Source organism: Caballeronia sp. HLA56 (assembly GCF_054655155.1).
Window position 1 is genome coordinate 1,537,584 of sequence record NZ_BAAHOB010000005.1, and the last position, 56,608, is coordinate 1,594,191.

The 56,608-nt window shown below is 61.0% G+C and carries 53 protein-coding genes and 1 tRNA gene (2 of these 54 only partly in view); 32 read left to right on the forward strand and 22 right to left on the reverse strand.

Going from position 1 to position 56,608, the window contains the following annotated elements:
* The 3 genes from ACYQ47_RS26760 to ACYQ47_RS26770 form a co-directional block, all read right to left on the reverse strand.
* On the reverse strand, window positions 1–100 hold the start of the coding sequence (locus tag ACYQ47_RS26760; protein WP_459907761.1) for a hypothetical protein. 257 nt of this gene lie to the left of the window's left edge; the window shows 100 of its 357 coding nt (coding positions 1–100); the start codon lies at window positions 98–100; its stop codon lies off the left edge, out of view.
* A 144-nt stretch (window positions 101–244) separates the two neighbouring features.
* On the reverse strand, window positions 245–1,198 hold the full coding sequence (gene hslO, locus ACYQ47_RS26765) for an Hsp33 family molecular chaperone HslO (protein ID WP_244825594.1): 954 nt from the start codon (window positions 1,196–1,198) through the stop codon (window positions 245–247).
* 57 nt (window positions 1,199–1,255) lie between these two features.
* Window positions 1,256–1,780 carry a gamma carbonic anhydrase family protein gene (locus ACYQ47_RS26770; RefSeq protein ID WP_244825592.1) on the reverse strand — a complete coding sequence of 175 codons (525 nt, stop codon included), beginning with the start codon at window positions 1,778–1,780 and terminating at the stop codon, window positions 1,256–1,258.
* Between the two features lie 244 nt (window positions 1,781–2,024).
* Between ACYQ47_RS26770 and ACYQ47_RS26775 the strand changes: the two genes are divergently transcribed.
* From ACYQ47_RS26775 to ACYQ47_RS26820, 10 genes are all read left to right on the forward strand, one after another.
* Complete coding sequence (locus tag ACYQ47_RS26775; RefSeq protein WP_250525994.1) at window positions 2,025–2,870, forward strand: ferritin-like domain-containing protein; 846 nt, start codon at window positions 2,025–2,027, stop codon at window positions 2,868–2,870.
* A gap of 35 nt (window positions 2,871–2,905) precedes the next feature.
* Window positions 2,906–3,790, forward strand: coding sequence for an alpha/beta fold hydrolase (locus tag ACYQ47_RS26780; protein WP_459907764.1), 885 nt, complete (start codon window positions 2,906–2,908; stop codon window positions 3,788–3,790).
* A 76-nt stretch (window positions 3,791–3,866) separates the two neighbouring features.
* Window positions 3,867–4,709, forward strand: coding sequence for a 3',5'-nucleoside bisphosphate phosphatase (locus ACYQ47_RS26785; RefSeq protein ID WP_250465179.1), 843 nt, complete (start codon window positions 3,867–3,869; stop codon window positions 4,707–4,709).
* A gap of 108 nt (window positions 4,710–4,817) precedes the next feature.
* Window positions 4,818–5,447 (forward strand): L-threonylcarbamoyladenylate synthase, encoded by a 630-nt coding sequence (locus ACYQ47_RS26790; protein WP_244825584.1) that lies wholly within the window; start codon window positions 4,818–4,820, stop codon window positions 5,445–5,447.
* A gap of 105 nt (window positions 5,448–5,552) precedes the next feature.
* Window positions 5,553–6,218, forward strand: a complete 666-nt coding sequence (locus tag ACYQ47_RS26795) for a site-2 protease family protein (RefSeq protein WP_244825582.1) — start codon at window positions 5,553–5,555, stop codon at window positions 6,216–6,218.
* A 4-nt stretch (window positions 6,219–6,222) separates the two neighbouring features.
* Window positions 6,223–7,425, forward strand: a complete 1,203-nt coding sequence (locus tag ACYQ47_RS26800) for a tryptophan--tRNA ligase (protein ID WP_244825581.1) — start codon at window positions 6,223–6,225, stop codon at window positions 7,423–7,425.
* On the forward strand, window positions 7,425–8,021 hold the full coding sequence (locus ACYQ47_RS26805) for a class I SAM-dependent methyltransferase (RefSeq protein WP_244825580.1): 597 nt from the start codon (window positions 7,425–7,427) through the stop codon (window positions 8,019–8,021). The genes ACYQ47_RS26800 and ACYQ47_RS26805 overlap by 1 nt, the downstream gene beginning before the upstream one ends.
* 63 nt (window positions 8,022–8,084) lie before the next feature.
* Window positions 8,085–8,990, forward strand: a complete 906-nt coding sequence (gene dapA, locus ACYQ47_RS26810; RefSeq protein ID WP_250509232.1) for a 4-hydroxy-tetrahydrodipicolinate synthase — start codon at window positions 8,085–8,087, stop codon at window positions 8,988–8,990.
* A 172-nt stretch (window positions 8,991–9,162) separates the two neighbouring features.
* Window positions 9,163–10,305: an outer membrane protein assembly factor BamC gene (gene bamC / locus ACYQ47_RS26815; RefSeq protein ID WP_244825578.1), complete on the forward strand. Its 1,143-nt coding sequence runs from the start codon at window positions 9,163–9,165 to the stop codon at window positions 10,303–10,305.
* A gap of 27 nt (window positions 10,306–10,332) precedes the next feature.
* Window positions 10,333–11,106, forward strand: a complete 774-nt coding sequence (locus tag ACYQ47_RS26820) for an MBL fold metallo-hydrolase (RefSeq protein WP_459907769.1) — start codon at window positions 10,333–10,335, stop codon at window positions 11,104–11,106.
* Window positions 11,107–11,217: 111 nt separating this feature from the next.
* On the opposite strand, the gene ACYQ47_RS26825 is transcribed toward ACYQ47_RS26820, so the two are convergent.
* Together ACYQ47_RS26825 and ACYQ47_RS26830 are read right to left on the reverse strand one after the other, a co-directional pair.
* Window positions 11,218–11,472 (reverse strand): hypothetical protein, encoded by a 255-nt coding sequence (locus ACYQ47_RS26825; RefSeq protein WP_244825575.1) that lies wholly within the window; start codon window positions 11,470–11,472, stop codon window positions 11,218–11,220.
* Window positions 11,473–11,732: 260 nt separating this feature from the next.
* Window positions 11,733–12,989, reverse strand: coding sequence for a JmjC domain-containing protein (locus tag ACYQ47_RS26830; RefSeq protein WP_459907772.1), 1,257 nt, complete (start codon window positions 12,987–12,989; stop codon window positions 11,733–11,735).
* 33 nt (window positions 12,990–13,022) lie between these two features.
* Between ACYQ47_RS26830 and ACYQ47_RS26835 the strand changes: the two genes are divergently transcribed.
* On the forward strand, window positions 13,023–13,568 hold the full coding sequence (locus ACYQ47_RS26835; RefSeq protein ID WP_244825571.1) for an FKBP-type peptidyl-prolyl cis-trans isomerase: 546 nt from the start codon (window positions 13,023–13,025) through the stop codon (window positions 13,566–13,568).
* A gap of 48 nt (window positions 13,569–13,616) precedes the next feature.
* On the opposite strand, the gene ACYQ47_RS26840 is transcribed toward ACYQ47_RS26835, so the two are convergent.
* From ACYQ47_RS26840 to ACYQ47_RS26860, 5 genes are all read right to left on the reverse strand, one after another.
* Window positions 13,617–14,951, reverse strand: a complete 1,335-nt coding sequence (locus ACYQ47_RS26840) for a hypothetical protein (RefSeq protein ID WP_459907774.1) — start codon at window positions 14,949–14,951, stop codon at window positions 13,617–13,619.
* Window positions 14,938–17,640: a DNA mismatch repair protein MutS gene (gene mutS / locus ACYQ47_RS26845; RefSeq protein ID WP_459907776.1), complete on the reverse strand. Its 2,703-nt coding sequence runs from the start codon at window positions 17,638–17,640 to the stop codon at window positions 14,938–14,940. The genes ACYQ47_RS26840 and mutS overlap by 14 nt, the downstream gene beginning before the upstream one ends.
* Window positions 17,641–17,852: 212 nt before the next feature.
* Window positions 17,853–18,221 (reverse strand): ElaB/YgaM/YqjD family protein, encoded by a 369-nt coding sequence (locus tag ACYQ47_RS26850; protein ID WP_244825565.1) that lies wholly within the window; start codon window positions 18,219–18,221, stop codon window positions 17,853–17,855.
* A gap of 177 nt (window positions 18,222–18,398) precedes the next feature.
* The gene (gene lplT, locus ACYQ47_RS26855) at window positions 18,399–19,697 is read right to left on the reverse strand and encodes a lysophospholipid transporter LplT (RefSeq protein ID WP_459907778.1); all 1,299 of its coding nucleotides are present in this window, start codon (window positions 19,695–19,697) and stop codon (window positions 18,399–18,401) included.
* A gap of 226 nt (window positions 19,698–19,923) precedes the next feature.
* Entirely contained in the window at window positions 19,924–20,727 is an 804-nt protein-coding gene (locus ACYQ47_RS26860; RefSeq protein ID WP_244825561.1) for an inositol monophosphatase family protein, read from the reverse strand.
* A gap of 318 nt (window positions 20,728–21,045) precedes the next feature.
* Between ACYQ47_RS26860 and ACYQ47_RS26865 the strand changes: the two genes are divergently transcribed.
* Window positions 21,046–21,822 carry an RNA methyltransferase gene (locus tag ACYQ47_RS26865; RefSeq protein ID WP_459907781.1) on the forward strand — a complete coding sequence of 259 codons (777 nt, stop codon included), beginning with the start codon at window positions 21,046–21,048 and terminating at the stop codon, window positions 21,820–21,822.
* A 142-nt stretch (window positions 21,823–21,964) separates the two neighbouring features.
* A complete protein-coding gene (gene cysE, locus ACYQ47_RS26870) occupies window positions 21,965–22,750 on the forward strand; it encodes a serine O-acetyltransferase (protein ID WP_309843536.1) in 786 nt (261 codons plus the stop codon).
* Between the two features lie 100 nt (window positions 22,751–22,850).
* Here the strand turns inward: cysE and ACYQ47_RS26875 are convergent, their stop codons facing one another.
* The 4 genes from ACYQ47_RS26875 to ACYQ47_RS26890 all read right to left on the reverse strand — a co-directional run bounded on the left by ACYQ47_RS26875 (window position 22,851) and on the right by ACYQ47_RS26890 (window position 25,760).
* A complete protein-coding gene (locus ACYQ47_RS26875) occupies window positions 22,851–23,660 on the reverse strand; it encodes a UDP-2,3-diacylglucosamine diphosphatase (RefSeq protein ID WP_459907784.1) in 810 nt (269 codons plus the stop codon).
* Between the two features lie 11 nt (window positions 23,661–23,671).
* Window positions 23,672–24,163 carry a peptidylprolyl isomerase gene (locus ACYQ47_RS26880; protein WP_244825556.1) on the reverse strand — a complete coding sequence of 164 codons (492 nt, stop codon included), beginning with the start codon at window positions 24,161–24,163 and terminating at the stop codon, window positions 23,672–23,674.
* 72 nt (window positions 24,164–24,235) lie between these two features.
* Entirely contained in the window at window positions 24,236–24,823 is a 588-nt protein-coding gene (locus ACYQ47_RS26885; protein WP_244825554.1) for a peptidylprolyl isomerase, read from the reverse strand.
* Between the two features lie 136 nt (window positions 24,824–24,959).
* A complete protein-coding gene (locus ACYQ47_RS26890; RefSeq protein WP_459907787.1) occupies window positions 24,960–25,760 on the reverse strand; it encodes a tetratricopeptide repeat protein in 801 nt (266 codons plus the stop codon).
* Window positions 25,761–26,304: 544 nt separating this feature from the next.
* Here ACYQ47_RS26890 and cysS point away from each other — a divergent pair.
* From cysS to ACYQ47_RS26980, 18 genes are all read left to right on the forward strand, one after another.
* Window positions 26,305–27,702, forward strand: coding sequence for a cysteine--tRNA ligase (gene cysS / locus ACYQ47_RS26895; protein WP_459907789.1), 1,398 nt, complete (start codon window positions 26,305–26,307; stop codon window positions 27,700–27,702).
* Window positions 27,703–27,749: 47 nt separating this feature from the next.
* Window positions 27,750–28,814 carry a DNA-3-methyladenine glycosylase family protein gene (locus ACYQ47_RS26900; protein WP_250492554.1) on the forward strand — a complete coding sequence of 355 codons (1,065 nt, stop codon included), beginning with the start codon at window positions 27,750–27,752 and terminating at the stop codon, window positions 28,812–28,814.
* A gap of 118 nt (window positions 28,815–28,932) precedes the next feature.
* Window positions 28,933–29,904, forward strand: coding sequence for an acetyl-CoA carboxylase carboxyltransferase subunit alpha (locus ACYQ47_RS26905; protein ID WP_244825547.1), 972 nt, complete (start codon window positions 28,933–28,935; stop codon window positions 29,902–29,904).
* A gap of 12 nt (window positions 29,905–29,916) precedes the next feature.
* On the forward strand, window positions 29,917–31,341 hold the full coding sequence (gene tilS, locus ACYQ47_RS26910) for a tRNA lysidine(34) synthetase TilS (RefSeq protein ID WP_244825545.1): 1,425 nt from the start codon (window positions 29,917–29,919) through the stop codon (window positions 31,339–31,341).
* A gap of 445 nt (window positions 31,342–31,786) precedes the next feature.
* A complete protein-coding gene (locus tag ACYQ47_RS26915) occupies window positions 31,787–33,037 on the forward strand; it encodes an aspartate kinase (RefSeq protein ID WP_244825543.1) in 1,251 nt (416 codons plus the stop codon).
* 199 nt (window positions 33,038–33,236) lie between these two features.
* A tRNA-Ser gene (locus tag ACYQ47_RS26920) sits at window positions 33,237–33,329 on the forward strand.
* A gap of 1,008 nt (window positions 33,330–34,337) precedes the next feature.
* On the forward strand, window positions 34,338–35,468 hold the full coding sequence (locus ACYQ47_RS26925) for an MraY family glycosyltransferase (RefSeq protein WP_459909331.1): 1,131 nt from the start codon (window positions 34,338–34,340) through the stop codon (window positions 35,466–35,468).
* Between the two features lie 112 nt (window positions 35,469–35,580).
* Window positions 35,581–36,738 carry a polysaccharide biosynthesis/export family protein gene (locus tag ACYQ47_RS26930; protein WP_459907792.1) on the forward strand — a complete coding sequence of 386 codons (1,158 nt, stop codon included), beginning with the start codon at window positions 35,581–35,583 and terminating at the stop codon, window positions 36,736–36,738.
* A 49-nt stretch (window positions 36,739–36,787) separates the two neighbouring features.
* Entirely contained in the window at window positions 36,788–37,234 is a 447-nt protein-coding gene (locus ACYQ47_RS26935; protein ID WP_309843513.1) for a low molecular weight protein-tyrosine-phosphatase, read from the forward strand.
* On the forward strand, window positions 37,231–39,468 hold the full coding sequence (locus ACYQ47_RS26940) for a polysaccharide biosynthesis tyrosine autokinase (RefSeq protein WP_459907795.1): 2,238 nt from the start codon (window positions 37,231–37,233) through the stop codon (window positions 39,466–39,468). Before ACYQ47_RS26935 ends, ACYQ47_RS26940 begins: the two co-directional genes overlap by 4 nt.
* Before the next feature lie 90 nt (window positions 39,469–39,558).
* Window positions 39,559–40,827 carry a Vi polysaccharide biosynthesis UDP-N-acetylglucosamine C-6 dehydrogenase TviB gene (gene tviB, locus ACYQ47_RS26945; RefSeq protein ID WP_250509216.1) on the forward strand — a complete coding sequence of 423 codons (1,269 nt, stop codon included), beginning with the start codon at window positions 39,559–39,561 and terminating at the stop codon, window positions 40,825–40,827.
* An 11-nt stretch (window positions 40,828–40,838) separates the two neighbouring features.
* Window positions 40,839–41,915 carry an SDR family oxidoreductase gene (locus ACYQ47_RS26950; RefSeq protein WP_459907797.1) on the forward strand — a complete coding sequence of 359 codons (1,077 nt, stop codon included), beginning with the start codon at window positions 40,839–40,841 and terminating at the stop codon, window positions 41,913–41,915.
* Window positions 41,912–43,087 carry a glycosyltransferase family 4 protein gene (locus ACYQ47_RS26955; RefSeq protein ID WP_459907799.1) on the forward strand — a complete coding sequence of 392 codons (1,176 nt, stop codon included), beginning with the start codon at window positions 41,912–41,914 and terminating at the stop codon, window positions 43,085–43,087. The genes ACYQ47_RS26950 and ACYQ47_RS26955 overlap by 4 nt, the downstream gene beginning before the upstream one ends.
* A complete protein-coding gene (gene murJ / locus ACYQ47_RS26960) occupies window positions 43,084–44,454 on the forward strand; it encodes a murein biosynthesis integral membrane protein MurJ (RefSeq protein ID WP_459907801.1) in 1,371 nt (456 codons plus the stop codon). Before ACYQ47_RS26955 ends, murJ begins: the two co-directional genes overlap by 4 nt.
* 81 nt (window positions 44,455–44,535) lie before the next feature.
* Window positions 44,536–45,435, forward strand: a complete 900-nt coding sequence (locus ACYQ47_RS26965; RefSeq protein WP_459907803.1) for a glycosyltransferase family 2 protein — start codon at window positions 44,536–44,538, stop codon at window positions 45,433–45,435.
* 3 nt (window positions 45,436–45,438) lie between these two features.
* Window positions 45,439–46,578, forward strand: a complete 1,140-nt coding sequence (locus tag ACYQ47_RS26970; protein WP_459907805.1) for a glycosyltransferase family 4 protein — start codon at window positions 45,439–45,441, stop codon at window positions 46,576–46,578.
* 338 nt (window positions 46,579–46,916) lie between these two features.
* Complete coding sequence (locus ACYQ47_RS26975; protein WP_459907807.1) at window positions 46,917–47,579, forward strand: right-handed parallel beta-helix repeat-containing protein; 663 nt, start codon at window positions 46,917–46,919, stop codon at window positions 47,577–47,579.
* Between the two features lie 104 nt (window positions 47,580–47,683).
* A complete protein-coding gene (locus tag ACYQ47_RS26980) occupies window positions 47,684–48,757 on the forward strand; it encodes an EpsG family protein (protein ID WP_459907809.1) in 1,074 nt (357 codons plus the stop codon).
* 59 nt (window positions 48,758–48,816) lie between these two features.
* Here the strand turns inward: ACYQ47_RS26980 and ACYQ47_RS26985 are convergent, their stop codons facing one another.
* Entirely contained in the window at window positions 48,817–49,965 is a 1,149-nt protein-coding gene (locus tag ACYQ47_RS26985) for a glycosyltransferase family 4 protein (RefSeq protein ID WP_459907811.1), read from the reverse strand.
* Between the two features lie 1,006 nt (window positions 49,966–50,971).
* Between ACYQ47_RS26985 and ACYQ47_RS26990 the strand changes: the two genes are divergently transcribed.
* Window positions 50,972–51,472: a porin family protein gene (locus ACYQ47_RS26990; protein ID WP_309843484.1), complete on the forward strand. Its 501-nt coding sequence runs from the start codon at window positions 50,972–50,974 to the stop codon at window positions 51,470–51,472.
* Window positions 51,473–51,534: 62 nt separating this feature from the next.
* On the opposite strand, the gene loiP is transcribed toward ACYQ47_RS26990, so the two are convergent.
* The 7 genes from loiP to ACYQ47_RS27025 form a co-directional block, all read right to left on the reverse strand.
* Window positions 51,535–52,293, reverse strand: a complete 759-nt coding sequence (gene loiP, locus ACYQ47_RS26995; protein WP_244825525.1) for a metalloprotease LoiP — start codon at window positions 52,291–52,293, stop codon at window positions 51,535–51,537.
* 160 nt (window positions 52,294–52,453) lie between these two features.
* Entirely contained in the window at window positions 52,454–53,389 is a 936-nt protein-coding gene (mdcH, locus tag ACYQ47_RS27000; RefSeq protein ID WP_459907814.1) for a malonate decarboxylase subunit epsilon, read from the reverse strand.
* A complete protein-coding gene (locus ACYQ47_RS27005; protein ID WP_459907816.1) occupies window positions 53,386–54,066 on the reverse strand; it encodes a malonate decarboxylase holo-ACP synthase in 681 nt (226 codons plus the stop codon). The genes mdcH and ACYQ47_RS27005 overlap by 4 nt, the downstream gene beginning before the upstream one ends.
* A gap of 197 nt (window positions 54,067–54,263) precedes the next feature.
* Entirely contained in the window at window positions 54,264–55,085 is an 822-nt protein-coding gene (gene mdcE / locus ACYQ47_RS27010; RefSeq protein ID WP_459907818.1) for a biotin-independent malonate decarboxylase subunit gamma, read from the reverse strand.
* The gene (locus tag ACYQ47_RS27015) at window positions 55,082–55,927 is read right to left on the reverse strand and encodes a biotin-independent malonate decarboxylase subunit beta (protein ID WP_459907820.1); all 846 of its coding nucleotides are present in this window, start codon (window positions 55,925–55,927) and stop codon (window positions 55,082–55,084) included. The genes mdcE and ACYQ47_RS27015 overlap by 4 nt, the downstream gene beginning before the upstream one ends.
* The gene (locus ACYQ47_RS27020; RefSeq protein WP_244828068.1) at window positions 55,924–56,223 is read right to left on the reverse strand and encodes a malonate decarboxylase subunit delta; all 300 of its coding nucleotides are present in this window, start codon (window positions 56,221–56,223) and stop codon (window positions 55,924–55,926) included. Before ACYQ47_RS27020 ends, ACYQ47_RS27015 begins: the two co-directional genes overlap by 4 nt.
* A 31-nt stretch (window positions 56,224–56,254) precedes the next feature.
* Window positions 56,255–56,608, reverse strand: the 3' portion of a protein-coding gene (locus ACYQ47_RS27025; RefSeq protein ID WP_459909334.1) for a triphosphoribosyl-dephospho-CoA synthase. Its footprint extends 522 nt past the window's final position; 354 of the gene's 876 nt are visible here — the last part of the coding sequence; its start codon lies beyond the right edge, outside the window; its stop codon occupies window positions 56,255–56,257.

The window sequence follows — 56,608 nt, forward strand, 5'->3', positions numbered from 1 at the left end:
AGATTGGCGAAGGGCCGGGCGGGTCCATCGTGCAGCCAGCGACGAGCGCCAAGCCCAAAAGGCACGACGAAAGTTTCCAGTTGAGCGTTGCGGTTTTCATTTGCGACCTCCAGCGGGCCGGTACTGGGTTCTGCGGGGTGAAAATCATACCGTGCGGCAAGCTTGATGCATCAACCGATGCAAAAGCCGCGCCGGATCGGCAGATGCCCTCGCCAATCCCGCGCAAACCCAGGCGCCGCAAGGCTCAGTGCCGCTGACCGGGCGCCGGGCTCACCCCTTGTGAGAGCTCTTTTGCGACAAAAAGTTGCGCAACGTCCACCGGGTCGAACTCGTAGCGTTGATTGCAGAACTCGCAGTGAACCTCGACGCTGCCGCGCTCCTTGATGACGCTGTCCACCTCTTCGCGGCCGAGCATCTTCAGCATGCCGCCGACCTTTTCGCGCGAGCAGCTGCACTGGAAGCGCGCGGGCGCAGGCTCGAAGTGCTGCACGTTCTCTTGCCAGAAAAGTCGCCGGAACACCGTCTCGGGCTCTTCCTTCAGCAATTCCTCGGCGGAAAGCGTGCTGCCGAGATGACACACGCGCTGCCAAGTATCGGCGTCGTGTTCGCCCGGATGCGGCACGATTCCGCCATCGCCCGGCAGCTTCTGCAGCAGCACGCCGACGGCGCGGTCGGTGTTGGCCGCGAGCCAGATACGCGTGTCCAGCTGCTCGGAGTGATGCATGTAGTGTTCGAGCACTTCCGACATCGACGTGAGCGGCCCGTGCTCGCCCGACAACGGCACGATGCCCTGATACGGCTGCTGTCCCGGCCTCTTGTCGTTCGGGTCGAGCGTGATGACGCAGCGCCCCTGGCCATTGCGGTTGAGCAAATCGGCAAGCGACATGTCGCCGTCGAGCTGCTGTTCGTTCGCGTCATCGGAAAGCTTGGCCGTGGCGCGCAGCGACAGATTCGAATTGCACTGCACGACCAGCATTTTCACGGGGCCGTCGCCATATATCTGCATGATTAGCGTGCCGTCGAACTTGAGGTTCGCCGACAGAAGCGCGCACGCGGCCATCATCTCGCCGAGCACATTGCGCACCGCCTGCGGATAAGAACGGCGCGCAAGCACTTCTTGCCACGTATTGCGCAGCGAGACGATCTCGCCGCGCACGGGCGCCGCATTGAACATGAATTTTTGCAACTGGTCGTTCACAACTCTTCCTTGGGTGATGAGGCGAGACGCGCCGTCTTCGATAAGCGGATGAGCCGCTCAACCGATGCGCACGAGCTGCGCCTTGTAGAATTCGCGCCGGTCCGCGTAGCTCGCCGTGGCTCCGCGCATGCGGGCGATATCCGCTTCGCCGATTTCCCGCACCGCTTTGGCGGGTGCGCCGAGAATCAGCGTGTTGTCCGGAAAAACCTTGCCTTCGGTGACGATGGCGCCCGCGCCAACCAGACAGTTGCGGCCGATTACCGCACCATTCAAGACCACCGCCTGAATTCCGATCAGCGAGCCTTCCTTTACGGTGCAACCGTGCAGCATGGCCTGATGTCCGACGGTCACGTCGTTTTCGATCGTCAGAGGAAAGCCCGGGTCCGCGTGCAGCACCGCGCCTTCCTGCACGTTGCTGCCGTGACCGACGACGATCGGTTCGTTGTCGCCGCGCAGCGTCGCGCCGAACCACACGCTGGCATTTTCCTCGAGCGTCACCTGACCGATGATCGTCGCGGTGTCCGCGAGAAAGACGCTTTCGTGGATGGTGGGGGCGTCGTCGCCGAGTTTGTAGATGGCCACTGTGTCTCCTGGGCGTTGTCTTCGAAGGGTGGGATGCGCTCGTTGCCGTGTCGGGCCGCGCGAGGGCTACAATGCGCGCCTTTGTCGTATGTCGCTCCGCGCCTTGTCCAATTGGTTGGCCGCGCGGATTATTGCTTTCGGCGTGTCGTGCGTGCGCCGGGATTACCATTTTAGCCGGTTGCGCTGAAACGTCCTTCGCGCCGGCCGCATTCGCTTCCTGGCGTCTTTCGCTTAACCGAGCATCATGCAAAACGTTCCGACTTCCTTCACCGACGATGCCTGCATGCGCCGCGCGGCGCTCGCCATTCTCCGCGAGCGCGATCCGGTGACGAAAGCGCGCGACGCCCGCACGCTGTACGAGCGCGCGCTGAGCGGTGCGGCGCGCATCGACCCGGAGGTCGCGCTCGACGAACCGGACGACTTGCCCGGCCGTCCCGAGGCGCCGGAACTCGTCGAGCCGTCATCGCTCAAGCGCCGCAGCATGCAATCCGACGCGGGGCGCGCGGTGCTGCTGCACGCGCTTGCGCACATCGAATTCAACGCGATCAATCTGGCGCTCGATGCCGTGTGGCGCTTTCCTTCGATGCCCACGGCGTTCTACATCGACTGGCTGAAGGTCGCGGCGGAGGAGGCGCATCACTTCTCGCTGCTAACCGCGCGTCTGGCGCAATTCGGCCACGTCTACGGCGATTTTCCCGCTCACGACGGCTTGTGGGAAATGGCCGAGCGCACCCGCGCCGACGTGCTGGCGCGCATGGCGCTCGTGCCGCGCACGCTCGAAGCGCGCGGTCTCGATGCCTCGCCGCCCATTCGCAAGCGTCTCGCGCAGGCGGGCGACGAAGCGTCGGCAGCGATTCTCGATGTAATCCTGCGCGATGAAATCGGTCATGTGCTGATTGGCAACCACTGGTTCCGTTTTCTCTGCGACGCGGCGAGTCTCGAACCGCATCCTACTTACGAGCGTCTTGCGAAGCAGTATCACGCGCCGAAATTGCGTGGCCCGTTCAACTTCGAGGCGCGTCGCGACGCGGGCTTCGACGAGGCCGAGCTGCGCGCGCTCGCCGGGCTGGACGAGAACCCGTCGCTATAATCGAACGATCATCTTTTTCGAATGCGACACCGACCATGAAAGAATCGCGCTCCGAATTCGTCGATGCGCGCGGCGTGCGTCTGCACGTGCGCCGCTGGGGCTCGCCCGACGCGCCCATGCTTTTCATGCTGCACGGCTGGATGGACGTCGCGGCATCGTTCCAGTTCGTCGTCGATGCGCTCAAGGACGACTGGCAAGTGCTCGCGCCCGACGCACGCGGCTTCGGGCTGTCGGACTGGCCGGTGGCCGAGAAGGGCGGCGGCCATTACTATTTTCCGGACTATCTCGCGGACCTCGAAGCGCTCATCGACCATTTCGATCCCGTCGGCAAAGTGAACCTGATCGGCCACAGCATGGGCGCGAACTTCGCGCTGCTCTATGCGGGCGTGCGGCCGGCGCGGGTACGCCGCGTCGTCGATCTCGAAGGCTTTGGGCTGCCCGCGGCGCATCCGGCGCAGGCGCCCGGACGTATCGCTACATGGCTCGACGACCTGCGCGCGCCGCCACAACTGCGCAGCTATGCGACGCTCGATGAAGTCGCCGATCGGCTGATCCGCACCAATCCGCGCTTGGCGCCTGCTCGCGCGCGTTTTCTTGCGCAGCACTGGTCACGGCAGGAAGCCGACGGGCAATTTCATTTGCTCGCCGACCCGGCACACAAGCTGCGTGGTCCTGCGTTGTATCGGCTCGATGAGGTGTCGGCGGTCTGGAAGCGTGTTCAGGCGCCCGTGCTGCACGTCGAGGCGAAGGATTCGCCCACACTTGCGGGTTTCGCCGGAAAAATGCCGATTGCCGAGTTCAAGACGCGCTTCGAGGCGTTTGCCGACTGGCGCGAGGAAATCATCGATGAAGCGGGGCATATGGTTCATCACGATCAGCCCGAGCGAGTCGCCGCGCTCATCGAAGCGTTCTGCGCGTGAATGTGCACGCTAACGCGCGGCCAGGCGCAACGGCATCACCAGCACGTCATGCCGTTACAGTAAAATGTTAAAAATCATGAAGCCGACGATCAACGCCGATTTGCACTGCCATTCCACCGTCTCCGACGGCCAGTACGCGCCTGCGCAGGTCGCGGCGCGCGCGCACGCCGGCGGCGTCGGATTATGGTCGCTCACCGATCACGATCAGCTCGGCGGCCAGCGCGAAGCGCGCGAGACGGCCGAGGCGCTCGGCATGGGCTATTTGCCGGGCGTCGAGATTTCGGTGACGTGGGCCGGGCGCACGGTTCACATCGTCGGCATGAATGTCGATCCGGACAACGCGGAACTGCAGCGCGGGCTCGAAGCCACGCGTAACGGCCGCGCGGCGCGCGGCGTGGCGATCGGCGAAGCGTTGGCGGCAGTCGGTATTCCGAACGCGCACGAAGGCGCGCTGCGCCATGCCGAGGACCCCGACATGATTTCGCGCGTACATTTCGCGCGCTTCCTGGTGGAAGAAGGCTACGCCAAGACCACGTCCGACGTGTTCGCGCGCTATCTCGGCGAGGGCAAGCCGGGTTACGTCGGCCACTGCTGGGCGAAACTCGCCGACACGGTGAAATGGATTCGCAACGCGGGCGGCGAGCCGATCATCGCGCATCCGGGGCGTTACGATTACAGCCCGCTCGAATTCGCCGCGCTCTTCGACGAATTCATCCAGCTCGGCGGCCGCGCCATCGAGGTCGTCACCGGCAGCCACACGCCGGATCAGTATCGCGAATATGCGGATGTCGCGCGTCGTTACGGCTTCGAAGCCTCGCGCGGTTCCGACTTCCACGGCGCGGGGGAAGGGCGCGTCGATCTCGGTCAGTTGCCGCCGTTGCCGGACGATCTCACGCCGGTTTGGGAGCGTTGGCTGTAAGGCGTCCGCACGGCTCGTGCTCCCTGCGTCATCCGAATTTTCCGTACGCGCGGCACGCCTGGGCGCTCGCGTGGCGTTGCGGGCACGAGCGAACAAGAAGGCATCGTCATGTCTCAATTTTTTCGGATTCACCCCGACAATCCGCAGCCGCGGCTCATCAATCAGGCCGTGCAGATCATTCGCGATGGCGGGATCGTCGCGCTGCCGACCGATTCGAGCTACGCGCTTGCCTGCCATCTCGACGACAAGACGGCGGTCGAGCGTCTGCGCCGGATTCGTGGGATCGACGACAAGCAGTTGCTGTCGCTGCTCGTGCGCGATCTCTCGGAGCTGTCGAATTTCGCGATGGTCGACAACACGCAGTACCGGCTCATCAAGTCCGTGACGCCGGGCCCTTATGTGTTCGTGCTGCAGGCGACCAAGGAAGTGCCGCGCAGGTTGTCGCATCCGTCGCGCAAGACAATCGGGCTGCGCGTGCCGGATCACGCCATCACGCTGGCGCTGCTCGAAGCGTTGGGGCAGCCGTTACTCGGCTCCACGCTGATCCTGCCGCCCGACACGGAACCGCTCAACGACGCGGAGGAGATCCGCGAACGGCTCGAAAAGCAGATCGAACTCGTGATCGATGCAGGCGCTTGCCCGGCCGAACCCTCGACGGTCATCGATCTTTCCGGCGGCGAACCCGTGCTCGTGCGCGCGGGACGCGGTAGTCTGGAACCGTTCGGTCTCGCCGCGTAAGTTTTTCGTCCACGCGCTTAAATCCTGCACAAACCGCCGGCGCGGCGCTTGGCATCGCGCCGCCTTCGTCTGCTCTCGCCTGCCTGCTTGATACAATACCGCCCTATGGATGCTTCCCTGATACAAACCATCGCGGTCTACGCGCTCCCGGTGATCTTCGCGATCACCCTGCACGAGGCCGCGCATGGCTACGCCGCGCGTCTGCTCGGCGACAACACGGCCTACGTGCTCGGCCGTGTCTCGATGAACCCGATGCGGCATATCGATCCCATCGGCACTATCGTGATTCCTATCGTGCTGTATTTCGTGACGAGCGGCGCGTTCATGTTCGGCTACGCGAAACCGGTGCCGGTGGCCTTCGGCAATCTGCGCAATCCGCGCTGGGGCAGCCTCTGGGTCGCAGCGGCGGGTCCCGGCAGCAACTTCGTGCAGGCGCTCCTGTGGGGCGTGATCGCGGTGCTGCTCGCGGCTTTCAATGTCGACGAACCGTTCTTCACGCGCATGGCGGCCGCTGGCGTCGGCGTGAATCTCGTGCTCGGCGTGCTCAATCTCTTTCCGCTGCCGCCGCTCGATGGCGGCCGCGTGCTCATGGCGCTATTGCCGGTACGCGCGTCGATCGCGTTTTCGAAGCTCGAACCTTACGGTTTCTTCATCGTGATGGCGCTGGTCGTGACGGGCGTGCTCACACGCTACTGGCTGAGTCCGCTCGTCGGCGTCGGTTACGCGGCGGTATCGGCCATACTGAATCCCTTCGCTTCACTATTCCCATAAAACCATGTTCCCTGACCGTATCTTCTCCGGCATGCGGCCGACCGGCTCGCTGCATCTCGGCCACTATCACGGCGTGCTGAAAAACTGGGTGCGGCTACAGTCCGAATACCCGTGCTTCTTCGCCGTGGTCGACTGGCACGCGCTCACGACGCACTACGAGACGCCCGAGGTCATCGAGAAAAACGTCTGGGAAGTGCTGATCGACTGGCTCGCGTCGGGTATCGACCCGGCGCAGGCCACGCTCTTCATTCAGAGCCGCGTGCCGGAGCATGCGGAACTGTCGCTCCTGCTCGGCATGGGCACGCCGCTCGGCTGGCTGGAACGCGTGCCGACCTATAAGGAACAGATCGAAAAGCTGCGCGAGAAAGATCTCTCCACTTACGGCTTTCTCGGCTATCCGGTGCTGATGGCGGCGGACATTCTGCTGTATCGCGCCTCGCTCGTGCCGGTCGGCGAAGACCAGGTGCCGCACGTGGAGATGACGCGCGAGATCGCGCGCCGCTTCAACTACCTGTACGGCAAGGAACCGGATTTCGAGGAGAAGGCGCTCGAAGCCGCGAAGAAGTTGGGCGGCAAGCGCGCGAAGCTGTATCACGAATTGCGCGTGGCGTATCAACAGGAAGGCGATGACGAAGCGCTCGAACAAGCCCGCGCGATGCTGCAGGAATCGCAGAGCCTGTCGATGAGCGATCGCGAGCGCCTGTTCGGCTATCTGGAAGGCGCGCGCAAGCTGATTCTCGTCGAGCCGCAAGTGATGTTGACGGAAGCGTCGCGCATGCCGGGTCTCGACGGCCAGAAGATGTCGAAGTCGTATGGCAACACCATCGGCTTGCGGGAGGACGCCGAGACCATCGCAAAGAAAGTGCGCACCATGCCGACCGATCCGGCTCGCGTGCGCCGCACCGATCCGGGCGATCCGGACAAGTGCCCGGTCTGGCAACTGCATCAGGTCTATACCGACGAAGCCACGCACGAGTGGGTGCAAAAGGGCTGCCGCAGCGCGGGAATCGGTTGCCTCGACTGCAAGCAACCGGTGATCGAAGGCATCTTGCGCGAGCAGCAGCCCATGCTCGAACGCGCGCAGAAGTACATGGACGATCCTTCGCTGTTGCGCGCCATCGTCGCGGACGGTTGCGACAAGGCACGCAAGTTCGCCGTCGAAACCATGCGCGACGTACGCGAGGCAATGGGCCTGTCCTACAACTGATGGACGCTGGCACGCCGAGCGGTTGGGTCACGCGCTGGGCGCATCTCATTGCGCCCGGCGCTTCGGTGCTCGATGTCGCATCCGGAAGCGGCCGCCACGCGCGCTGGCTCGCGGCGCGCGGGCACGCGGTACTGGCCGTCGACCGTGACGCCGATGCGCTCGCCTCCATGTCCGCGCTTCCCGACATCGCGACGTTGTGCGCCGATCTCGAAGGCGCGCCGTGGCCGCTGGCTGGCGACCGGACGTTCGGGGCGGTCGTCGTTACGCGCTATCTGCATCGTCCGCTTTTCACGCATCTGATTCATGCGCTCGCGCCGGGCGGCGCGCTCATCTACGAAACCTTCGCGGCCGGCAACCAAACCGTCGGTAAACCGTCCAATCCTGCGTTTCTGCTCGAACCTGGCGAGTTGCTCGAAGCCGTGCGCGGCCGTCTGCGCGTGATCGCGTATGAAGACGGTTTCGTCGATGCTCCGCATCCTGCCTTCGTGCAACGAATCTGCGCTGTACTCGTTCCAGAGCCCGCAAAAGCCGGCGCGATTGAAGACACAACCGGTAACACACCCTCGGGTTGGCCACGTTACGAATTGACCGGCTAATCCGCTACAATCGCGGTATCGCGCTTTTTGCGACTAAATTTTCGATTAAATTCATAGAGTTTCATGACAAACGGAACACTTGGCGGCATCCAGATCCGCGGCAGCATTCCTGCCATCGTCACACCGATGCACGAGGACGGTAGTCTCGATTTGCCGGCGTTTCGAAAGCTGATCGACTGGCACGTCGCGGAAGGCTCGAATGGACTGGTCGTAGTCGGAACGAGCGGCGAGTCCGCCACCTTGTCGGTGGAAGAACACGTGCTGATGGTGCAGACGGCCGTCGAGCATACGGCCAAGCGCTTCCCGATCATCGCGGGCGCGGGCGGCAATTCGACGGCAGAGGCCATCGAGCTGTCGAAGCAGGCCAGAAAGGTTGGCGCCGATGCCACGCTACAAGTCGTTCCGTATTACAACAAGCCGACGCAAGAGGGCATGTACCGCCACTTCCGCGCGATTGCGGAAGCCGTCGACCTGCCGGTGATCCTCTACAACGTGCCGGGCCGTACCGTGGCCGACATGAGCAACGAGACCATCCTGCGTCTTGCCGAAGTGCCGGGCATCATCGGCGTGAAGGAAGCCACCGGCAACATCGATCGTGCGGCGCATCTCATCAAGCACGCGCCGGCGCATTTCTCGATCTATAGCGGCGACGATCCCACCGCCATCGCGCTCATGCTGCTCGGCGGCCACGGCAACATCTCGGTGACGGCCAACGTCGCGCCAAAGGCCATGAGCCAGTTGTGCCGCGCCGCGCTCGAAGGCGACGCCATCACCGCACGCCGTATCCATCTCGGCTTGCTGTCGCTGCACAAGCAACTCTTCTGCGAAGCGAATCCGATTCCGGCCAAGTGGGCGCTGCAAGCGCTCGGCCGCATGGAAGGCGGCATTCGTCTGCCGCTCACGCCGCTCGACGAGCGCTACCACGACGTGGTGCGCGACGCGTTGCGCGAAACCGGGCTGCTCGCCTGATCGGGCGCGGCGGGCGACCTTATCGAAATCATCGAGACGCCAGCACCGCCGCAAGTGATCGAAATGAGCCACTTCATCAGTCATCAACCGCCGTTCATTGGCCCCGTCGGCCCGCACGAATAACGCGGGAACGACGCGAGGCAATGCGTCATCAGCAGCAAAGAAGGACCTCATGAACCGTTCCGCTCTTCTTACTCAAGCCAAACGCCTGAGCGTGTTGTCACTCGGCGTCAGCGCCGTCTTCGCGCTTGCCGGCTGCGATACGCTCAACGACTGGCTCGCGCCGGACCGCGTCAACTACAAGGCTGCTGAGACCGCGCCCGCGTTGGCCGTGCCGTCCGATCTTTCCACCGCCGACATCAGCCAGCGTTACGCCGCGCCGCCGAAGGAAAACACGCTCGGCGGCACCGCCGCGCGTTCGGTCACGCCGGCCGGCAACACCACGCTCGGCGTGCCGACAGCGCAAGATCCGTACGGCATGCACGTGGAAAGCGATGGCGACCGCCGCTGGCTCGTCGTCGACGGCCGTGTGCCCGACCAAGTCTGGCCGCAACTGCAGGAGTTCTGGACGGAGAACGGCTTTACGCTCAAGACCGACTCGCCGCAGACCGGCATCATGGCGACCGACTGGGCCGAGAATCGCGCGAACATTCCGGACGACTGGTTCAGAAAGAGCGTCGGCAAGCTGATCGACTTCGCGTATTCGTCGGGTACGCGCGACATGTTCCGCACGCAAGTGGATCGCGCGGCGGACGGCTCGACCGACATCAACGTCACGCATAGCGCGATGGAAGAAGTGCTGACGGGTCAGGACAAGACTTCGTCGCGCTGGGAAACGCGTCCGCGCAATCCGGCGCTCGAAGCCGCGATTCTCGTGAAGATCATGCAGAAGTTCGGCCTGACCGAAGACCAGGGCAAAAAGCTCGTGACGCAGGCGCGTCCGGCGGGCGCGAAAGTCGCGGTCGATTCAGCCGCGGGCGGCTCGACGCTCGATCTGGCGGAACCGTTCGATCGCGCGTGGCTGCGCGTGGGCCTCGCGCTCGATCGCACCAACTTCACGGTGGACAATCGCGACCGCGCGAAGGGTCTCTACTACGTGCATTATTCGGACTCCATGGCGGAGCTGAAGAAGGAAGGTTTCTTCGGCAAGCTGTTTTCGAGCAACACGCCCATGCCTACACGCCAGTTCTTCGTCAACGTGAAGCCGAAGGCGGATGCGCTTACGCAGATCGCCGTGGTCGACGCCAACGGCCAGCCGGACAATTCGTCGGATGCGCAGCGTATCGTGTCCTTGCTGCACGCGCAGTTGAACTGAATATTCGCGTATCGACATGGACACATTGTGAGATTTGCGAGCCTTGGCAGCGGTAGCGAAGGCAATGCATTGCTCGTCGAGGCGACGAGCGGCACGACCACCACGCGCGTGCTGCTCGACTGCGGGTTCTCCGCGAAGGAAGCCGAGCGCCGGCTCGCGCGGCTCGGCTGCCGCGCGGACGAGCTCGATGCCATCGTCATCACGCATGAACACACGGATCATATCGGCAGCGCGCTGACGCTTGCGCGCAAGTGGTCCATTCCATTGCATATGAGTTGGGGCACGGCGCGCGCATGCGGCGCCGACGAAGCGAACGTACAGCTCAACGTGTTGTGGGGCGATGAGAGCGTCGCCATCGGCGATATCAGCCTCTTGCCTTACACGGTGCCGCACGACGCACGAGAGCCCTTGCAGTACGTGTTTTCGGACGGCTCAAGCCGTCTCGGCGTGCTAACCGACGTGGGTGTGTCGACGCCGCACATTCTGAACGTGTTGAGCGGGTGCGATGCGCTCGTGCTCGAGTCCAATCACGATATCGAAATGCTCGCGGGAAGCCGCTATCCGGCTTCGTTGAAGGCGCGCATCGGCGGAACGCACGGACACCTGAATAATGACGCCGCTGCTGCGATTCTCGCGGCGCTCGACCGTTCAAAGTTGCGTCATCTGGTTGCCGCGCATCTCAGTCAGCAAAACAATCTGCCGCATCTGGCGCAGGCTGCGCTCGCTAGTGTAGTGTGTGCGTCGGCGGTGGATGTCGTCGTTGCAACGCAGACCGAAGGGTTCGATTGGCTCGCGCTTTGATCATCTAAGCAACTCGCATAGAAAACGCAGGCACAAAAAAACCGGCTCAAAAGCCGGTTTTTTTGCATGCAAGCTGCAATGAAGCAGCCCGCACTAAGTAAGGACTCAACCTTACTGGCTTGCGCCCGAGGCCGGGGCAGCCGACGAAGCGGCAGCGTCCGATGCTGCGCCAGCAGCCGAAGCTGCGTCGCTTGCAGCGGCCGAAGCGCTCGATGCTGCAGCGTTTGCGTCCGAAGCAGCAGCCGCCGGTGCCGAAGCAGCCGACGTATCGCTTGCAGCGCTCGGAGCAGCCGAATCGCTAGACTTGTTGCATGCAGCAAGAGCAACAGCAGCCAACAGGGATGCTACGAGGAGGGATTTCTTCATGATCACGTCCTTTTATGGTTAAAGGTAAGCAACAGCGCAAAGTACCGGTAATGTGTGCTCCAACACCGACCTGGGCCGCTGTGGAGCCCCACAATATTTTTTTGTTGTGAGACATCCTACGGCTTGGCCGGAAATTATAGGCACTTTCGACGCGACCGTCGATAAATCGGGGGCCGATACGTTGTCTTTCTCATACAAATTTTCATATTGCGGGACAGCAAAACAATTAGTTCCGCAAATACTTGGCGGCACATTGGCTGTCAAGCAATTCGGATCAAAGAGTCCAGCTTAATCCAGCCCGCACAATACCATTCGTGCAGCAGCGATGTCATTGAAGAATCATCTGTAAGTGTTACAAAGCGTTTCCCTTCAAGGCAACGTGCATCGGCCAGTTCGGGAAGCCACTTTTTAGCCCTTGCAGTTAACGCTTCAGCCTCGCCATTAACAAAATAAGACGTCTTGTCATAGAGCAGAATAGTCTTACGGTCGAGCGTTATACCTGCCTTCTTCGCGCGCTCTACAAACTTTTGCTGATTAAGCGCACGCTCCGGCGGATCAAAAACGACATTCGCTTTCGGCTCACTCAAATAACTGCCTAAAAACGCCGCGATATCCTTTTCGGTCCATTTGATATCCGCAAGGATCGAGCCAACCCGGTCGAGCAGAAGCTGCGGCAAAAGCGCGGGTTTCGTAACCGGCTCCTGTTGCGGATCGCGATAGCGCGCCTGCGCTTTTGCGTTCGCCGGTGTATCGCCCATGCGTTCGGCTAGGTGATAGAGGAACTGCGCCGTGAGTTCTCGCGTGGAAGGCGCGCGAAAGCCGATAGAGCAAGTCATGCACTCGCCCTCGGCGATCCCGTCATGCGCGATATGAGGCGGCAGATACAGCATGTCTCCCGGCTCCAGCACCCATTCTTCCTCAGGCTCGAAGTGCTGTAAAACTTTCAACGGCATGTCGGGTTTTAACGAGAGATCGCGCTGTGCGCCGAAGCGCCAGCGGCGCTTGCCATGCACTTGAAGCAGGAACACATCGTAAGAGTCGAAGTGCGGGCCGACGCCGCCGCCATCCGTCGCATAGGAGATCATGAGATCGTCCAGACGCGCATCGGGGATGAAGCGAAAGCAGTTCATCAACGCGGCGGCGCGATCGTCATGCAGGTTCACGCCTTGCACGAGCAGCGTCCATTCGCGCTTCTTGACGGCCGGCAGTTCGTCGGATGCGAACGGTCCGTGCTCCATGTTCCACGTATTGCGAAAATGCGTGATGAGGCGCGATTCGACGTCGTCGAGATCGGCGAGTTCGAAGAGTTCGTCGCGCGACAGCGGCGCCTTCATGCCGGGGAACGCCTGGCGAATCAGGAGCGGCTTCTTCTGCCAGTAACGCCGCATGAACTGTCGCGGCGTGCGGTTGCCCAACAGAGGCGTAGGCTCGTCGGGTAACGGTGCGCCAGGCTTGTGCATGTTGGGACGCAGGCTGGAATCGGGGATGGGTGTTGCTTCAGGTGGCCGCTTGGGCATCGTATAATCGAGGCTTGTATCTTGGAGGATCCAATGAAAATTGCGAAAGACACTGTCGTTCTGGTCGCTTACAAGCTATCGGATGCACAAGGCAATCTGATCGAGGAAAGCGACGAGCCGATGGTCTATCTGCACGGCGGCTATGATGGCACGTTCCCCAAGATCGAGGAAGCGCTCGATGGTCGCGAACCCGGCTATGAAACGTCCATTCAACTGGAGCCGCAAGATGCATTCGGCGAGTACGACCCTGAACTCGTGAAGATCGAGGAACGCAGCCGTTTCCCCGAACCGCTCGAAGTGGGCATGCAGTTCGAAGGCACGCCCGAAGACGCCGACGACGAACTCGACTCGCTCATTTATACGGTGACCGACGTTGCCGAAGACAAGGTCGTGCTCGACGGCAATCATCCGCTCGCAGGCATGGCGCTGCGCTTCGCATTGTCGGTGCAGGAAGTGCGCACGGCCACGGAAGACGAAATCGTGCATCAGCACGCGCATGGCGCGGACGGCCTTCAAGTGGCCGACGACGAAGATGATGACGAAGAGCCGCCGAAAGACGCGGGCCCCACGCTGCACTGATCATCTTGTTTGATGCAACCCGAAAAGCGCAGCGCTTGCTGCGCTTTTTTAATATCGATTGCTTTCGTTCGAGCCTTGAGGCGCTGCACCGTTCTGTACGCCCGATGCCGGCAATGGAAACAATGGCGGCATGGATTGCGGCGTGAAGACCGGTGGCAGGTCCGATGCAGGCGGCTGCGGTAAGGAAGGTGGCGCGGGCAACGGAGCGGGAAGGTCATCGCGCGGCAAGGCGGGCGGCGTGGATGGCGGCACGATGGGCGCCGCATAAGAAGACGCACCCAGTGGTGCAGACGAACCGCTCGATTGCGCAGGTGCTTCGTTTTGCTGATCGCTGCTGTCGCGCTTGCGGACATCGCTCACGTTGCGCACGCGCAGCCGGAATGGCGGATGCCAAGAAGCATCGCTCTGAACTTCGAGCCACTGCGTTTGCGGTTTCTTCAACGCAATGGCAACCCGCGTGAGATTCGTCACCACCAATCCCTTGTCGTTGTGCAAGGGCTGATCGATATGAAAGCCGCTCGGCTCGCTCGCGTCGCCGCCATGAATGACGATCACCGGTCCGCGAAACGTCTCCGCCGCTTTCACGAGGCTGCGCTTCAGTTCGAGAAAGCCGTCGCGTACCGGGTTCGTGCGCGAAAAGCGCAGCCACGCAAAACGATCGCGCTTTTCATAGCGCGCGAAATCCGGATCGCCCTGCATGAGCACGACGAGCGCGCGCATGCCCGAACGTCGCGCCGATTCCGCCGCATGTTCGAGCCAGAACGTGGTCGCCACCGCGCGATCCTCGAACTCGCCGTTGCGCCCGCCGGCCGTCAGGTAGTGATTGTTCGGGCTCGGCGCATTGAGTCCGATGAACGCGACGCCGTTCGCTTGCCAACGCACGATCTCGCGGAACGAGCGAAAGCGCGCGACATCGCTTTCGCGTGCGAGCGTGAGCGGGTTCTGTCCAAGTGAGCCTGCATCGCCGAAAAATTGCTGACGCACGAAATCGAGCCGTTCGACCGGATCGTATGCGCCTGAGCGCGCCGAGCCGCAATCGGCCCAGTCGTGTTCGCCGAGCAGCATGATGAGCGGCGTGCGCGATGCATCGAGAAGATCGTGACGCGACTGATACACGCTGTCGCGGCATGCTTCGGCCGGTCCCTTCAGATTTCCGTCATAGACGATGAACGCCAGATTCCGATCGCGGCCGATGGCATCGAGCATTTGCCGCACGGGCGCTTCGTCGGCGGGACGCGAAAGAGAATCGGCAATGACGGCGAAGGTCAGCGGCCCGTTGTCTTCGCCTTGAGCGTGGGCGTGCGTGAGCGCGGCACCAAGCAGTGCCGCCGCGCAGAACGCGCGCATTAGATTGCCCGCCGAGAGGCGCTCAACGCGCGTCATCCGCCGCGGACTTCGCCATGTCGTGCAATTCGAACAGCAGTTCGAGCGCATCGCGCGGACGCAACTCGTTCGGATCGAGTGAACGCAGCTTGTCGAGTGCGGGATGCTCGGGCGGCGCGTGAACCGGCGATGCTTCCGGCTCGTCTTCATAATGGTAAGCCGGGCTCGCGAAGAGATCGTATTGCGGCGTCGGCTGGCCGATGGACTGCTGCTCCAGATGCGCGAGATGCTTGCGCGCCGCGCGGATCACCGCGGACGGCACGCCAGCCAGTTGCGCGACTTGCAGACCATAACTCTGATTGGCCGGACCTTCATTGACCGAATGCAGGAACACGATGCCATGATCGTGCTCGACGGCCGAAAGATGCACGTTGGCCGCCTGCGTAAACTCCGTGGGCAGTTGCGTGAGCTCGAAGTAGTGCGTGGCGAAGAGCGTGTAGCAGCCGTTATGCGTGAGCAGATGGCGCGCGATGGCCCATGCCAGCGCGAGGCCATCGAACGTGGACGTGCCGCGCCCGATTTCATCCATCAGCACGAGGCTGGATGCGCTCGCGTCGTTGAGAATGGCGGCCGCTTCGGTCATCTCCACCATGAACGTCGAGCGCCCGCCCGCGAGATCGTCCGCCGCACCGATTCGCGTGAAGATGCGGTCCAGCGCGCCGAAGCATGCGCGCTTCGCCGGCACGTAGCTGCCGACGTGGGCCATAAGCGCGATCAACGCCGTTTGCCGCATGAAAGTGGACTTGCCGCCCATGTTCGGACCGGTGATGAGCAAGAGCTTGCGCTCTTGCGACAGGCAACAGTCGTTGGCGATGAATTGCTCGACCTGCGCCTCGACCACGGGATGCCGCCCTTGTTCGATATCGATGCCCGCACCCGCGGCGAACTCGGGCGCGACCCAGTCGAGCGCATGCGCGCGTTCGGCGAAAGCGCCGAGCAGATCCAGTTCGGCGAGCGCTGCCGCGACGCGCTGACAATCTGCAATAAATGGCAGCAGATTTTGCAAGAGCGCGTCGTAAAGCAAGCGTTCGCGCGCGAGCGCCCGCTCTTGCGCCGAAAGCGCTTTGTCCTCGAAAGTCTTGAGTTCGGGCGTGATGTAGCGCTCGGCGTTCTTGAGCGTCTGCCGGCGCCGGTAGTCGTCGGGCACCTTGTCAGTCTGTCCGCGCGTGACTTCAATATAGAAGCCATGCACCTTGTTGAACTCGACGCGCAAATTGGTGATGCCCGTACGCGCGCGTTCGCGGGTTTCGAGATCGATCAGGAACTGATCGCAGTTCTCCGAAATGTCGCGCAACTCGTCGAGGTCCGTGTCGTAGCCGCGCGCGATCACGCCGCCGTCCCGGATCAGCGCGGCAGGCTCGGGCGCGATGGCGGCCGTGAGCAAATCGAGACACTCGCGCGGCGGTTCGAGCGCTCCGCCAATGCGCACGAGCGCCGCCGTCTGCGCGGGCACGGCTGCCACCAAGGCGCGCAGATCGGGCAGGGCGGCGAAGGTATCGCGCAGGCTCGACAGATCGCGCGGACGCGCCGACAACAGCGCAAGACGCCCCGTGATGCGTTCGATGTCCGAGATCTTGCGCAACGTGCTTCGCAACGCGTCGAGACCGCTCGCGGCGGGCGCATCGAGCAATGCGCCGATGGCATGCTGACGCGCCTGCGCAATCGACGTATCGCACGGCGGATGATGCAGCCAGTGACGCAACAGACGGCTGCCCATGGTCGTGCAGCAGGTATCGAGAAGCGAGAACAGTGTGGGCGATTCCGTGCCGCGCAACGTCTCGGTGAGTTCGAGATTGCGGCGCGTGGAAGGATCGAGCCCGATGTACTCCGACTCGTATTCCACCTTCAGGCTGCGCACGTGGCGCAACTGCTGGCCTTGCGTGGCGGCCGCGTAGATGAGCAGCGCACCCGCCGCGCCGCACGCGCAGGTGAGGGTCTGCGCGCCGAAGCCGTCGAGGCTCGCTACATCCAGTTGTTCGCCGAGACGCTTGGTGCCGGAGCTAACGTCGAAATGCCATGCGGGCACGCGCGTGGTCGCCGTGAGATTCGTCACGCCGAAGGAAGCGCGCGTGTCGGTGACGGTATCCGCGATAAGCGTTTCCGCCGGACGGATGCGTTCGAGCGCCGTGCTCACTTGCTCGGGCGCGACTTCCGCGAGCCGCAGCGCGCCGCTCGCGAGATTGAGCCACGCGAGGCCGACGCTCGTCACCACGCCGCGCCGGTTATGCATGGGGCAGAGCGCAAGCAGATAGACGTCGCTTTTATCGGCGAGGAGCGCCGCGTCGGTCAGCGTGCCGGGCGTGACCACGCGCATGACCTTGCGTTCGACCGGTCCTTTCGATGTCGCCGGGTCGCCGATCTGCTCGCAGATCGCCACCGATTCGCCGAGCTTCACCAGCTTGGCGAGATATTGCTCGCATGCGTGATGCGGCACGCCCGCCATGCGGATTGGATTGCCGTTCGACGTGCCGCGTTGCGTGAGCGTGAGGTCGAGCAGGCGCGCGGCTTTTTCGGCATCGTCGAAAAAGAGCTCGTAGAAGTCGCCCATACGATAAAAGACGAGCGTGCCGGGATGCTCCGACTTGATGCGCAAGTACTGCTGCATCATGGGAGTGTGCTGCGCGATATCCGCCGGAAGCGCGGCCGCTGCATTGGAGAAAGGTTCGGGAGTTGCCGTTTGATTGCCCATCTTGCGTGCGGTAAGTGCAAAGACGCCGGGCGCAGCGTGCGTTCAGCCGCGCGCCAACTGATAGGGCATGAGTTTAACCTGTCGGGCACGTACGAGAGGAGTCGGCCGAACGGGCTAGGGTCGAGTACGTGCTCCAGTAGCCGATAAAAGAACGAAGGCGCCGGACTCGCCGGCGCCTTCTCAGAACCACGCAACGCTAAAAGCGCTGATCCTTATGCGCGTCCGGCCAGAAATCCGACCAGCAGCGCGAGACCCGCCACCGCGCCCAGCGTATGCCACGGCTTGTCGTGCACGAATTCGTCGGCGTAGCCTGCGGCATCGCCGAGCTTGCCTGTCAGTGCCGTACTCGCGCCGTCGATTTGCGAACGAGCGGTCTTGAGCTTCGATTGCAAGTCACGGCGCAGCTTGTCGCCGTCGATATCCTTGCCGCTCTGGATCGAGCTTTCGAGGTCATCGAGCAAACTGCGCAACTGGCTGCTGGCCGAATCGACTGCATCGCTCGCACCGCGCACGGCGCGCTGGCCCACGTTGGCTGCGCCATTGATTTTGCTGTCGAGCGTCGAACGTGTGAACAATCCCATTTCCTTGCTCCTTATTGACGTGCCGAAAAGAGTCGCACGACGCGAACCCGCATGTATTGCAGCGTGCCGCGTCTGATGCTCTGTCTACCAGGTTTTTCGCGGTTGCCCGCGACCGATTGCACAGGCCACTGGGCTTTGCGGCCTGGTACGAACCCAGGATACACTCGGTAGCAAGCTTCATTCCTCGACGAGAGCGCCGAGATCCACATCGCGTTCGTTTTGCGAATGGCGGCGCATGGCGAGCGCCATCATCACGCCGACGAACACGCCGAATATCACGATGATCCATTGCACCGGAACCTTGATCGTGAGGAGCAGCGCGTAGGAGCCGAGCATGGCCAGCACGGCGATGTTCTGATTGAAGTTCTGCACGGCGATGGACGCGCCCGCGGACAAAAGCGCGGCGCCCCGGTGCTGAAGAATCGCGTTCATCGGCACGATGAAAAAGCCCGCGAGGCCGCCGAGCGCGATCATCAGCGGATACGCCATCAGAATATAAGCGGGCGCGAAGAGCGGCCCGATATGCACGCCTGCATTGGCAGGGAACATGTCCTTGTTGTAGAAGGCCATGGCCACCGATACCGCGCCGATCAGCACGCCCACCGGCAGAACCTTGAGCGACTGCCGCAAGACGATCCATGCCGATGCCGCCGCCGCGCCCAGCGCAATGCCCACGCCCGTCACGCCCTGCAACACGGCCGCTTTCGAGAGCGAAAGGCCGAGATTGGCGTCGGCCCACTTGAGCACGAGCAGTTGCAGCGTAACGGCCGCGCCCCACAGGAGCGTCGTGACCCAGAGCGCGATCTGCGCGAGCTTGTCGGTCCAGAGCACCTTGAAACTGTGCGAGAAGTCGCCGACGAGGCGCGTCGGCTGGTTCAGCAGATTCGGGTAGCGCGCGCCGGTATCGGGAATGAACGCGTTGATCGCGGCCGCCGACGCGTAGATCAGCATGACCGTGAACATCGCGGCGTGCGCGGCGGTGTGCATCAACGGCACGTGCGCGTTCTCGACCCAGCGCGCCACGACTTGGCTCACGAGCGCGCCGCCGATCACCGTGCCGAGGATGGTCGATCCGACCGTCGCCGATTCGAGCCACGCGTTCGCCGCGATGAGCTTTTGCGGCGGCAGCAGTTCGGTCAGGATGCCGTACTTCGCGGGCGAATACGCGGCCGCGCCGAGGCCGACCACGCCGTATGCAATCATCGGATGCACGCCCGCGATCATCAGCGCGCAGCCCGCGGCTTTGAGCGCATTGGAGATGAACATCACGTGGCGCTTTTGCAGGGCATCGGCGAATGCACCGACGAAAGGCGCGAGCACCACGTACGACACCGTGAAGAAGATCTGAAGCAGCGGCGTGACCCACGGCGCCGATTGCACGACGGCAAGCATGGCGATCGCGGCGATCAAAAGCGCGTTGTCCGCAAGCGACGAGACGAACTGCGCGGCAATGATCGTGTAGAAGCCTTTTTTCATGGCAAAACGAGAGTTGGCGCGCGTCGTGCGGCGCGCGCCGGGGTGTGTTCGGGGGAAACGGACAGCCAAGGAGCGTGCTGTGGCGCTTGAACCTTGCCGCGTGCGCGAAAGATTGCACTGTATCGGAGCGGCGGATTCGATGCAGGAAGTGATGCAGCGTGGCGATCGAAGAACGAGGAAAACGCTAGGCGGGCACGCTCGCGCGTGCCCGCCAACCCAAACGCCCTTACTCTCCCGTCAACCGCGTGCGCGAATGCGGATCGAGCACCTTGATCATCTGCGCGTACACCTTCGGATTGGCCGCGACGATCTCGTTCTGGAACAGGAAATCCGATTCGCCCGTGTAGTTGCCGACGAGACCGCCCGCCTCCGTGACGAGCAGACTGCCCGCAGCCACGTCCCACGGATGAATGCCTTGCTCGAAGAAGCCGTCGAGACGGCCCGCCGCGACATTGGCGAGATCGAGCGCCGCCGCGCCCGGACGACGCAGGCCCGCGCACGACAAGGTCATTTCGCTGAAAAGGCGCATATAGCCGTTCAGGCCCTGGCCGTCACGGAACGGAAAGCCCGTGCCGATGAGCGCATCCGAAAGACGATCCAGCTTGCCCACGCGAATGCGACGCTCGTTCAGATACGCGCCACGGCCGCGCGATGCCGTGAAGAGGTCGTTACGCGTCGGGTCGTAGATCACGGACTGCGTCACGATGCCCTTGTGCACGAGCGCGATCGACACGCAGTAATACTGAAAACCGTGGATGAAGTTCGTGGTGCCGTCGAGCGGGTCGATGATCCACTGGAACTCGGAGTCGCGATCGTCCTTGCCGGATTCTTCGGCAAGAATGGAGTGATCGGGATAAGCGGTGTGCAGCGTCTCGATGATGGCGGCTTCGGACGCCTTGTCGACTTCCGTCACGAAGTCGTTGTGCTGCTTCTTGCTGATCTGGATACGGTCCAGGTCCAGCGATGCGCGGTTGATGATCTGTCCGGCGCGGCGCGCGGCCTTGACAGCGATATTGAGCATCGGATGCATGAGCGAAATCCTTTGACCGCCGTGCACGGGCAGGAACCGCGAGCAGGCGAATTAAATGAGCGACAACGACTTTGTCGACGAAAGACGAATTGGATAAGAGCGGGGCGCGGCGCCAGGCAAAGTTGAAGAGGCGAAACGCAAGCGCGCTATTTTACCCGAAACGCGCCTTTTGGCCGGACGCGCGAACCAAAAAGCCGCCAACATCGCCGACAATCGCTAACATAGCGGACTGTGTGTACCCGTACGCCATTGATGCGCGACGAGACGCAATACCGACGCGCACGAACCATTCAGCAACACGCAAAGCACCATTCATCCTTGGACACCAACCAATTCATCGCGCCCGCGGGCGGCTTCACGTCGACCCGTTTCATCCTCGTCGAGCCGAGTCATCCTGGCAATGTCGGCGCGGCGGCGCGCGCGCTCAAGACCATGGGCTTCGCGCGCCTCGTGCTGGTCGCGCCGCGAGTGGCCGACGTCAAGAACGAACCCGAAGCCATCGCGATGGCAAGCGGCGCCGACGACGTGCTCGCGAGCGCCCATGTCGTCGATACGCTCGCCGATGCGCTCGTCGGCGTGCGCTGGTCCGTCGCGCTCACGGCGCGCATGCGCGAGTACGGTCCGCCGCAGATGCCGCCACGCGCACTCGCCGAACGCGCGCACGAACTCGTGCGGCATGGCGACATCGCGCTCGTGTTCGGCAACGAGCGCACGGGCTTGTCCAACGCGGATGTCGAGCGTTGCAGCGCGCTTGCCCATATCCCGGCGAATCCGGCGTATAGCTCGCTCAATCTGGCGCAGGCGGTGCAGGTCCTCGCCTACGAATTGCGCGTCGCGTTTCAGGAGCCCGCGTCCGAACTCACGCTCGTCGAGCCGGCCGCGCACGTCGCGGGCGCATCGAGCGATGAGATCGAAGGCATGTACGCGCATTTCGAAGAAGCGCTCGTCGCGCTGGAATTTTTGGATCCCGCCAATCCGAAGAAGCTGATGTCGCGCGTGCGGCGGCTCTTCGCGCGCTCGGGACTCGAGCACGAGGAAGTGAATATCCTGCGCGGCATCGCCAAACATATTCTCGCGCGCGTCGAAAAACCCTGAACGCGATGTGGCTGCAAGCAACCGTGCTTGCAGCGGGGACAATCGTGCAGAGTCCGTCCGAGTGACTCTACAATCGCCAAAAATATAAGCTTTGCGCGCGCGGTCATTTGGGCTTCGCGCCTGACCCCATCGAGATCACGACATGTTCCAACGACTTCGCGAAGATATCGCCGCCATCCGCGAGCGCGATCCCGCCGCTCGCAGCGCTGTTGAAGTCGTGACGTGCTATCCCGGCCTGCATGCCATCGTGCTGCATCGTTTCGCGCATGCTTGCTGGCGCGCGCAGTGGCGCTGGCTCGCGCGTTTCATCTCGCAGATGGCGCGCTTTCTCACTGGCATCGAGATTCATCCGGGCGCGACGCTCGGCAGGCGCGTGTTCATCGATCACGGCATGGGCGTGGTGATCGGCGAGACGGCCGAGATCGGCGACGACTGCACGATCTATCAGGGCGTGACGCTTGGCGGCACGTCGCTCACGCGCGGCGCGAAACGGCATCCCACGCTGGGGCGCGGCGTGATCGTCGGCGCGGGCGCAAAGGTGCTCGGCGGCTTTACGGTCGGCGCGGAGGCGAAGATCGGTTCGAACGCGGTCGTCGTGAAGCCGGTTCCGGCGGGCGGCACGGCGGTGGGCAATCCGGCGCGCATCGTGATGCCGGCGGTGCAGCGGCCAAAGGAAACCGCGCGTGAAGGCTTTTGCGCTTACGGCATCACGCCGAACGCGGACGATCCGGTGTCGCTGGCCATTCACGGTTTGATCGATCACGCATCGACGCAAACGCAGCGTGTCGATGAAATCGTCGCCGCGCTCGAACGTCTGGGCGCGCGCGTGGAAGCGCTCAATGGTGCCGGCGGAGCGGGGCTCGTGGACTTGAAGCGCTTGTGCGCGTCGATGGAAGGGAAGGTGGAAAGCGAACTCGCGCAGCGGTAATTTTTTGTGCCGCTGCGGCGCGTGAGAGCGTGAGTGCAGTTCGAATTTCGCGCTCGCACGGCAACGGCTGCGTGGCGAACCCAAGAGTCATGCACCAGAACTACAACGGCAGCGCGCGAATCCCTTCCTCGTCAATCTGCAGATACCCGCCGCGCGGTTCATCCATATCCAGTTCCCAATCCGGCAACACCCAGCGCGCGCCTTCCACTTCCCGATGCATCGCCGGACGATGCGTATGTCCGTGGATCATCGTATGCGTGCGGCTGCGGATGAAAAGCTCCGACACCGCCTTGCGCGTCACGTCGTATTTCGGCGATTCGCCCTGCATGCGCGCGCCCTCGCTGTTCGTGCGCATGCGCTGCCCGATGCCGAGCCGCGTCTTCAGCGGCAACGCGAGAAACGCGCGCTGCGCGAACGGATTGCGCGCGAAGCGCCGAAAGCGCTGATAACCAGGATCGGCGGTGCAGAGCGCGTCGCCATGCGCGAGGACGATGCGCGTGCCGAACGCGGTCATGGTGAACGGATCGGGCAACGGAAGTGCGCCGGCTTCCTTCATGAAGCGCTTGCCGAGCAGAAAATCGCGATTGCCATGCATGACATATAACGCGATGCCGCGCTCGGTGAGCGTATGCAAAAGCTTCGTCATGCGGCGCGCGAAGCGGGCGCGCTCGTCGGCGACGGCGTCATCCAGGATATCGTCGCCGACCCAAAATTCGAACAAGTCGCCGAGGATGAAAACCGAGTCCGCGCCGCTCGCCGTGACTTCGATGAAATGCTCGAACGCGGCGACCGTCTTTGGAATCGCCTCGCTCAAGTGCAGGTCGGAAATGAAAAACAGCGGGCGCGCGTTGTGCGCTGCGCCCGCTGCTTTTTGCGCGACCTCTTGCCTGAAAGACTTCGTGTCGATCATGCGTGCCGTGTTCAGACCACCACGGCCTTTTCGATCACGACGTCGTCCACCGGCACGTCCTGATGAAAGCCCTTCGAGCCGGTCTTGACCTTCTTGATTTTCTCCACCACGTCGAGACCTTCGACCACGCGGCCGAACACGGTGTAGCCCCAGCCCTGCGGCGTCGGCGACGAATGGTTCAGGAAGTCGTTGTCCTTCACATTGATGAAGAACTGTGCGGTTGCCGAATGCGGGTCGTTCGTGCGCGCCATGGCAACCGTGCCGTTGTCGTTCGTGAGGCCGTTGTTGGCTTCGTTGTCGATGGGGGCATCGGTCGGCTTTTGCTTCATGCCCGGCTCGAAGCCGCCGCCCTGAATCATGAAGCCGTCGATCACACGGTGGAACACGGTGTTGTCGTAATGACCCTTCTTCACGTAGTTGAGGAAGTTCTCAACCGACTTCGGCGCCTTTTCAGCGTCCAGTTCGATCTTGATGACGCCGTGGTTCGTATGTAGTTCGACCATGATGATTTCTCCGGTATGTTGATGATTGACGATGGGCGGCGTTCACCAAACGAACGCTGCCGGGTTGTGCATTTATTGCGAGACCACGGTAGCCGACTCGATCACGGTCGGCTTTTGCGGCACGTCCTGCATTGGGCCGCGCGTGGTGGTCGGGCTCGCTTCGATCTTCTTCACGACATCCATGCCCGAGACGATCTTGCCGAACACGGCATAACCGTTGCCGTCGGGATTCGGGAAGTCGAGTCCTGCATTATCGACCGTATTGATGAAGAACTGCGCCGTGGCGGAATTCGGGTCGCTGGTGCGCGCCATGGCGAGCGTGCCCGTCGTGTTCTTCAGGCCGTTCTTGCTTTCGAGCGCGATGGGCGCGCGCGTGGGCTTCTCGGCGAAACTCGTGCTATAGCCGCCGCCCTGGATCATGAAACCCGGAATCACGCGATGAAAGATCGTGCCCGAGTATTGACCGGACTTCACATAGTCCAGGAAGTTCGCGACCGTCTTCGGCGCCTTCTCCGGATACAGCTCGACCTTGAAGTCACCTTGCGAGGTATGGAACAGCACGGTCGGATGCGCGCCCGTGGCGGATTGCGCCGCCTGTGCGTAGGCGGGCGCGGTAGCGATCAGGGCAGCGCTGGTAAGCCCCAACATCAGCAATTTCATGAAGGATCGGTCCTCGGGTGATGAATGCAAACGAATGCAGATAAGCAGCCGCAATCGCGGCCGACCGACAGCTTACCGCCTGCACGCGCGAGTGCGCCAATTGGCATTGTCCGACGCCGCGCCGTGGTCGCGTGTCTCAAGGCTGCGTCTGCGGCGCGACGTAAGGCGCGGTCGGGAACGGCCCGGTTGCGCCGCCGTACGGCGAGTACGAATCGGGTGAGGGCATGGTCGACAGGCCGGTGCCGCTGTCGGTGCTGCCCGAGCCTTGCGCGGGCGCCCATTCACCCGATGGCGATTGCGGCGCCGTCGTGGCGCGCGTGCCCGAGGCGCCATTCGCCGCAACGCCGCGACGAACCGGTGGCGGCGTGATGATGTTCTGAATGGCCGTCACGCGCTGACGCGTGAGCGGACTCGTCGAGCCGAGCGATTGCGCGCGTTTGTACGATTCGCTCGCGAGCCGCAGATAAAGATCGCCGAGATTGTCGTATGCGAGCGCGTAGCCCGGGTTCGCCTTGACCGCCGTTTCGAGCGCGGCGCGCGCTTCTTCGTAGCGGCCTTTCTTGGCGTAGAGCGCGGCGAGGTTGTTATACGGCTCGGGCAGTTCGGGATACGCCTGCGTGAGCTCGGTGAAGGCCACGATGGCGTCGTCGTCGCGGTTCAGGCGCGCAAGCACGGTGCCGCGCTTGAACTTCGCCTGCACGTCGGTCGGATTGGTGGCGATGCGCGCATCGAGTTGCTTGAGCGCGGCGTTCCAGTCTTGTCCGGCGATGGTCGAGTCGATCTGCGGCGTGCCGTCGGTGGTGGATTTCGCGAGCTGCGCGAACGCCGTGGTCGAGATGCCGACCGAAGCCGCCATGCTGATGACCGCGATCGCGCCGGCACGCATGAGCGTGTTCCTCGCGATGTTGCGGGAAAGAGAGAAGAGGTGCGAAGGCATGCGCGCGCGAGCGTGAGTCACTTGGAATCGATTCAAGGAATGAAGCAGCGAAGGGATCATAACCGGGCTTGATGGATGAGCGGCCGGCAAGCGGCCGGCAAGCGGACAACCAGGCGTCGAAGCAAGTCAGCGAAGCATGCGGCAACTTGGCCGACAAGCCCGCCGCAAAAGGCCGCGGGCTTGGTTCGAGCGTCACGCGCGAAGTCCGTCGCGCGGCACGCCGGGCACTTCATGGGCACAGGCCCCGGTGTTATACTCCGACCCATTCTAACAAAAGGTCCGTACGTTTCGCGCACGCGCCGGCTGCTTGCAGCTATCCTTTGCAAGTGCATGTATTGCCCGGTGTATCGAAGCAGCGTTGCGAGGCATCGGACTCGTTGGACTTTCTTGTTGGACTTTCCTTTTCAGCCACTCGTGGCCGTCTTCGTTCTGGTCGCATGACCGTCGTGTCGCTTTCGCGAGTGCGCCTTGGCCGTAAAGCCCGCATCGACACGCCGCATGCAATGCCATGCACGAATGTTCCGGGTTCACGCACTGTCTCTCTATGAATTCGCTGCGCATCTACAACACGCTCGCGCGTGACAAGCAATCCTTCACGCCGCTTCGCGCTGGCGAGGTACGCATGTACGTCTGCGGAATGACGGTGTATGACTATTGTCACATCGGCCATGCGCGCGTGATGGTGGTGTTCGACATCGTGCAGCGCTGGCTGCGCACGCTCGGCTATAAAGTCACGTACGTGCGCAACATCACGGACATCGACGACAAGATCATTCGTCGCGCGGTGGACAACGGCGAGCCCATCAAGGCGCTCACCACGCGCTTCATCGCGGCCATGCACGAAGATGCCGATGCGCTCGGCGTCGCGCGTCCGGACCTCGAGCCGCGCGCAACCGACTTCATTCCGCAGATGCTCGGCATGATCGATGCATTGCAGGCGAACGGCTATGCCTATCACGCGAAAGACGGCGACGTGAACTACGCCGTGCGCAAGTTCGCTGACTACGGCAAGCTGTCGGGTAAGTCCATCGAAGACTTGCGCGCGGGCGAGCGCGTCGCCGCCAACGACGCGAAGGAAGATCCGCTCGACTTCGTGTTGTGGAAGCAGGCGAAGGCCGGCGAGCCGCAGGACTCGGGCTGGGACTCGAAGTGGGGACGCGGGCGTCCGGGCTGGCACATCGAATGTTCGGCCATGGGCTGCAGCTTGCTTGGCGACCGGTTCGACATTCATGGCGGCGGCCAGGACTTGCAGTTCCCGCACCACGAGAACGAGATCGCGCAGAGCGAAGGCGCGACCGGGCAGACGTTCGTGAACTACTGGATGCACAACGGCTATGTGCAGATCGACAACGAGAAGATGTCGAAGTCGCTTGGCAACTTCTTCACCATTCGCGAAGTCCTTGAAAAATTTGATGCCGAAGTTGTGCGTTTCTTTATTGCACGGGCACACTATCGGTCGCCGCTGAACTACAGCGACGTGCATATCGACGATGCCAAGAACGCATTGACTCGCCTCTATACGGCGTTGAAAGATGTCGAGCCGGACAATCGGCAACTTGACTGGAACGAGGCGAACGCGCAGCGTTTCCAGTCTGCGATGAACGACGACTTCAACACGCCCGTGGCGGTCTCGGTGCTGTTCGATCTCGCGAGCGAAGTGAACCGCACACGCGACACTTCTCTCGCGCGCCAGCTCAAGGGTCTCGCCGGCGTGCTGGGTCTGCTCGGCCGTGAGCCGCGCGCTTTCCTGCAGCAAGCAGGCGGCGCGGCTTCGACCGAAGGCCTCGCGCCGCAAGAGATCGAAGCGAAGATCGCCGAACGCGTTGCCGCGAAGCAGGCAAGGAACTATGCCGAAGCAGACCGTATTCGGGCCGAATTGCTCGAAGCCGGTATTGCGCTTGAAGACAAACCGGGTGGGTCGACCGAATGGCGCCGCGTGTGAACGCAGCCCTTCATACCCTCTGATCGACTCACCAGGCAGGAGGCACGATGGCAACGGCCAGGAAGACGCCGGTCAAGCGACCCGCGTCTGTCAGGAATGCATCGCCCGCGACGAAGCGAACGCGCGGCGAGCAAGCGACGACAAGCACGCTCAAGAGTGATGGTGCAAGAGCTTCGGCTCAGAAGGCAGTCAAGCGCGCGGCACTCAAACGTAGCGACGGCACGCGTCTGAACGGCGTAAGCCGTGAGGACGTAAAAGCGGATGCAAAAACGGACACGAAAGCGATCCGCGCATCCGCGCGCGTGACAAAAACGCGCAGCGAGGAAGCGGAAGCGTCGCCCGTCAAGGCGAACGGACGCGCGCATGCCGGCGATGCCACGAACGCGCAAGCGCTCGTCGCCGACAAGGAGCGCGGTGAAGTCGTGCGCAAGTCGCGCGTCGTCACGGCGGATGCCGAGGTGCCCGTGCAGATCGGCGGACTCACGCGCGAAGTCGTGCGTCCCGATTACTGGGACAAAGCGTGCGCCGACCTGATGAAGCGCGACCGCATCCTCAAGAAACTCATTCCGAAGTTCGGCCAGATGCATCTCGTGAATCTGGGCGATCCCTTCTCGACGCTCGCGCGTTCGGTTGCTGGCCAGCAGATCTCGGTGAAGGCCGCGCAAGCCATTTGGGAGCGCGTGAAGGGCGCTTGTCCGGATGTCGTGCCGGCGCGTTTCATCAAGCTCGGCCCGGAGAAGCTTCAGGCGTGCGGCTTGTCCAAACGCAAGACGGAGTACATTCTCGATCTCGCGCAGCACTTCGTATCGGGCGCGTTGCACGTGGATACCTGGGCGTCGATGGACGACGAAGCCGTGATCGCCGAACTGACGCAGATTCGCGGTATCGGGCGGTGGACGGCGGAGATGTTCCTCATCTTCAACCTGGCGCGCCCGGACGTTTTGCCGCTCGACGACCTCGGTCTTATTCAGGCGATCAGCGTCAACTACTTCAGCGGCGAACCTGTCACGCGCAGTGAAGCGCGCGAAGTGGCTGCTAACTGGGAGCCGTGGCGCACGGTTGCAACGTGGTACATGTGGCGCAGTCTCAATCCGATTCCCGCGGACCATTAAGAACCGACTAAAAGATTGGCGAACTATCGTTGATTTATAATCGATAGTTCCCGCGCGCATTTATCAGGGACGGACGCGGTTAAAATACGCCCTGCCCGATGTTCTAGGACTCGAACACATGAAGACCACGTTTCTGGATTTCGAGCAGCCGATCGCTGAACTCGAAGCGAAGATCGAAGAACTCCGCTTCGTTCAGGACGATTCCGCTGTCGATATTTCGGAAGAAATCGAGCGGCTGTCGAAAAAGAGCCAGCAGCTCACCAAAGATCTGTACGCGAATCTGTCGCCGTGGCAGGTATCGCAAATCGCGCGGCATCCGCAGCGTCCGTACACGCTCGACTACGTGAACGAGTTGTTCACGGACTTCCATGAACTGCATGGCGATCGTTCCTATGCGGACGATCTCGCCATCGTCGGCGGTTTTGCGCGTTTCAATGGCCAGCCGTGCATGGTGATCGGCCATCAGAAGGGCCGTGACACCAAGGAGCGCGCGTTGCGCAACTTCGGCATGCCGCGCCCGGAAGGGTATCGCAAGGCCGAGCGCCTCATGCGTCTCGCCGAGAAGTTCAATCTGCCCATCTTCACTTTCGTCGATACACCCGGCGCGTATCCCGGCATCGGCGCGGAGGAACGCGGGCAGTCGGAAGCCATCGGGCGCAATCTCTACGTCATGGCGGAGTTGAAGACGCCGATCATCACGACGATCATCGGCGAGGGCGGTTCGGGCGGCGCGCTTGCCATCGCCGTGGCCGACACCGTCATGATGCTGCAATTCTCCACGTACTCGGTCATCTCGCCGGAAGGCTGCGCGTCGATCTTGTGGAAGAGCGCGGCCAAGGCGCCGGAAGCCGCGGAAGCGCTCGGGCTCACGGCGCATCGGTTGAAGGCGCTGGGTCTCATCGACAAAATCGTGAACGAACCGCTCGGCGGCGCGCATCGCGACCCGAAGGGCATGGCGGCGCTTTTGCGTCGCGCGCTTGCCGATTCCCTGCGCCAGTTCCAGGGCATGAGCGTGCAGGATCTGCGCGAGCGCCGCTTCGACAAGCTGATGGCGTACGGCAAGTTCAAGGAAACGCTGCCGGGCGCGTGATCCGCGTTCCTCATGGCGAACTTCGACACTGAAACCCCGGCCGGCCGCCTCGTTATCGAGGCGTTGCGCGGCGCTTTGTCGGAGGCGGCGCTGCCCGCCGACTCGCTACTGGCCGTCGCGCTCAGCGGCGGTCTCGACTCCACGGTTCTTCTCGATGCCGCCGTGCGCTGCTTCGGCGCATCGCGCGTGATCGCGCTGCATATCCATCACGGCCTGAGTCCTAACGCGGATGCGTGGGTATCGCATTGCGAGGCGCTGGCTGCCTCGCTCGATGTGCGATATGCGTCGCGTCATGTCGATGTCGTCCGCATGGGCGGCGAGAGTCTCGAAGCCGCCGCGCGCGATGCGCGTTATCGCGCGCTCGACGATCTCTGCGACGAGCAAGGCGCGGCGGCGCTTCTGATTGCGCATCACGCCGACGATCAGGCCGAAACCGTGCTGCTGCAATTGCTGCGCGGCGCGGGCGTCGCGGGCCTCGCGGCGATGGCGCCGCAGCGTCTTCACGCAAGCGAGGTGCTGCGTCTGCGTCCGTTGTTGCGGCTGCTGCGCGCGCAACTCGAGCAATACGCGCATGAGCGCGACCTGAGCTGGATCGAGGACGAATCCAACGCCGACACGCGTTATGCGCGCAACGCGCTGCGGCATGACGTGCTGCCGGTGCTCGCCGTGCATTTCCCCGGCTTTCGCGATGCGCTCGCGCGCACGGCGTCGCATGCCGCTTCGGCGCAACGCTTGCTCGACGAGCTGGCGGGCATCGACATGGAAAAGGCGCGGCACGCGGAAGAAGGCGCGCTCGCGCTCGATGCGCTGCTCGCACTCGACGACGAACGCGCGACCAATCTGCTGCGCTATTGGATGCGAGATCGCGGCTTGCAGGCGGCATCCACCGCGCGTGTCGCGGACATTCTGCGTCAACTGCACGCAGCCGCCGACGCGCGCGACGGGCACGCGCTTCGTATCGATCATGTGGGACACGCGCTGCGGGTTTATCGCAATGCGTTGTTCTGGGAGAAGGCCGACAGCGCCGATGCACCCGATCTCGACGACGGTCCGAGTCAAGCGAGAGCGTTGGTCGAACTGCGCTGGCAGGGCGAGGAAGTCTGGCGTTTGCCGCAGTGGCGCGGGTCGCTGGTGTTCGAGCCTGCCGCCGAACCGGGCGATGACGTCATCGCCGAAAGCGTGTTGCGCGCCGCGCCGTTGAGCGCGCGTTCACGCGCGGGCGGCGAGCGTTTGCGCGTTGCATCCGATGCGCCTAGCCGCACGCTCAAGAATCTCTTTCAGGAGCGCGGCGTGCCAGCGTGGAAGCGCGATGTGCCGCTCATCTTCATCGGCGCGTTGCTGATGTTCGTGCCGCTCGTCGGCGTGAATCGCGAAGTCGAAAACGCAAAGGGGCCGTGGCGGCGGTTGATCTGGCGGCCGGATTTGTTGATCGCCTAAGGGGTGCGGTGTCCGCCTGGTAACGAGTTTCTAGTACGGGAGGGCAGCAACTTGCGCCTGCCTCTTTTCGGGATGCTCCGCCGCAAACCCGTTAAAATAGACGCCCAGCCGCTTCATCTTGTAATTTCGGCTTCGATCCGGTACCGTAGCTCGTTTGTCCGCTTGGCGTTTTGCTCGTCATCTCCGTCCAAAAGACGTGATATTCAACGTTAAATCGCCAGCCATCGCGCGAATTCGCTGCGTACCAACCGCGCGACTTTCATGCGCGATTGGCTAACGCAACTGCTGCTGGTATTGCAATCCGGTACCCCAAGCACGCGGCGGCATATGCGCCAACGCGTCGCGTCGCCAGCTTCAAATCATCCCCGAAGTGATCGGCCACAACGCTTAAAGCGCATTGCAACGAGCGCATGAAGCGCGGTTTTCCTTCCAGTTCAAAACGACAATGGCACTCATCGTACACAAATACGGCGGCACTTCGATGGGCTCGGTCGAGCGCATCAAGAACGTCGCCAAGCGCGTTGCCAAATGGCACAAGGCAGGCCACAAGCTGGTCGTCGTGCCCTCGGCGATGTCCGGCGAAACCAACCGCCTGCTCGGCCTCGCGAAAGACATCACGCCCAATCCGGACCCGCGCGAACTCGACATGATCGCCTCCACCGGCGAACAGGTCAGCGTGGGCTTGCTCGCCATCGCGCTGCACGCCGAAGGCCTCGAAGCCGTGAGCTACGCCGGCTGGCAAGTGCCGATCAAGACGGACAGCGCGTTCACCAAGGCGCGCATCAGCGAAATCGACGGCGAGCGCGTGCTCAAGGATCTCGATGCGGGCAAGGTCGTGGTCATCACGGGCTTTCAGGGCGTCGATCCGGAAGGTCACATTGCCACGCTCGGGCGCGGCGGCTCGGACACCTCGGCGGTCGCGATCGCCGCGGCGCTCAAGGCTGACGAGTGCCTGATCTATACCGATGTCGACGGCGTCTATACGACCGATCCACGCGTCGTCGAAGAAGCGCGCCGGCTCGACCGCGTGACCTTCGAAGAGATGCTGGAGATGGCGAGCCTGGGCTCGAAGGTGCTGCAGATCCGTTCGGTGGAATTTGCCGGCAAGTATCAGGTGAAGACGCGTGTGCTTTCGAGCCTGACCGACCCGCTTATGCCGCTCGAAAAGGAAATGCACTCGGGCACCCTGATTACTTTTGAAGAAGACGAGAACATGGAAAAAGCAGTGATTTCTGGCATCGCGTTTCAGCGCGACGAAGCGCGCATCGCCGTGATGGGCGTGCCGGACAAGCCGGGCGTCGCGTATCAGATTCTCGGACCTGTCGCCGATGCGAACATCGACATCGACATGATCATTCAGAACCAGAGCGTGAACGGCAAGACCGACTTCACGTTCACGGTGGGCCGCGGCGACTATCAGCGCGCGCTCGAGATCCTGAATGGCCAAGTGAAGGGCCACGTGCAGGCCGAGACCGTGCTGGGCGACCCGAAGGTGTCGAAGGTGTCGGTGGTGGGTGTCGGCATGCGTTCGCACGTGGGTATCGCGAGCACCATGTTCCGCACGTTGTCGGAAGAGGGCATCAACATTCAGATGATCTCGACTTCCGAAATCAAGATCTCCGTGCTGATCGACGAGAAGTACACCGAACTCGCGGTGCGCGCGCTGCATAAGGCGTTCGAGCTCGACCGTGCTTGAGTGTTGCTTGAATCTTATTTGAGTGTGGCGTTGAGCGTTGCGACGGGTTCGAGGGCTCATGCACTGTTGCGGTTCGCGTAAGCCATGAGCCGATGCGCAATCGATTGGAAAAAATCGTTATGCGAATTTGACCGGCGCGGGCGAACACGCTATCATCTCGATCTCGTTGCACTGCACTCCCGGTGCGACGAACGGTTTGGGAGACGTGGCCGAGTGGTCGAAGGCACTCCCCTGCTAAGGGAGCATCTGGCTAAAAACTGGATCGAGGGTTCGAATCCCTCCGTCTCCGCCAGTAGTAGTAGAAAAGCCCCGCAAGGTTAAAAACTTGCGGGGCTTTTTGTTTTTGGGCGGTGATCGGGCCCGGTCGCGTGAGATTTAATCTTGACTGGCGTGGATAAGTTCTTACAGCCATGCATGGCGATTCGCTGAGTCGCTTGCCAGAGCAGTGCCGCGCGGAACTGTCTACCTCTTCTTCAGGCGCGGGGTTGTCTGCGTCTTGAATTCGAGCAATCGCGTGTCTGGCATGATGGGATCGCGTAGTCAAACATCGAAAACGCGCACACGCACACGCACCGTTCGATCCACACGTTGATCGCAGTATGCTCCGGCGGCGCTGTCGGAACCCTTAGCCGCCGCGCACGAACAGTAAGCGCGCGAAACGTCCGCCGCGCAGAAATCTAACCTCTAAAACGCGTGAAGCCGGACCTCTCATCCGGATCGAGCCATCTCGCTTTCTTTCGCACGTCTCTCCGAAAATCGATGGTTATCCCTCGATACAAACGGAATTATCCTAACGGTTTACACATTTTGTCTCGGAATTCCTTGGAAGACTAAGACATGTCTGTAAAAGAGCTTACGCGTACGTCGATTAAGCCTAAGAATGCGATGAAATTGCACAGTTTATGTCCTGATCGCTGCCAGACTTTTTACAACTGCTAGTACACTTGCTCGTTGTTAGCATTTACATCAAAGCCCGTGAATTTTAGTAACGGCGATTTGGCAGCCGCCACCCTATGGTTCATCCTCTTAAGACATTTCCCAATAACGCTTGCGGCTCGTCCGTTGATATAGATTCAAAGGCCGTTACTGGAAATGGCGGAGCGCCTTGAAAGGTCAGCGTGAAACAAAGTGCTTTAGAAGTTGATAGGTCATTAGGGCCTGAAAGCGGTGATAATGAAAAGCATAAACAAGCGGACTATCTCGCATGTTTGGCAGGAAAGAAGAAGCCAATATTCACGCTTATTTTGATCTTGCGCAGAAAGGCTTTCGATTTTAGGTTGAGGACTTGGTGGTGATTTCGATGTTGGTTGTGTTGATCGCGCTTTTGGTCTCCTTTGTTTCGGTACTGTTCATTGTTCGCTTCGAGCGCTGGCATGGTTCCTTCTCAATGGACCGCGATCTGAACGGGATTCAAAAAGTCCATGCGGTTGCGGTGCCACGAATCGGTGGCGCGGGCGTCATCGTCGCAGTCGCTGCTTCGTTACTCTTGAATGCCTTTCTGAATCCTTCGCGTAACAGTAGCGAAGCTCTAATTTTGCTTGGCTGTTCCTTGCCCGCGTTCCTGTCAGGTTTCGCCGAGGATCTGACCAAGAGAATCAGCCCGAGAACGCGTTTGATCGCGTCCATGATTGCGGCACTGCTTGCTTGCTTCGCACTGCGGGCGGTGGTTACACGGGTGAACTTTTCTTATGTCGATGCATTGCTTGTTTTCTCGCCGATCGCGATTGCTCTGACAGTATTTTCAGTATCTGGCGTGGTGCATGCAATTAACATCATCGACGGTTTGAATGGGCTTGCATCCGTTGTTGCGATCATCATTTTAGCGTCGATCGGCCTAGTGGCGTTTCATGTGGGCGACTCGACAATTGTTATTGTCTCGTTGACGCTGATTGGTGCGATTACCGGTTTTCTTGCCTGGAATTTTCCGATCTCCCGAGTCTTTCTCGGAGACGGCGGCGCGTATTTCATCGGTTTTCTAATCGCCGAGTTGCTGATCTTGCTCACCATGCGCAATCCCAGCATTTCGCCGCTTTACGCAATTCTGGTAACGATCTACCCAGTCTTCGAAACCGTCTTCTCGATCTACCGAAGAAAACTCGTGCGCGGTTTGCCTGCCGGTGCGCCTGATGCGGTTCATTTGCATACACTGGTTTATCGTCGCGTGCTTGGCGGAGAATTGAATCGATGCGATTCACGCGCCTTGAGTCTTAGAAATTCCCGGGCATCTCCTTATTTGTGGACGCTGACGCTTTGCGCGGTCGTTCCGGCAACCTTGTTTTCAGAATCTCCAGTTCTTCTCGGCGCGTCGGCACTCCTCTTTATTGCCACCTATGTCTGGTTGTATGCCGCAATCGTGAGATTTCACGTGCCGGCTTGGCTTCGGCCAGCGCCTGTCAAAGAGCAACCTATTGTCGTGCACGCTGAACAATAAAACCGTCTCTGTTTTTAACCCTGAAATTTTGATTGAGAACACGGACTAAGGCCGACGCCGATTCAGCGTCAAGCCAGTGTTTGAACCGAATTGAATTGAACACCCGCAAGCAATGGTTGATTTGAAATTTTCCGACCGTCTCAAGTTGGCTCTCTCTATCGCAATGCTGCCCGCACTGCTTGGCGCATGCGCGCTTGCCCCTGGCATGCGACTCGATCCCAAAGCACCAGTCGACTCTTCCGACCCAGCCTCAACACCCGACATCGTGACCATCACGCCGCAACTGGTCAGGCAGCAAAAGGCTGAGCGCGATGCCACGTCCCAAGGCGATTATCGCCAGCTCATCGGCTATCCCAGTCATTACGTCATCGGGCCGGCCGATGTGCTTTCCATCATCGTATGGGATCACCCCGAACTGGTCGTTCCAAATCTGACCTACAGCATCGGCGATACAGCCGGCACGCTGCCCAATGGGCCGGGTCTCAGCACACAGACGGTCCCCGGCTTCGTCGTCGGGGATAACGGGGACATTCAGTTTCCATATATTGGAAAAGTGAAGGCTTCTGGCGGAACCGTCGCTCAGTTACAAGTGACGTTAAAGCGCCTTCTCCCGCCTTATCTGAGAAATCCGCAACTGACGGTAAGCGTAGTCGCCTATCGCAGTCAGCGCGTGTTCGTGGAGGGCCAAGTCAATCAGCCTGGCATCAAGCCGATCACGAATGTCCCGATGTCCCTGTCGGAAGCGCTCAGCGAGGCCAATGGCGTCACCGCCGGCGTGGGCGACACCAGCCGGATCCAGATCTTGCGTAACGGCCGGACCTTTCAAATTAGCTTGCCACAACTCGCGGAACAGAAACTCGATGCATCGATGATCTTCCTCAAAGACCGCGATGTCGTTCGTGTCTTGCCGCAGACCTATAACCAGGTGTTCGTCACCGGCGAAGTAATGCGCCCGATGACGCTGTCGATGCACGACGGTCGACTCACCTTGAATGACGCACTGGCCTCGGCTGCCGGCGTGAATCCTTCGACGGCCGAAGCGGCAGGAGTTTATGTCGTACGTCCGACCGAAGACCCGGCCGCGCCGCAGGTCTTTCATCTCGACAGCACGTCGCCGGTGGCACTGGCGCTCGCGGAGCACTTCGAGCTGCAGCCAAAGGATGTCGTCTATGTGGACGCCACTGGTCTTGCTCGCTGGAACCGCATTGTCAATCTGCTCTTGCCGAGCGCGCAAGGCGCGAACATCGGGCGCCAGGTAGCGGGCTATTGATCATGTCCTCACACACGACTCGCATGAACGATCGCACAGGAGTCTCGGGATGATCGACTCCGTTCTCCTCGTGTGCGAGGGAAATATCTGCCGCAGTCCGATGGCAGCGGGTTGGTTGCAGTCGAAAGTGCCGTCGCTGGAAGTCTGGTCCGCCGGAATCAGCGCGCTTGCCGGACAGCCGGCCGATCCATACGCACAAGGCGTGATGAAGGATCACGGCATCGACATCTCGTCTCATCGTGGCGCGCAGTTGAGCGGCTTCGACTGCAAGCGCGCCGAGTTGATCCTCGTAATGCAGGAACAGCAAAAGCGCTATCTGGAGAAGCGATATCCGTTTGTAAAAGGTCGCGTCTTCAGGCTAGGTCAATTCAGTAACTTTGAAGTACCGGACCCGTACCGAAAAGAACGGAATGTTTTCGAAGACTGTTTTGACTTGATCGAAAGAGGACTTTCGGACTGGGTCGGGCGAATTGAATCAACGCGTTGGAAGTTATGAAACAAGAGAATCTACCGGTTATGTCGCATGGCGAGAGCAGCGATCAACTAAGTATCGTCGAGTTGCTGGACGCCCTGTTGGATCACAGAAAGCTGATTGCCATCGTCGCTGCGCTGTTCGTGATCGTCGGCGCAATGTATGCGTTTCTCGCGACGCCGGTTTATAGCTCGCGCATTCTGGTAGCCGTCGAAGATTCTTCCGATGCGGCCAGCGCTAAGAACCTACTTAGCGATGTTTCCGCCATGTTCGATGTCAAATCGTCAGCGGATGGCGAAATCCAGATTCTTGGTTCGCGGCTCGTCGCGTCCGGAACGGTCGACGCGCTGAAACTCAATGTCGAAGCGAAACCACGCTATTTTCCCGTGTTCGGTAAATGGATGGCATCTCACAACGACGGACTGTCGAATCCTGGGGTATTCGGTTGGGGCGGTTTCGATTGGGGCAGCGAATCGATCGAGCTTGCCGCCTTCGAGGTTCCCCGCAAGCTTCAGGGACGTAGCTACGACCTGACAGTGCTAAAGGACAGCCGGTACAGCCTGAGCGGTTACGGACTGGAATCTCCAGTGACGGGTTCTATCGGCACCGAAGAGAAGTTCAACTCGAGCTTCGGCGCGCTCACCCTGAAGGTCACCAAGCTGTCCGGAAGACCGGGCGCCAGCTTCGTCCTGAAATCTCGTTCGAGCCAACTCACCACCGATGACCTCATCAAGTCGTTGCAGATCATCGAGCAGGGCAAGCACTCGGGCGTGATTTCCGCGACGCTCGAAAGCACGGACCCCGTGCTTCTGAGCGACACGCTGAATGAACTCGGCCGCCAATACGTCAAGCAGAATGCCGACCGCAAAGCGGCTCAAGCGGAACATTCCATCTCGTTCCTCGACGCTCAGCTTCCCGTCATGAAGCAGCAACTCGAAGACGCTGAAGCGAAGTTGAGCGAATATCAAAACAGTCACACGATCGTGGACTTGTCCGAGGCCGGCAAGGTCAGCTTGCAGCAATCGGCCGACGCGGAGACACGCCTCATCGCGATGAAGCAAAAGCGCCAGGACTTGGCGACGCGTTTCGGTCCGATGCATCCGTCGTTGCTCGCTATCGACGAACAAATTGCGACGAACCAGAAGCAGATCGATAGCATCGCCGCGCAGATTCGCCAGATGCCGCTGACCGAGCAGGACATGCTCAAGCTTCAGCGGGATGTGCGTGTTTCGACGGACCTGTATGTCGCCATGCGCAGCAACGTCGAGCAGTTGCGTCTGGTGAAGGCGGGCAAGATCGGCAATGTGCGGATCGTCGATACCGCCGATATCCCCGAGCGCCCGGTCAAGCCGCGCAAGCTGATCGTCATGGCCGCTGCGGCGATCGTCGGTCTGTTCCTCGGAACCTTGCTCGCTCTCGTAAAGGACCGCTTGTTCACGGGCGTCACCGATCCGATCTCGCTGGAAGAGCACACCGGTCTCAGCGTCTACGCCACGATTCCCGTTAGCGACAAGCAGGCCGAACTCATCCGTAACCTGCGAAGCGACGGTTCGCGCCCGCTGGTGCTCGCGAATCTATATCCGAACGATCCAGCCGTGGAGAGCCTGCGCAGTCTTCGGACCGCGTTCAAGTTCGTCGCATCGGGCGGAAAAAATAACGTCGTGTTGATCGCGGGTCCGACACCGGGAATCGGCAAGTCGTTCGTGTCCGTCAACTTCGCGACGGTGCTGGCGTCGAGCGGCGCCCGCGTGTTGCTCATCGATGCGGACATGCGCAAGGGTTATCTCAACCGGTACTTCGGTCTGGGGCGCGATGCCGGGCTGTCCGACGCGATATCCGAAGCCAGGTCGGTCGATTCTGTCGTGCATCGGGACGTTCTTCCCAATCTCGATTTCGTCTCGTCGGGCAATTATCCGCAAAACCCTGCGGAAGTGCTCTCGCATAAAAACTGGGGCGATTTCATTTCGGCAGCATCCCGTGCCTATGACGTCGTCATCGTCGACGCGCCGCCAGTACTCGTCGTTTCCGACGCGGAAACCATCGTTGGCTCGGCGGGCAGCGTCTTCCTCGTCACGCGCTCTGGCGTGACCCGCGGCGGAGAGGTCAGCGAATCCATCAAGCGTCTGACGCAGACCGGCACGCAAGTCACCGGCTTGCTGTTCAACGCAATCAAGCCGCGCGGAAGAATCTATGGCTACGGCGGCCGATACCAAAGCTATCGCTATACCGGAGACGGTTACTACCAGGACCGCTCCTGATCGCAGCACTCGCTAAAAGCACGCCGTGACGAATTCGGCGTCGATGTTTCAAGCAAAGCATCGAGAAACACTGAAGGTTGGTTAAACGAAATGTTAGAAAATCTCCGTATTGCAATCATCGGTCTGGGCTATGTAGGTTTGCCTCTTGCCGTCGAGTTTGGTCGCGGGCGTCCCGTAGTCGGCTTCGATATCAACACGACGCGTATCGATGCGCTGAAGCAGGGTATCGATTCGACGCTCGAAGTAAGTACCGAGGAACTCGCCCGCGCAAGTCAGCTTAGTTTCAGCGCCGATGCGGCGGATCTTGCCAAGTGCAACTTCTTCATCGTCACGGTGCCGACGCCAATCGACGCGTACAACCGGCCCGACCTCGGCGCGCTCATTTCGGCAAGCCAGACCGTCGGCAAGGTGCTGAAGAAAAACGACATCGTCGTGTTCGAATCGACGGTCTATCCGGGCGCCACCGAAGAAGTCTGCGTGCCCGTGCTCGAGCGCGTCTCTGGTCTCAAGATGAACGTCGACTTCTTCGTCGGCTACAGTCCCGAGCGCATCAATCCCGGCGACAAGACGCATCGCGTAGTGGACATTCGCAAGGTGACGTCCGGTTCGACGCCGCAAACCGCGCGCAAGGTCGATGCCGTTTATCGCGAGATCATCACGGCGGGAACGCACATGGCGGAGAGCATCCGCGTGGCCGAAGCCGCGAAGGTCATCGAAAACACGCAGCGTGACGTGAATATCGCGTTGATCAACGAACTCGCGATCATCTTCAATCGCATGAATATCGATACCGAGTCCGTGCTGCGCGCGGCGGGTACGAAGTGGAACTTCCTGCCGTTCAAGCCGGGTCTGGTCGGTGGTCACTGCATCGGCGTCGATCCTTACTATCTGACGCATAAGGCCGAAGAGATCGGATATCACCCGGAGATCATTCTCGCGGGTCGTCGCCTCAACGACAACATGGGGCAGTATGTCGTCGCGCAACTCGTCAAGGCGCTGGCGCAGAAGCGCATTGCTATCGCCGATGCGCGCGTGCTCATTCTCGGTCTCACGTTCAAGGAAAACTGCCCGGATATTCGCAACACGCGTGTCATCGACATCGTCAGCGAGCTTGCAGAGTATCAGGCGCATGTCGATGTTTGCGATCCGTGGGCGCTTGTGCACGAGGTCAAGGACGAATACGGCATCGATCTCGTCGAGTCGCCTGAGGCGGGTGCTTATGACGCGATCGTTATCGCGGTCGCTCACGAGCAGTTCGTCACGCTCGGAAAGGGCATGCGCGATTTCGGCAAGAAGGAGCACCTTCTCTACGACCTCAAATATGTCTTGCCGGCCGATGGTTCGGATCTGCGCCTGTAAGGATACTCACGATGAATCGCTATCAGGTTATCTGCGAAGCGTTGCGAGCGAATCCAGTGCGATGGCTGGTCACGGGCGCGGCGGGATTCATCGGTTCGAATCTCGTCGAGACGCTGCTCAGGCTGAATCAGGAAGTCGTCGGGCTCGATAACTTCGCGACCGGTCATCGGCGCAATCTCGACGAAGTGGCGACCTCGGTGTTGCCGGAGCAATGGTCACGCTTCACGCTGATAGAAGGCGATATCCGCAATGCGCGAGATTGCGAGACCGCTGTCGCTGGCGTGAAGCATGTGCTGCATCAGGCCGCCTTGGGATCGGTGCCGCGTTCGCTGAACGATCCGGTCGCGACCGATCAGGTGAACATCGGTGGCTTCCTCAACATGCTGGTCGCCGCGCGCGATGCAGGCGTATCCAGCTTCACCTACGCGGCGTCCAGTTCGACATACGGCGATCATCCGGCGCTTCCCAAAGAGGAAGCGAATATCGGACGTCCGCTTTCGCCTTACGCCGTCACGAAGTATGTGAATGAGCTCTATGCAGAAGTCTTCGCGCGCTGCTACGGCTTCAAGGCGACGGGCTTGCGCTACTTCAACGTCTTTGGCAAACGCCAGGACCCGAACGGCGCGTATGCGGCGGTCATTCCGCGCTGGATCGCCACGATGATGAGCGGCGAAGACGTGCAGATCAATGGCGACGGCGAGACGAGCCGCGACTTCTGCTTCGTCGATAACGCGGTACAGGTCAATCTGCTCGCAGCAACGGCGAGCGATGATGTGCGCGGACAGGTCTTCAACGTCGCACTCGGAGATCGCACGACGTTGAACGAGTTGTTCGGCTTGCTGCGTGACACGCTTGGAGAATACGGCATTCGATACGATCGGCCGCCGACATACCGCGCGTTTCGCGCAGGGGACGTACGTCATTCGCAGGCCAGTATAGAGAAGGCGAAGTCGATGCTTGGATATGCCGACGGCGTGCGGCTCGACGAAGGCATTCGGACCGCCGTGCCGTGGTATATCGCGTCGACGAAGACGCAGCGAGACCACGTCCAATCTTCCGATGCGAGCAACGGTAATACATCGCGATGAAGGTTCTGCATATCATCAGCAGCCTCGATCGCGGTGGTGCCGAGGCGGTGTTGTTCCAGGTTGTGTCGCACGGGCGCACGAGCGGCATCGAGCATCGCGTGGTCTGTATGCGCGGAGAAGGGTACTACACGGCGAAGTTGCTCGAACAAGGCATCGAAGTCGAAGCGCTGAATTGTTCGAAAGGCCGAATCACGCCGCGCGCGTTGCTTCGTCTCTGGTCGGTCATGCGCGCATTCGGCCCGGACGTCGTGCAGACCTGGATGTATCACGCCGATCTCATCGGCGGCGTGCTTGCCTATCTGACGCGCTTCAAGCCGATTTGCTGGGCAGTTCATCACGCGAATCTCGATTCCGACAAGAACACACGCATGACGGTCCGGATCGCGAAGATGTGCGGATTGCTCTCGCGCTTCGTGCCGGACCGCATCGTGTGCTGCTCGAAACGAGGCCAGGCCGCGCATCAACAGATCGGCTATGACGGCAGCAAGTTCTCGTGGATCCCGAACGGCTACGACATCGAACGCTTCTCGCCGGATCCTCATGCAAGGGCCGCGCAACGACAGCTCTGGCAAGTCTCGGACGATACGCCGCTTATCGGATCCGTCGCGCGTTGGAATCCTCAGAAAGACCATCCGAACCTGTTTCGCGCCGCGGCGATGCTCGCCGATAATGGCGTCGCTTTCAAGCTGGTGCTCGTCGGCGCCGACATGACATCCGCGAACGCCGATCTTCTCGCATCGCTCGATGCTGTCGGTTTGCGCGAACGCGTGCTTCTGGCGGGACCGTCGGACGATATCCCAGGCGTCATGAACGCGCTCGATATCCACGTGCTGCCGAGCGCTGGCGAAGCGTTCCCGAACGTGGTCGCCGAGGCGATGGCTTGCGGCACGTTGAGCGTGAATACCGATGTAGGCGACGTTGCCACGATAGTCGGTAGCGAAGGATGGGTCGTCCCGCCTGGTCATTCAGTCGCGCTTTCAAAGGCGCTTGGTGCAGCAATTGCAATGAACCGCACGACTGAAGGTAAAGCGCGCAGGGAACGCGCGCGCACTCGCATTGTGAGTAACTTCGGTCTCGAGCGGATGCAGAAAGCGTATGAGTCGACCTGGCGCGAAGTCGCCGCGCGCGCGGGCAAGGTCGTTCCGCGGCGTCGCAGAGAGAAGCGGACATGAGCTTCGGACTGGCCTCCAAGCTTCGGGCCAAGCTTGCGAACGCGCATCCGGATCACCGCAGGATAGCGAAGGGCGCCGCATGGGTGTCACTCTTCGTGCTCATGGGCAAGAGTGCCGGCGCCTTCAAGGAAATGGCGATCGCGTATCGCTATGGCGTGAGCGGTATCGTCGATGCCTACCAGTTGTCCTTCACGCTCGCCACATGGATACCTTCCATGCTCGTCACGGTGCTCAGTACCGTGCTGATTCCCGTGCTCGTGCGCATGCGCAACGACGACACGGACACGCTCGCCAACTTCATCGGCGAATTGCGTGGCTTGGCGTGGCTCGTCGGTCTTGCCATCGCCAACGTGCTCGTCTTCGCATCGCCCGTGGTGATCGCCTATGTGGGTGGACCGCTGCCCGAGCATACGAGATCGCTCGCGATGCAATTTATCGTCGGCATGTCGCCGCTCGTGCCGCTCACCTTGCTCATGTGTATCGATGCCGCGCGCTTGCAGGCACGCGAGCGGCATATCAACACGTTGCTCGAAGCCGTGCCGGCTGCAGTGCTCTTTTTCGTGGTGATCCTCAGTACCGGTTCGTCGATCAAGCCGCTTTACATGGCCGTTACGCTCGGACTCGCGCTGCAAGTTTATTTGTTGTCCATGTTCGCAAGGCGTGCGGATAAGGTCCGCGCTCCCATTCGCTTCGGGTTCAGTTCGCCGCAGTGGCGGGCCATGGCGCATTCGATCGGCGTCATGCTCATCAGTCAGGCCATCCTTGCTTGTATCGTGCCTATCGATCAATACATGGCGACCCGTGAAGGTGCTGGAGCGGTCGCCACGCTCGGTTATGCCAATCGGCTGATTGCGTTGCTGATGGGTCTCGGTGCATCGGCAATCGGAAGGGCGACGTTGCCCGTGTTGACGCAGACAATCCGCAATGGCGAACGCGAGCGCGCTCGATCCATGGCGATCAAATGGGCCTACGTCATGTTCGGAATCGGCGCCGTGGCGGCATGTGTCGCTTCGTTCGCCGCGCCTTTGATCGTGCGTGTGCTGTTTCAACGAGGCGCCTTCACGGCAGTCGATACTGAACATGTCGCGGTCTTGCTTCGCTGGTTCACGCTGCAATTAGCGCCAGCATTTGCCACATTAGTGTTGATGCAGATGGCTGCCAGCGAAGGGCGCTATCGGTCGATCGCGTTCATCACATGCGCAGGCTTCGTCGCCAAGGTCGCGGCCAACTTCGCCTTCACACCAATGCTCGGTTTGGCGGCGCTTCCTGTAGGCACTGCTGTCATGGCCGGCGTCGTGTTCGTTCTCTATCTTTTCTCCATCCACGAGAACGAGGAAGAGGACATGGAGCAAGAGCATGCAGCCTGATTTCTCGCCGATGCCTGATCTGACGCGATCGCCGACTTGGAATCGCCTCACCCGCATGCCACGCATTGTCAAGTTTTCTCGATGACGTTCATCTCTGTTATTACCGCCAGCTATAACCGTGCGGCTCAGTTGCCAAGCTTGTTCGCCAGCCTCGAAAAACAAAGCGACAGAGATTTCGAATGGATAGTCGTCGATGATGGCAGCGTCGACAACACGCGCGCGCTTTGCGAGCGCTGGGCTGACCAGGTCGATTGGCCGCTACGCTACATTCAGAAACCGAACGGCGGGAAGCATACCGCGCTGAATCGGGGCTTCGCACTTGCGAAGGGCGAATTGATCATCTCGGTCGATAGCGATGACACGCTCACGCTCGATGCCATCGCGACGATTCGCGACAACTGGTCGTCGTGTCGAACCATTCCCGACGTATGCGGCATGAGCTTTCTCAGACTGCGCGCGGATGGACGCGTGATCGGTGACCGTTTCGAGCCGGACCGCGAGTTGGCGACATACATCGATATGCGCATCAATCGCGGCGTGCGTGGCGACAAGGCCGAAGTCTGGCGCGCAGACATCTTGAAGCAGTTTCCTTTTCCGGAAGTCGAAGGCGAGCGCTTCATGATGGAGTCCGCCGTATGGGGAATGATCGGGCGGCGGTATCGGATGCTGCATGTGAACATCGGCTTCTATGTTTGCGAGTATCTGTCCGATGGTCTGACGCGAGGCGGCGCGGCGCTGACGGTCCTGTGCCCGGTCGGGTCCGCACACGGCATTCGCTGGGCAATCGCGCCGCCGGTCAACATGCGCACGCGGATCGTGATGACGTGGCGGCTCATTGCTTACGAGTTTTTGGCGCGACGTTCCGTGTACCAGATCGCGATGGCGTCCGGGCATCGCTTGCAGGTGCTGTTGAATCTGCCATTCGGATCAGCGCTTTATTTGTACTGGCGGTTCAAGTTTCGACGTGAGTTAGGTCGGTAGGTCATGAAAAAAGTCGTTCTCTTTGCCAATACGGATTGGTACCTTTTCAATTTTCGTTTGTCGCTCGCGAAGAATCTTCGGGACAATGGCTGGTCGGTGTTGCTCATGTCGCCGCCGGGGCCTTATGTCGCGGGGTTAGAGGACGCCGGATTCCGCTGGCTTCCCGTGCCGATGCAACGACGCAGTCTGAACCCCTTGCGGGAACTCTTGCTGGTCTTGCACCTATGCCGCCTGTTCCGCAAAGAGCGGCCAGATGTCGTGCATGGGTTCACCATTAAATGCGCGGTGTACGGTTCGCTTGCGGCGCGTCTCGCGCGCGTCAGGCAGCGCGTCAACGCTGTGGCAGGTCTCGGCTTCGTGTTTACGAACGATTCGTTGAAGGCGCGCGTCTTACGACCGCTGGTCAAAATATTGATGCGCGCGACGTTGAATGGCCGCGGCGCATCGCTGATTCTCCAGAACCCGGACGATGTCGCGATGTTCATCAACGCCGGGATCGTCGACAAGTCTTGCATCCACCTCATTCCCGGATCGGGCGTGAACGTACAGAAGTTCGCCCAACGCGCGAAGGACACGAGCGGCACGCCACGACCGATTCGCGTTTTGCTGGCTGCGCGCCTGCTGTGGGACAAAGGCATCGCGGAATACGTGGAAGCGGCGCGCGCGCTGCGAAACAGCCAGCGCTCGTTCGAATTCCTGCTCGCCGGCGATCCCGACGAGGGCAATCCTGCTTCGGTGCCGACAGAAACGGTTGAGGCCTGGGTCGAGGAGGGCACGCTGACTTGGCTCGGTCATGTCGGTGACATGCCGGCGTTGCTACGCGACATCGACATCATGGTGTTGCCCAGTTATAGAGAAGGATTGCCAAAGGCGATGATCGAAGCCGCAGCATGCGGCATCGCGCTGGTGACGACGGACGCGCCGGGTTGTCGCGAGGTCGTGAGTCAAGATGGCGTCGATGGCTTGCGCGTTCCGGTGAAGGACGGCGTCGCGCTGACAGATGCAATCGCGCGTCTGCATGACGACCCGGTGTTGCGCGAAACGATCGGTGCCAATGCGCGCGTTCGCGCGCTCGCAGAGTTCGACGAAAGGATCGTGATCGAGCGGACCGTTGCGGTGTATGGAACAACGCAGAACGCTTGAGAACGATCATGATAAGCAGAAGAGTTGCGCTCAAAGTCATAGCGTCGATGCCTCTGGCGCATGGGCTTGCGTGTCGGTCGGCGGCGGCTAAGATATTGAATGAAGACGACGTCGTGCATGCGAGTGTCTTCGGCGTCGTCAGCGATGGCGTGAGCGATGACACGTCGCGTCTTCAGGATGCGATCGATCGCTCAGTTGGCAAGACGTTACTCATTGGCGGACAGTGCCGCATCGACACGCAAGGACTGAGTCTGCGAAGCGGCTCGCGCGTTCGCTTCGAACCGGGCGCCTCGATCAAGTTGCTTGCGCATGACACGCCTTCGTATCAAATGTTGCGCATGTGGGACGTGAGCGACGTTGTGCTGGAGAACGCGACGCTAGACGGCAGTCGTGAGTTGAACTCGGCGCAGCCCAAAACGCATTCGGAAGGCTACGGCATGGGCATTTCGATAGCAGGTAGTTCAAAAATCACGATCAAATCGGCAACCACGGTGGGTTGCTGGGGCGACGGTATCTACCTGGCGAACAGTTATCAGCCGACCAGCATGCCGCCTCAGGATATTCACGTGATCGACCATCACGCGAATAACTGTCGTCGACAGGGAATATCCATCATTAGCGGAAGGAACGTTTTCATTGAAGGCGGTCTGTGGGAGAACATCGGTGGAACGGCGCCGTCGGCGGGTCTGGATATCGAGCCCAATTCGAATCGTGACGTGCTGGAGAACATCAGGGTCGTCAATCCTGTCACGCGAAACTGCAAGATCGGCATCCTCGTCTATCTCTTGAAGATTGCCGGTGTCGAGTCCAAGGACGTGCAGATCGATATCAGCGGTCAGCGCGATGAATCCGCGAAGATCGCCGCCTTTAGCGTTTCAGGTCTCGATACCAAAGGTTCAATTGTGAAAGGACGAATCGTCAATCGATCGGCGGCCTGGATCAAGCAAAGCTTCTTTCCGTCGAAAGCCACGATTACGACAAGCGCGGACCGCAGATCGTAGTAACGGACTTGAAGACTATTCGATAACCGGCGCACTTTGCCGACGACAACCTCGCAAGGCAGCAAGCCGGCGCCGAGCGCATTATCCGACCTAAAAGAATTTCGATGAAAGCCAGAATGACTCAAGCGCCGAGTCCAGCAGTTCCCCGTCGCAAAACTCAGGCGCGAGCCTACCTGAATACTCCTGGCGGCTGGCTATTCATCCTGATAGCGATTCTGTTGCTGGTCGTGGTGGCGGTAGGCGATCGTACGATGCTGCTCGATCAGGACAATTACCTGGAGTACTTCAGCCAGACAACGTGGGACTGGTTCGTCAATCTTTATCAGACACGCACTTCAACGCTCAGTTTTGTCATCAGCACGGTGACGGAGGAATTCGGCTGGCGTACCTGGTTGATCGTATTGAATGCGTTCGGCGTAACACCCGATATTGGTGTAAGAGTGACCGTAGTATTGGCGAACGCACTTGTCATTGCGGCGCTTTTAGAAGTCCGGCGACCGCTACTAGGGCTGCTTCTTTGGGCGGTCGTTCCGGTAGCCTTGGCTACGGTCGGACTGTTTCAAATCCGTCAAGGTTTGGCATTCGGCATAGCGATGCTTATCACGCTGCGCTATCAGCGGCCCGTCCTCGGATGGGTGCTCGCGAGCTTCGTTCATACGACCTTCGCGATACCCGCGTTGCTATTGCTCTCCATTCGAGCGTGCGGAGATCGAAAATGGCGAGCGTTGATCGTTTCGAGTTTGACGGCGTTCGTACTCGCCGCCGCGGCGGGCTATCTTTTCAATAATTTCGGCGGCAGGCGAGTCGAGGAATATGCGGACTACCAGGACGATTTCACTATCCGGCTGCTCATCCTGTTGATCGTCTATGCAACGGCTTCTGTCATTGTGCTTTATACGCAATGGAAAGAGAAGGGCACAGCGAAGGACAAGGTATGGACGGAGCTATGCACGATGCACGTTGCGCTCATGGCTTATTTGGTCTTTGCGTATGTGCTGTTTCCGTTTGGGAAGGGACGCGTGTGGTATTGCATAGCGTTACTGCTGCCGTACGTGATTTCGCAAATTCGATTCAGGAACGCGTTCGTGATATGGTGGACTGCGCTGATTCTTCTAACCCTGTCGGCAGATGCTCTCAAGAATTCTCAGGCTGATGTCTACAGCTATTTTCTTCATTAGGCGATATCAACGGCGCGTCGAGTCGTAGGCGCCGTGCGATTCGTGTGAGTCGTAATCTGTCATGTCGTTTCATGGATGGGTCGGCGCGCCGCAGCATCGTCGGTGTCCACGCCAACGCGCGTGAACAACTCGTCCCACACGCGAAGAATCGTATTCGTTGAATATCGCTCGCGAACGGACTTTGCACCTTTGCGACTCAGTTCGGCACGCAGCGTGTCATCGGTGAGCATCCTTTGAATTGCAGCGGCTAACGCTTGCGGATTGGCGACTGGCACAAGCAGCGCGTCCTGCCCGTCGCGCGTGATGTAGCGCGGACCACTGAGACAATCGACAGCTATGGCGGGAACGCCTAAAGCCATACTCTCGGCGAGCGCGAGGCCGAATCCTTCGAAGCGGGATGACATGACGAATGCCTGCGAGCGCAAAATCTCCGTCCATGGATTTTCGGTGACACCCGGAAGAAAGATGCGCTGGGTCATACCTCGCCTTTCGATCTCCGCTTCGAGCGATGCGCGTTCGGCGCCTTCACCCCATATCCACAGATCCCATTCTGGGCACGCATTCGCAATGGACGAGAATGCGTCGATCAAAAGGCGATAGTTCTTTTGCGGATGCAATCGTCCGAGCGAAACGAGGCGCATGCGCGCGCCGGTTTCGATAGACGGCGCCGACTGCTGGAATAATTCGTCAGGCAGCGGATTTGGGACGACAGCAATATGTCGCATGCCGGGCACCGTTGTCTTGAACGGCGCGACGACATTTTCGGTGAGCACCGTTATCGCGCTGGCATGCGGGTAAGTTAGACGAGTAAGCAGTTTCCATAACGCGGATCGTCCGTCGCGAGATGGATCGTTATGTTCGCAAGCGAGAACCGGAATGCCCAAGCCTAATGTTGCAAGAATTGCGGCTACGTTTACATTGGTTAAAAAGGAAATCACAACGTCGGGCCGGTTCTCCCGGACGAGCGAGCGCAAAGCCCGCTGCCGCTGAACGAAGCTCGATAACTTGCCGCCTTGACTCCCTGCACGGTCAGTCAGATAGATGAAGCGAACGTTCTCGGAAATCTTGTAAAAGCAATCACCCTTACCGCTATATGTAGCGACCAGCGTGACATCGTCACCGCGCTCACTCCAGGCATTCACGAGGGTGGCCGCGACCCTTTCCGCGCCGCCGCTTCCCATGGAACTCACCAATAGCGTGATTTTCATTTAAGTAATGCTCCAATTGGATGAGCTAACGAGGGGATGTCGCACTGTTGACGATGAGAGAAGTGACGAGTCTTTAAGGACGCTGCGAGTTTGACCACGGGACATCAAGACGATCGCATGGGTATGCGGTCTGAAGTCACGGTTGTGGGCTATGTAATCGCTTTCGCGTAATGGCGGATGGTTTCGCACGATGAACGACACGAGCGAGCCAAGTTGAAGAAAATCGGCTCTGACGAAAACGACGCGTTCGAAAGCTAAAGAAGACTAACGATCTTATCATCGGAGCGAGTCTATCGATGTCTTTTGGAATGCAACTTTGTGGAGATGGCGTGCTCAGGGTCCATGCTTAGAAATTTTGCGGAGCACGCCAGCAATGTCTCGGCCGTGCCACGCGTCACACACCGACCGAATGGCCGATTGCGCTATCGAGGTGGCTCGGGAGAAACTCTCTGCCCGGTCGAGGTCTTCCACACGCAAAAAAGAACGAGCGACGCACGATCATGTGCGAGAGTCAGTTCCCATCTTCGATCGTTCAAACGGCTGACGTGCAAAAATAGCGAATACTTACTCGAACCATCCAAAAACAATCAGTGTCTGGAGGCGACGAAGTTGATCGTTAATGTGATTTTTAACGTGTTCGGAACGGCGGCGCTGATCGTCGTTTTGCTTTTGGGAAGTATCGCAATTTGGGACATTCTGCGCGGGAAGTAGGCGGCAAGTTCACTCATCCGCCGGTACTACCATCAATCGCCGCCACTTTCCCATGCGGCGTGCCGGTCTCATCGGCGTCATCGGCCAAGCAACACATCACGCATGTCACACCCTACGCCGCCGAGCCCAACCTTTAAGACAAGTCCGCTATCCGAGTTAACAATCGGAAACTAATCTTGCGCGTTGATTGTTTGGAAGCAGTCAATTGCAAGACAGCCTGCGCTGTCTCGATTATTTTTTTGCCTGAATTCGATTTGCGTGTTCTGGCGACGCCTTTCTCACGGTTGGCTCACTCATGGTAAGTATCAAAAAGGTAGCGGCGCCGCTTTTCGTCTCGCTGCTCGGTATCGCTAGCGCGCACGCTAGCGAATTCTCCGGCCCATTCGTCGGCGCGAAGCTCGGCTTGAATTTCTCCGATGCAACCGGACACGATTTTGAGGAATCGACGCACACGACGTTCTTTCCGGGCCTGACGGCAGGCTATAACGTCGATGTCAACCAGTTCGTGGTCGGCGTCGAAGGATTCGCTGATCTTCACGCTGGTTCGACGACCAAGAAGGACGGCGGCATCGACGTAAAAGTCGGCATGCCTATCGACGGCAACATCATGCCTTACGCGCGCGTGGGCTTCACTGGCACCTGGCCGGACACGCGCTTGCACTACGGCGCGGGCGTCGAGTATAAGTTCGCGAAGCAATGGAGTGTCGCTGGCGAATACACGGCCGACACGGCGCACTGCGACGGCGGCCATCGTCGTAACGACAGCCTGACCGTCGGCGTGCATTACTACTTCTGATCGTCACGAATCGGAATGGAAAGCGCGAGCAACCGCTGCTCGCGCTTTTTTTTGCACCGTCCTTACTTGCCCGACGCAATCCGATCCTGAATGTGCTTCGCGCGCGAAGGCGACGACGGGTGCGAATCCATCATGCTCGACTTGCCGCCGTCGATCGTTGCGAGCTTCTGGAACGCCGTCACGAGGCCAGCCGGGCTGTATCCCTTCTTTTTCTGCATGTCGAACGAGTAATCGTCGGCGGCGCTTTCTTGCGATTGCGAGAATTGCGCCTGGACGAACTTCTCGGACAAGTCGCCCAGTTGCGATGCCGACAGATTCGCCACCGCGCCGCCCGTCGATGCCGCCGCCGAGCGCACGGCCGAGGTCGCATAAGCGAGCTGCATCGCCTTCTTGGTGTGGCCGAGCGCCACGTGACCCATTTCGTGGCCCACCACGCCGCGCACTTCGTCGTCGTTCATTGCGTCCATGAGGCCGCTGTACACGCGCACGCAACCGTTGGCCATCGCCCAGGCGTTGACGTCCTTCGTGACGTAGACCTTGTAGTTGACCGGCACGCCATTGATGTTGTCGCCCAGTTGCTTCGAGATGCGGTTCAGACGCTGCGTGTATTGACTCGACGCCGGCGCAATCTTGTTTTCCTTGTCCAGGTCCGCGCACGATTTGTCGGAGAGCGTGCGCACATCGGCGTCACTCAGCGTGAAGGCTTGCGATGCGAGCTGGCCAGACTGCAACAGCGTGTCGGGATTGAGTGCATTCATGCTGCTGCAGGAGATGAGCGCGCACAGAGCAGGCGCCGCGAGCGCCAAGCGGATGAATTTCATGTTTCGGTCTTCCTAGAATTGTTTTTGGGGCGTCCGTGACGCGATGCTTCGCGCACGGAGCGGCATCGTCGATGTCCGTCGAACAAAAAGCTAGCGGAACATTCTGATTTTGCTTACGGACGTTGACAATTCGCTGTCGGAAAAGTGCGGAAAAAGCGGATTAATCTGCGGCGCGCTGGTTTGCCGCGCGTACGCGAGCGGCGGTCGGATGAGTGGACGCGGCGTCCATGGATAGCGCCTGCGCATCGGGCAGGGCGTCGCTTGCGAGTTGCGTCAGCGTGTGGCCGGGCGGCATTTCGACGAAGACGTTTGCGCCGAGTTCGAACAGCGCGATGGTCGATTCGTGCCAGCGCACCGGATAGCGCAAGTTGGTCGCGAGGTCGTCGCGCACGGCATCGGCGCGACGCAGCACGCGTGCGCCGCGATTGCCGACATATGGAACGCGTGGTGCATCGAAGCGGACTTTCGCGGCAGCTTCGATCAATTGCGTGGCCGCGTCTTCGAGCAGCACGCAATGCGAAGGCACGCTCACCGCTAACCGTTCGGCCTTGCGCGCGCCGCGTTCGAGCGCGAGGCGGCTCACGGCTTCGAGCGCATCATCGCTGCCGGATACGACGATTTGACGCGGCGCGTTCAGATTGCCGACATAGGCATCGGCGTGACCGTCGGCGATCACGCGTGCAATCTCTCGTTCGTTCAGGCCGAGCACCGCCAGCATGCCGTAGCCGTGCGGATACGCGTTCTGCATGAGCGTCGCGCGCAGGCGAACGAGGCACAGGGCATCGTCGAACGCAACGGCGCCGCTCGTCACCGCCGCGCCATACGCGCCGACCGACAAACCCGCGACGGCTTCCGGCTCGATACCTTCGGCCGCGAGCGCGCGCGCCGCCGCCACGCCTGCCGCCAGTAACGTGACTTGCACCGCGACGGTCGACTCAAGCGCGGTGGCGTCATCGAGTTGCAGGATGTTTTCGCCGAGGATGTCGGATGCTTCGGCGAGCGTCTGCCCGATGACCGGATGCGGTTGCTCGCCGCCCAGCCGATGCAAAAAGCCCGGCGTCTGCGCACCCTGTCCCGGAAAGAGATACGCGATCATGCGGCTGCCCACGGATCGGCGACGAGTCGCGGCCCGTCGGCGTGACGCAGCATCACGCGTAGATTCGCGCGCGCGAATTCCGCGAGCGAGAAGGCGGCTTCCGGCGTTTCGATCTGCACGTCGATGCGCGTGCCGATCTCCCGCGCGGTTCGCGACAGTGTGTCGAGAAGCGCGGCGGCTGCATCGCGCGAAAGCGGCGAGGGCGCGCGAATCACGATGTCGAGATCGCTTTCGGGTGTGACCGTGGGTGTACCGCTCGCGAGTTCGAAGCCTGTGCTGCCGGCGGGGCCCCAGGCGAGTCCCGTTGCCTGGATCGAAGACGAGATTGCCCGCAGAAGCGCGAACGCGGGCAAGTGTGCGCGGTCCGAATCGGGCGTGCGTTCGAGCAAGGCTTCGGGAGACAACGCAGACGCGATCGACCGTTGATCGATCCACGCGCCGAAGCGCTCGCCGCGCGTCGAACCGCGTACGCCGATGGGAATTGCGTCGCCCAGGCGCGGCGCACGGCGGACGACGACGAAGGGTGAGTGCGCGAGCGAGGTGGCGACCCAGGACGGCACGTTGGGCGCGAAGAGAAGCGAGGCCGCGACATCCGCGCCGCCTCCGGCCGATGACGACAGCGTGTCGATCTTCAGCAGGTCATGTGGCCGCATCTCATGCTGCCTTGCGTTCATCATTGTTCCCATCGGTAAAGCTCGCTGGGCACGCGCAGTCACGAATCGCGCAGCCGTGTCGAACGATGCGCGGCAAACGGGCCGCCCAAAGGCCTCTTGCATGTTGCGTCGAAGCGGAGCTCATCGTCGGTGACAGCTGCTTCATCGGTGCGTGACAAGCCATTCTCGATGCGCCAAGCCGCATGGGGCACCGCCCCGACTCAAGCTTCATCCCACTGCTCACGCATCCGCTTGCGCACCTCCACCGACGCAGCCCGCGTGCGCTTCGCATCGGCAGAACCAAGCCGGCTCGACAGATCACGCAAAGCACCGCGCGCATCGTTCACGGCCGCCGCAAGCGATGCCTTCACGCGCTCGATCTCGGCCGCCGAGGGCGCATCCGCATCGACGCCTTCGATCAGTTCATGCAGCAATCCGAGCTTTGCATAAGCGCTTATCTTGTACGACATCGGCAAGACGGTGTCGCCGAGCGCATCCAGACTTTCCACACTGCGCCGCGTGACGCGCGCGGCTGCTTCGCGACCCATTGCGTGCACGGCGGTGCCGGGTGAATCGAGCGCGACGATCCGGTTCGCCTGATACCCGTGCGCCAAATACGCGCCCGACATGGCCGGCCCGACGATCAACGCAATCACCGGATGACCCGCAAGACGCGCGTTCGCATAAGCATCGACGGCAGCGGCGCAGGCAAGATGCACGCCGAGCAGTTCCTCGCGCCGGCCGTAAGCCTGACTTTTGACATCGACGACGGCGACGATCGGACGCTTCACGTCACGCTCGCGATCCGCGTCGATGACCTCGCGCACCGCGCGCGCCAACAGCCATCCCTGTTCGAGGCCGACGACGTTGTCGCGGGCGCGTGGAAAGCGGTTGTCCGGATCGGGCACGACGGCGAGAAAATGCGCGTGCTCGCCGTTCAAAAGCCCGCCACGCGCGCGAATCGGACCGGCTTGCGCGCCGGACGCAGGCGAAGTCAGCGCGTCGATCCAGCGTTCGCCGCGCGAGAGAGTTGTCGTGTTCATCGTGATGCACTCCAGAGCGTGCGCAGCGTTTCGGGATCGATGGCGTCCGGATTCACGCGCGACAGACGCTCGATGAAACCGTCCACGTCCTCGGTGCGATGCCGCGTCGGCACGCCGCGCGCGAACGCCGCCAGCACCGCGTCGCGTACTTGCGCGGTATCGTCTTCGACGAGCGCATCGACGAGGCCGACCGCCGCGCGTTCTTCTCCGCCGATCATCGACCAGATGAGCCGCCGGTCGCCCGAATCGAGCTCCTCGATGCCCGCTTCCTGTTCGATCACCTCCGGCCCGTTCATGCCAAGGCGCGCCTGCCGCGTCATCACGAGTTCGGTGCAGAGCGCCGCCGCGAGCGACATGCCGCCGAAGCAGCCGACCATGCCGCCGATCACGCCGACGACCGGCACGTGCCGCCGCAACGCGACGATCGCTGCCTGAATCTCGGCGATGGCCGCAAGCCCGAGGTTCGCCTCCTGCAGACGCACGCCGCCCGTTTCGAACAGCACGACGGGACGGATCGCGCGGCCCGCTTCGAATTCGCCGAGCGCCATTTCGAGCGCGGCCGCGATCTTCGCGCCCGAGACTTCGCCGATGCTGCCGCCCTGAAACGCGGGTTCGATCGCCGCGATCACGGCGGGTTCGCCATCGAGCATGCCGCGCGCGATCACCGCGCCGTCGTCGGACTGGCAGACGACGTTCTGCATGGCAAGCCACGGCGATTCGAGCCGGTCGAAGGGGCCGAGCAGTTCGCGAAAGGTGCCGGCATCGAGCAGGGCGCGGGCGCGTTCGCGCGCGGTCATCTCGATGAAGCTGTGACGCGCGAGAAAGGTGTCGTGAGCGTTCATGGCGTGCCCTCGCTGGCTTCGACGGCTTCATTCAGGCGCAGCATGACCACGCCGGGCGTCGCGCCGAAGTCGTTGAGTTCGAGTTTCGCGGCGCCGTCGTATCGCTGAAAAAAACGGTCGAGCACACTCTTCCAGACATGCTCGTAGCCGTCGACGCTCGTGCGGATCACCACTTCCGCATTCGCTGTCGCCGATGGCGAGAGCAGCACTTCGAGATCGCCCGAGCCGACCACGCCGACGTGCGCGCGACGCGGCACAGGGCGGGTGGCGGGGTATTCGTATCGGATGTTTTCCATCATCGTTCCTCTTCGATGCGCGCGTTGCGAATCAATGCAAGCGCCTGAGACTGTCGAGAAAGAGCGTCGCCGCAAGCAAGTCGGCGGCGCCGCCAGGCGATGCATCGAGCGCGAGCAGCTCGCGGTCGAGTTCGTGAAGCGCTGTCTTGCCGCTTGCCGATGCAACGCCGCCTGCGTCGAGCACACGACGCGCGCCGTGCTGCGCGACTCGCAGCGCCGTCATGCCGCCGCGATGCAGGAGACAGGTATCGTCGAGCGACGCCATGATCGCGACGAGCGCTTCGAGGCGCGCGTCGTTTTCATCGAGATTGCGGCAACGGGCTGCACCGAGCGCGGGCAGCCCGATTTCGAGCGCATGCGGAAAGCCATCGCACGCTTCGCCGCG

What these genes read in the sequence shown, in the direction of transcription:
- ACYQ47_RS26775 (WP_250525994.1), top strand. Translation starts at nt 2,025, where the DNA reads ATGCAAAACGTTCCGACTTCCTTCACCGACGATGCCTGCATGCGCCGC.
- ACYQ47_RS26780 (WP_459907764.1), top strand. Translation starts at nt 2,906, where the DNA reads ATGAAAGAATCGCGCTCCGAATTCGTCGATGCGCGCGGCGTGCGTCTG.
- ACYQ47_RS26785 (WP_250465179.1), top strand. Translation starts at nt 3,867, where the DNA reads ATGAAGCCGACGATCAACGCCGATTTGCACTGCCATTCCACCGTCTCC.
- ACYQ47_RS26790 (WP_244825584.1), top strand. Translation starts at nt 4,818, where the DNA reads ATGTCTCAATTTTTTCGGATTCACCCCGACAATCCGCAGCCGCGGCTC.
- ACYQ47_RS26795 (WP_244825582.1), top strand. Translation starts at nt 5,553, where the DNA reads ATGGATGCTTCCCTGATACAAACCATCGCGGTCTACGCGCTCCCGGTG.
- ACYQ47_RS26800 (WP_244825581.1), top strand. Translation starts at nt 6,223, where the DNA reads ATGTTCCCTGACCGTATCTTCTCCGGCATGCGGCCGACCGGCTCGCTG.
- ACYQ47_RS26805 (WP_244825580.1), top strand. Translation starts at nt 7,425, where the DNA reads ATGGACGCTGGCACGCCGAGCGGTTGGGTCACGCGCTGGGCGCATCTC.
- dapA (WP_250509232.1), top strand. Translation starts at nt 8,085, where the DNA reads ATGACAAACGGAACACTTGGCGGCATCCAGATCCGCGGCAGCATTCCT.
- bamC (WP_244825578.1), top strand. Translation starts at nt 9,163, where the DNA reads ATGAACCGTTCCGCTCTTCTTACTCAAGCCAAACGCCTGAGCGTGTTG.
- ACYQ47_RS26825 (WP_244825575.1), bottom strand. Translation starts at nt 11,472, where the DNA reads ATGAAGAAATCCCTCCTCGTAGCATCCCTGTTGGCTGCTGTTGCTCTT.
- ACYQ47_RS26830 (WP_459907772.1), bottom strand. Translation starts at nt 12,989, where the DNA reads ATGCCCAAGCGGCCACCTGAAGCAACACCCATCCCCGATTCCAGCCTG.
- ACYQ47_RS26835 (WP_244825571.1), top strand. Translation starts at nt 13,023, where the DNA reads ATGAAAATTGCGAAAGACACTGTCGTTCTGGTCGCTTACAAGCTATCG.
- ACYQ47_RS26840 (WP_459907774.1), bottom strand. Translation starts at nt 14,951, where the DNA reads ATGACGCGCGTTGAGCGCCTCTCGGCGGGCAATCTAATGCGCGCGTTC.
- mutS (WP_459907776.1), bottom strand. Translation starts at nt 17,640, where the DNA reads ATGGGCAATCAAACGGCAACTCCCGAACCTTTCTCCAATGCAGCGGCC.
- ACYQ47_RS26850 (WP_244825565.1), bottom strand. Translation starts at nt 18,221, where the DNA reads ATGGGATTGTTCACACGTTCGACGCTCGACAGCAAAATCAATGGCGCA.
- lplT (WP_459907778.1), bottom strand. Translation starts at nt 19,697, where the DNA reads ATGAAAAAAGGCTTCTACACGATCATTGCCGCGCAGTTCGTCTCGTCG.
- ACYQ47_RS26860 (WP_244825561.1), bottom strand. Translation starts at nt 20,727, where the DNA reads ATGCATCCGATGCTCAATATCGCTGTCAAGGCCGCGCGCCGCGCCGGA.
- cysE (WP_309843536.1), top strand. Translation starts at nt 21,965, where the DNA reads ATGTTCCAACGACTTCGCGAAGATATCGCCGCCATCCGCGAGCGCGAT.
- ACYQ47_RS26875 (WP_459907784.1), bottom strand. Translation starts at nt 23,660, where the DNA reads ATGATCGACACGAAGTCTTTCAGGCAAGAGGTCGCGCAAAAAGCAGCG.
- ACYQ47_RS26880 (WP_244825556.1), bottom strand. Translation starts at nt 24,163, where the DNA reads ATGGTCGAACTACATACGAACCACGGCGTCATCAAGATCGAACTGGAC.
- ACYQ47_RS26885 (WP_244825554.1), bottom strand. Translation starts at nt 24,823, where the DNA reads ATGAAATTGCTGATGTTGGGGCTTACCAGCGCTGCCCTGATCGCTACC.
- ACYQ47_RS26890 (WP_459907787.1), bottom strand. Translation starts at nt 25,760, where the DNA reads ATGCCTTCGCACCTCTTCTCTCTTTCCCGCAACATCGCGAGGAACACG.
- cysS (WP_459907789.1), top strand. Translation starts at nt 26,305, where the DNA reads ATGAATTCGCTGCGCATCTACAACACGCTCGCGCGTGACAAGCAATCC.
- ACYQ47_RS26900 (WP_250492554.1), top strand. Translation starts at nt 27,750, where the DNA reads ATGGCAACGGCCAGGAAGACGCCGGTCAAGCGACCCGCGTCTGTCAGG.
- ACYQ47_RS26905 (WP_244825547.1), top strand. Translation starts at nt 28,933, where the DNA reads ATGAAGACCACGTTTCTGGATTTCGAGCAGCCGATCGCTGAACTCGAA.
- tilS (WP_244825545.1), top strand. Translation starts at nt 29,917, where the DNA reads ATGGCGAACTTCGACACTGAAACCCCGGCCGGCCGCCTCGTTATCGAG.
- ACYQ47_RS26915 (WP_244825543.1), top strand. Translation starts at nt 31,787, where the DNA reads ATGGCACTCATCGTACACAAATACGGCGGCACTTCGATGGGCTCGGTC.
- ACYQ47_RS26925 (WP_459909331.1), top strand. Translation starts at nt 34,338, where the DNA reads ATGTTGGTTGTGTTGATCGCGCTTTTGGTCTCCTTTGTTTCGGTACTG.
- ACYQ47_RS26930 (WP_459907792.1), top strand. Translation starts at nt 35,581, where the DNA reads ATGGTTGATTTGAAATTTTCCGACCGTCTCAAGTTGGCTCTCTCTATC.
- ACYQ47_RS26935 (WP_309843513.1), top strand. Translation starts at nt 36,788, where the DNA reads ATGATCGACTCCGTTCTCCTCGTGTGCGAGGGAAATATCTGCCGCAGT.
- ACYQ47_RS26940 (WP_459907795.1), top strand. Translation starts at nt 37,231, where the DNA reads ATGAAACAAGAGAATCTACCGGTTATGTCGCATGGCGAGAGCAGCGAT.
- tviB (WP_250509216.1), top strand. Translation starts at nt 39,559, where the DNA reads ATGTTAGAAAATCTCCGTATTGCAATCATCGGTCTGGGCTATGTAGGT.
- ACYQ47_RS26950 (WP_459907797.1), top strand. Translation starts at nt 40,839, where the DNA reads ATGAATCGCTATCAGGTTATCTGCGAAGCGTTGCGAGCGAATCCAGTG.
- ACYQ47_RS26955 (WP_459907799.1), top strand. Translation starts at nt 41,912, where the DNA reads ATGAAGGTTCTGCATATCATCAGCAGCCTCGATCGCGGTGGTGCCGAG.
- murJ (WP_459907801.1), top strand. Translation starts at nt 43,084, where the DNA reads ATGAGCTTCGGACTGGCCTCCAAGCTTCGGGCCAAGCTTGCGAACGCG.
- ACYQ47_RS26965 (WP_459907803.1), top strand. Translation starts at nt 44,536, where the DNA reads ATGACGTTCATCTCTGTTATTACCGCCAGCTATAACCGTGCGGCTCAG.
- ACYQ47_RS26970 (WP_459907805.1), top strand. Translation starts at nt 45,439, where the DNA reads ATGAAAAAAGTCGTTCTCTTTGCCAATACGGATTGGTACCTTTTCAAT.
- ACYQ47_RS26975 (WP_459907807.1), top strand. Translation starts at nt 46,917, where the DNA reads ATGTGGGACGTGAGCGACGTTGTGCTGGAGAACGCGACGCTAGACGGC.
- ACYQ47_RS26980 (WP_459907809.1), top strand. Translation starts at nt 47,684, where the DNA reads ATGAAAGCCAGAATGACTCAAGCGCCGAGTCCAGCAGTTCCCCGTCGC.
- ACYQ47_RS26985 (WP_459907811.1), bottom strand. Translation starts at nt 49,965, where the DNA reads ATGAAAATCACGCTATTGGTGAGTTCCATGGGAAGCGGCGGCGCGGAA.
- ACYQ47_RS26990 (WP_309843484.1), top strand. Translation starts at nt 50,972, where the DNA reads ATGGTAAGTATCAAAAAGGTAGCGGCGCCGCTTTTCGTCTCGCTGCTC.
- loiP (WP_244825525.1), bottom strand. Translation starts at nt 52,293, where the DNA reads ATGAAATTCATCCGCTTGGCGCTCGCGGCGCCTGCTCTGTGCGCGCTC.
- mdcH (WP_459907814.1), bottom strand. Translation starts at nt 53,389, where the DNA reads ATGATCGCGTATCTCTTTCCGGGACAGGGTGCGCAGACGCCGGGCTTT.
- ACYQ47_RS27005 (WP_459907816.1), bottom strand. Translation starts at nt 54,066, where the DNA reads ATGATGAACGCAAGGCAGCATGAGATGCGGCCACATGACCTGCTGAAG.
- mdcE (WP_459907818.1), bottom strand. Translation starts at nt 55,085, where the DNA reads ATGAACACGACAACTCTCTCGCGCGGCGAACGCTGGATCGACGCGCTG.
- ACYQ47_RS27015 (WP_459907820.1), bottom strand. Translation starts at nt 55,927, where the DNA reads ATGAACGCTCACGACACCTTTCTCGCGCGTCACAGCTTCATCGAGATG.
- ACYQ47_RS27020 (WP_244828068.1), bottom strand. Translation starts at nt 56,223, where the DNA reads ATGGAAAACATCCGATACGAATACCCCGCCACCCGCCCTGTGCCGCGT.